Consider the following 46,978-nt stretch of genomic DNA (forward strand, 5'->3'; position numbering starts at 1 on the left):
CGTTCGAGCGTCGTGATGACCGTGGTGGCTTCAACCGCGACCGCCGCGACGACCGTCCGTCCGGTGGCCGCTCCTTCGAGCGCCGCGACCACAACCACCGCGGCGGCGACCGCCCCTTCAACCGCGACCGCCGCGACGACCGCCCGGCGCGCCGTGACGACCACCGCGGTGGCAGCGCCGGTGGCAACGCCGGTGGCCGCTCCCACGACCGCCGCACCGACAAGCCGCGCTGGAAGCGCAACGGCTGACCGACGCCGATGAGGCCCGTGCAACCCCCCGTGGTTGCACGGCCTTTCGACCCGGGACGATATTGTCTCGGGGCGGACCCCGTGGCCGGGCTATGCTGCGGGGGTGCGGGTCATTAGCTCAATTGGCAGAGCAGTGGACTTTTAATCCATTGGTTCAGGGTTCGAGCCCCTGATGACCCACCCGGGAAACCGCAGGCAGCATCGCTGACCTGCGGTTTCGTCGTTTTTCTGGACCCTTTGCCCGCCGTGTGCGCGCACGATCGGCGGTCACACGGGCGGCACCTGAGCGGATGCCGAACGCGCCCTGGCCGCACAGGCTGAGCCTGCTCGCTCTCCCAGGAAAACGCGTAAGGAGACCCTCGTGCGACTCGTGACTACCATCCGCGGAACCCTCCCCGTCATGGTGCTGGCGCTCTTGGCGTGGGGCGCCTCCGCGCCGGCGTCGGCCGAGGGAGGGGGAACCAGGGCGGGTGGCGAGGCCTCGCCCCAGGCCACCGTGCCCTGCGGGGACTCGGCGGCACTGGTCACCGCGGTGGGCCAGGCGGCCGCGGGCGGGACCGTGGTCCTCGCCGCCGGATGCGTGTACACGCTCACCTCGGTGGCGGCGACGGGCGCCAACGGCCCCGACGGACTCCCGATCATCACCGGGAACGTGACCATCACCGGCACCGGAGCGACCATCAGACGCAGCGCCTCGGCGCCGGACTTCCGCATCGCGGAGGTCGCGTCCGGCGGACGTCTCACCGTGAGCGGGGTGACCCTCTCGGGCGGGCGGGCGGTGGACGGGGCCGGGATCCTGGACCAGGGCTCGCTGACCCTCCAGCAGAGCGCGGTCACCGCGAACGTCGCGAGCGGCATCGGCGGCGGCGTCCAGGTCGCCCCGGGCGCCACGGCCGCCTTCTCCCTGAGCCACCTCTCGGGCAACACCGCCAACGACGGCGGCGGCGTGCACGTCGGTACGGGAGGCTCGCTGACCGCCAACAGCACCACGTTCGCCGACAACACCGGCGAGAGCACCGGCGGCGCCGTCGCGAACTTCGGGGATACCCTCCTGAGCGCCGTGACGCTGGAGACCAACCACGCAAGCAGTTTCGAGGGCGGCGGAATCTGGACGTCCATCGGGAATCTGACCTTCAACGGCGGACGCATCATCGGAAATACGGCGGGAAGCAACGGCGCCGGTATCGCGAACTTCGGAAGCACGCTGTATTTGCAGTCCACCGTGGTGTCCGGAAACATCGCCACCCTTAATGGCGGCGGGCTCTTCAGTCACGCCGGAAACACGCAAATCATCGGTACCAACATCACCGGCAATACGGCCAATGGCGGCCAGGGTGGCGGAATCTTCTCCGACGGCGGTTCGGTATCGCTGATGGCGGCGAACGTAACCGGCAACAACCCCAACAACTGCGTCCCGGCTCTCGCGGGCTGCTCCGGGTAAAGTCACTCCGACAAAAGACGCGGCCCTGGAAGCGAAATTCGCTTCCAGGGCCGCGTCGGTGCGGTGCCGACTCAGTGAGACCGATGGTCTCAGTGGTGGCCGTGCGCCTTCTTCTTGGCGTGCTTCTTCTTGGCCGCCTTCTTTTCCTTCTTCACGACCTTGTGCTTCTCCTTCACCACCTGCTTGACGACGACGGTGGGCGGCTCGGCGATCGCGATGTTGGTGCAGTTGCTGCCCAGCTCGATGTCGTCGGTCGGCGCCACCGCGGGCAGCGTGGTGATCGGGCCGGTGGCGGTGTCGCAGTCGTTGACCTGCGTGGCCGCCTTGGAGTTGGTGAAGTTGACGCAGTCGGAGGCGACATCCAGGACCCCCGACGGGGCGAGCACGGCGCCGGTGATGATGGCGCTGGTGGCGGTGTCACACGAGTTCGCCTGGGTGACGCCGTTGTTGCCGCCGGTCAGTCCGCCGAGGCCGTAGGCGCTCGCTCCACCCGCGGTGCCGATGACCATGGCGCCGGCCGCGGCCGTCATGAGAGCTGCCTTCTTGCCGATCTTCATTGCTTGGTGCCTCCGTAGGTGATTCTCCGCGATATTCCGCAGACACCCAATCAACGAAGACGAAGAGCGGAGGATCCGGTACGGCCGAGAGCTTCACCCGTCCGCCGCAGTTTGGATATCTTCACCCCTTGTTTCCGGTCGCCACACGAAAATGCGCGACCCCCGTGAAAATATTCCGGGGGCCGCGCGAAGGGAAAACAGCCGTCGACTACTCCGCCGCTCCGCTGCTCTGGCCCTCTCCGTTCCCGGCCACGTTGAGGCAGTTGGTCTCGTTGGTGACCTCGGTGCCGGGGCCGAGCGTGATGGGGCCGAGCACGGAGGTCGTCCGGCAGTCGTTGCTCTGCTTCGTCACCTCGCCCGACTCGCTGACGTTGATGCAGTTGGTCCGGTTGGTGACCTCGGAACCGGGCGTCAGGGCGACCGTGATGGGCCCGACGACGGAATGGGTCCGGCAACGGTTCTTCTGCTCCGAGACCCCCGACTCGGCGTAGTTGACGCAATTGGTCTCGTTGGTGATGTCCTCGCCGCCACCGGTGATCTCGATAGTGCCGATGAGAGAGCTGGTGTCACAGCGGTTCTGCTGGACTCCGCCGCCGAGCGGGAGGGTCGAGGGGCCGGTACCGCTGTCGGCGGCGTCGGCGGCACCCGCGCCACCGATGGCCAGTGCGCTCACGGCCGCTACGAGAAGCGCCGTCCTTTTTCCCATGTGCATCTAAGAGCCTCCTAGTGATTTTTCCCGGATATCAGCGAACACCTGATGAACGACGCCGACCAGCTGAGGCTCCCCGGAACGCCATCGCCGTACCCGAATGGCGCAGTAAACACATCGTGGGTCAATGTCCATTCATGCGGCGGCGGCCCTGGAAGCACTCTTCCAGGGCCGCCGATTCAGCGGGAACACCGTGGGGTGTTCAGCGACGCGGTGACGTCACGCGCGGCGGCGTCACGGAGTGTCGTCGACCGCGATGTTGGTGCAGTTGCTGCCGATGTTGATGTCGCCGGTCGGGGCCAGCGCGGCAGCGGTGGTGATCGGGCCGGTGGCGGTGTCGCAGTCGTTGCTCTGGAAGACCGCACCGGAGTTGGTGAAGTTGATGCAGTCGGAGCCGATGTTGAAGTCGCCCGCCGGAGCCGTCACAGCGCCGGTGATGATGGCGCTCGTGGCGGTGTCGCACGCGTTGGTCTGAATGGCACCCAGGTCGCTGCCGTAGTTGTGCGCGCTCGCGGCGCCAGCGCCGACGAAGACCAGAGCGCCGGCCGCTGCGGTCAGGAAGGCTGCCTTCTTGCCGATGTTCACTTAATCCTCCGTGTGGTTATTCCGCGGATTCACGGACGCCTGACTCAACGAAGGCATTCGGGAAAGGCACTGGGCGCGGACTTCGTTTCACTCGTCTGGCATAGGGCGTCCCTCATATGACAGGCATTCAGGGGCCGCGGGGCATGCCGCCTTTTCGGGAAATCCGAAAAAGCAGGGCGGAAGTGTGACGGCCCCGTCCCCGGCCCGCCGGTGTCCCGTCGATGGCTCCCAGGTATCCGGAATATGACATTCCGACTTGTTCGGCCTGTCGAACAAGTGATACATCCTGGCTCCACGACGCAGGAGTGAGTGAGGCACAAGTCCGACCGGCTGCTTCGCGGAACCATAGGCGCGGCGCGTATTCACGCCGCTACGCTAAGTACGCGAGGGAGTCACCCGGGGGCGGGAGGAGAGACGTGGGGCACTCAGGAGCGGGGGGCACCCCCGCCGAGCTGATGGACGGGCTGCTCGCCCGTGCGCAGAACGGCTTCGAGATCGGTGAGGCGGTGCTGAGCCGGGCGCGGAGCGCCCTGATGCACCAGTCCGAGCTGCGTTCCTGCCGGCAGTGCAACGAGCCGTCAGGTCCACGTGGCTATACGACGTACCGGCATGTCTTCCTGCTGCCCGACGGCAGCAGCCTGCTGCTGTGGGAGCTGGAGCACAACACCGGCCCGGACGACCGCCCGCTCTTCGAGCTGTACGCGGACGAGGGCGCCCTCGCGCTCGCCGAGCGCCGCGTCCACCGCTGCATCGGCGGCGCCCGCTGGGAGGAGCTGGACGGGTTACCGCTGTGGCTGCCGGAGCAGATGCTCCAGGCCGCCGAGCCCCCGGGGGCCCAGCGCGCGTACGTGGCGGACAACTCGGCCGACCACGCCCGCCGCGTCCTGCGCCGCGCGGAGAACGCCGACCGGCCGGGGGAGGAGACCGAGCGGCTGCTGATGACCGCCTTCGCCCATGACATCGCCCTCGCCCCCAAGCCCCGCCGCCGCTCCGGCGGCCCCGACGCCACCTGGTGCCGCTTCTACGAGCACGCCTTCCTGCTCGCGGGCGGGGACGAGATCGTGCTGTGGGAGCTGGAGCACAACCTGACCCGGGACGGGCGGCTGGTGTGCGAGGTCTACCTCGACGAGGTGTCGGCGGAGCTGGCGGCCGACCGCCACGCCCGCGCCCTCGGTGTCGACCTCTGAGGCAGCGATTTCCGAATAGTCCGACAGTGGGCCCATCGGGTGAAGTGTGTGCGCGCCTCCCCGATGTCGCGGATGTCCTTCCGTTCAATCGGAACGTGTGGTTTTCCGCGGATTCGGCTTTTCTGGAGGAAATCAAGTGAACATCGGAATGAAGGCGGCTGCCCTGACCATTGCGGCCGGTGCCCTGGTCCTGGGGGGCGCGGCTGGAGCGTCCGCTCACGGTGGTTACGGGGGCTTCGACCCGTTCGGGACGATCCAGACCAACGCGTGCGACACGGCGGTCGGCACCATCATCGAGGGCGCCGTGACCGCCCCGTCGGGCGACATCAACATCGCCTCCAACTGCATCAACTTCACCAACGGCACTGCGGCCGTCCAGAGCAACGACTGTGACACCGCCGTCGGTACGATCGTCGGCGCCGCCGCGCTCGCCCCGACGGGTGACACCACCATCGGCAGCAACTGCAGCAACATCGCTCTCGGCAACGACGGCTACGGCCGCGGCTGACGCTCACCGAGCCCTGGCGAACGCCACGGCTTCCCCTGCGGCCCCGGATGCTTGCCATCCGGGGCCGCAGTGCGTCTCCGACGCACCCACATGGCCGCCACCGACTCGCACCGCACCCCGGCACCCGGAAGCCTGATGACGGGATCACGGATAGACGGGGTCACGGATTCAGGGAAAGCGGGAGAAGCCGGTGGTGCGGGTGCGAGGGAGCAGGGCGCGTCCGGACGCCCGTACGCCCGCCGCCCCCGACTCCTCCGGCGCGGCCGCCGGTCTCATCACGGCCGAGGAGGCCGTCCAGGCCTCGCCGGGGCGCCGGCTGGCCCCGTGGACTCCCACCCTCCTCCTGCTCGGCGGCGTCGCCTTCGACCTCGCCGCCCCGGCCCCGTACACCGCCTCCCCCTTCTTCGCCGCGGCCCCGCTGGTCGCGGCCTCCCTCTTCCCGCTGCGGCAGACCATCATCACGACGGTCCTCGCCCTCACCGCCGTCTGTCTGCTGGCGGAGCTGCACGGCGTACGGGACCCGACCCAGGCGGCGACCGAGATCGCCACGGTGGCCACCGTCGCCCTGCTCGCGCTCGTGATCAACCGCGTCGTACGCCGAGGCGACCGGCGGCTGGCCTCGGCGCGCGGCATCGCGGAGGCGGCGCAGCGGGCCGTGCTGCCCGTACCGCCCGCCCGTATCGCCGGTCTCGACGTCGCGGCGCGCTATGTGGCGGCCGAGCGGTACGCCGCGATCGGCGGCGACCTGTACGCGGTGCAGGACACCCCGCACGGCGTACGGCTGATCGTCGGGGACGTCCGGGGCAAGGGGCTGCAGGCCGTGGAGGTCGTCGCGGTCCTCATCGGCGCGTTCCGGGAGGCGGCGGAGCAGGAGTCGACGCTGGAGGGGCTGGCGGGGCGGCTGGAGCGGGCGCTGCGGCGCGAGGGCGCCCGGCGGGCCGAGCTGGAGGCGTTCGAGGGGTTCACCACCGCCGTACTCGGCGAGATCCCGCGCGGCGACTCCACCCTCCGCCTCATCAACCGAGGCCACCCCGCGCCCCTGCTGCTGCCCGGCGACGGCGAGGTGCGCCCGCTGGAGCCGGAGACGGCCGCGCTGCCGCTGGGGATGGGCGAACTCGGCGGGTGGCCCGACCGGGTGACGGAGCTGCGGTTCCCGGAGGACGCCACGCTGCTGCTGTTCACGGACGGGGTGACCGAGGCCCGCGACCGGCACGGCACCTTCTACGTCCCCGAGGAGCGGCTGCGCGGCCGCCGCTTCGCCGGACCGGGCGGGTTGCTCGACGCGCTGGTGGAGGACGTAGCGCTGCACTCGGGCGGGGAGACCTCGGACGACATGGCGCTGCTCGCGGTGCGGCGCCCGCCCGGAGCGAACGGAACGACGCCGAACGGAACGACACCCCCCGCTCCGGACACGGACCGTAGCCAACCGTGACGGGCGCGCATAACGATTGACACACGATCAGCCCGCAGGAGGTTTTTGCCATCCCTTTTCAAGTGGGGTGAAACGTCCTCATCTGTCCTTCCTTGGTTACTAAGTTCATGCCAAAGCTACGCGGATTCTTCAGAAGAGCTTGGAATCATGTCGCGCTCTCTATTAACGTTCGATAACGCAGCGCGGTCGACACAGCCGTCGCAAGGGCGGCACCGTGCGCCGTCGCCGAATCCCGTTACGTGCAGCGCCAGCACCACCAGCAGCACCAGGCACTACCAGCACCAGGGAACCGGGGAACCACCACCTTGGGGTGAATCGGGTCGAACCTGACCCGTAGGAGACCTTCCTGCTCCGAACCCGTCAGCTAACCCGGTAGGCGAGAGGGAAGGAAAGGAGTGCGCCCCGGTGGCGTCCAACAGGTCCGTACTGGACGAAGCTCCGTACCGCTCGCCCGGTACCGGCATCGGCACAGCGACCGCGTACGGAGTCGGCTTCGACGCCGGAGCCGGCGCCCGACCCACGGTCGGCCTCGGTGCCGAACCGGATGAGCCGTCCCTGGGCAAGGAAGCCGTCTGGGACGAGTGGAACCCCACCGAGGAGTCCATCGCTCCGCTGCGCGGCAGGCACCGCGTCGTCAAGCAGCGCGGCGGCACCATGGCCCGCAGCGGCGCCGTCCTCGGCGTCGGCGTCATCGCGGCGGTCGGCGCGGGCGGCATGGCGACCGCCAAGGACCGTCCGGCCGCACCCATCTCCATGCCGGACCTCGCCCACGTCGCCGACGAGGTCAAGGCCCAGCTGCCCGCCGCCAAGGACCTGCCCGGCATCGGCTCCCTGATGGCCGACGACCAGGGCTCCGCCCAGCCCGCCGCGGCCACCCTCGCCACGAGCGGCGCCGACTCGGGCGAGGCGCTGCGCACCCGCATCCTCCAGCAGGCCGAGAGCCAGCAGACCGCGGCGGACGACGACCGGCGCGAGGCCGCGGCGCGGGCCGCCGCGAAGGCCGCCGCCGACGACGCCGCGAAGGCCGCGGCCAAGGCCCGCGACCTGGCGGACCAGAAGAAGGCCGAGGCCGCCGCCAAGAAGAAGGCCGCCGAGGCCGCCAAGGCGAAGGAAGCGGCCGAGAAGAAGGCCGCCGCGGCCGCCAAGGCCGCCGACACCCCCGCCAAGACCTCCACCTCCACCTCCGCCGGGTTCACCCTCCCCGTCGCCTCGTACACCCTGACCGCGGGCTTCGGCCAGGCCGGCGACATCTGGTCCGCCGACCACACCGGCCAGGACTTCGCCGCCCCGACCGGCACCCCGGTCAAGGCGGTGGGCGGCGGCACGATCACCCAGGCGGGCTGGGCCGGTTCGTACGGCTACCGCATCGTGCTCAAGCTCGATGACGGCACCGAGATCTGGTACTGCCACCTGTCGTCCATGGTCGTCACCTCGGGCAAGGTGTCCTCGGGCGAGACCATCGGCCGCGTCGGCGCCACCGGCAACGTCACCGGCCCCCACCTCCACCTGGAGGTGCGACCGGGCGGCGGCTCCCCGATCGCCCCGCTGACCTGGCTGCGCGACCACGGGCTGAACCCGTGACCCCCTGATCCGGCCGTCGCCGCGGCGACGGCCCCTCGCTCCGGCGGCTCTGGCGCTCTCTCCCCCCTTGACGCCAGGGCCGCCGGTTCTGTTTGTCCCCCGCCACCGGAATAGACGGGTCCGCCGGAGACGTTGTCGATACGTATGACTGAGACCCGCGAGAACACCCGTAAGAACATCGGCAGCCTGTCCGTCTTCCCGCTCTCCCTGGGCGGCAATGTCTTCGGCTGGACGGCCGACGAGGCCGAGTCCTTCGAGGTGCTCGACGCGTACGCGGCGGCGGGTGGCAACTTCATCGACACCGCCGACGTCTACTCCGCCTGGGCGCCCGGCAACAAGGGCGGCGAGTCCGAGACCGTCCTCGGCAAGTGGTTCGCCTCCCGTGGCAACCGCGACGACATCATCCTCGCCACCAAGGTGGGCGCCGGCGCCCCGGAGCCCCGCGGACTCTCCTCCTCCGCCATCAAGTCCGGCCTGGACGAGTCCCTCCAGCGCCTGGGCACGGATTACGTCGACCTCTACTACACCCACTTCGACGACACGTCGGTGGAGGTGGACGAGATCATCTCCACCCTCGACGAGCTGGTGAAGGCGGGCAAGATCCGCGAGATCGCCGCCTCCAACATCTCCGCCGAGCGCCTCGAGGCCTCCCTCGACTTCTCCACCAGGGAGAACCTGGCCCGCTACGTCGCCCTCCAGCCCCACTACAACCTGGTCTCGCGCGACACCTTCGAGGGCGAGCTGGCCGACGTCGCCGCCCGCCACGGCCTGGCGACGCTCCCGTACTACTCCCTCGCGTCCGGCTTCCTCACCGGCAAGTACCGCCCCGGCACCACGGTCGACAGCGCCCGCTCCACGGGCGCCGCCCAGCACCTGGAGACCGAGCGCGGCCAGAAGGTCCTCGCCGCCCTCGACGACGTGGCCGCCAACCACAACGCCGACCACGCCACCGTCGCCCTCGCCTGGCTCGCCGCCCAGCCGACCGTGGTCGCCCCCATCGCCAGCGCCCGCGTCCCGGCCCAACTCCCGGCCCTCCTGGCCTCGGTAGACCTCCACCTCACGGACCCGGAACTGAACCTCCTGACGTCCGCCTCGGACTGAGCCCTTGGGTTGTGCGCTGGGAGTCCCGGGGCGACATGCACGAGGCGTTTCTCCAACTCGCTCAGTGCATGATCCTCGCCCGGAGACTCCCAGCTTTTTACTCCTTAAGCCGCCTCAGTCCTCATCGGTGGTGTTGAAGCAGCTGACACTGATGATGACGGTGTTGTTGGCGACCGGGGAGTCGTCCCCGACGTTCCCGGTGGTGACGTCACCGTTGGTGAAGCTGATGTCGCCGGTGCTGACGCTGCACGCCTGGACGTTGGCAGGCGGAACCTCGTGGTCCGTGCCACCGTGGGCGGCCGCGGTGCCGGTCCCGAGGAGCACCAGGCTGCCGGCGGTCGCGGCCAGGAGGGCCACCTTCTTCGCGATCTGCATGATTCCTCCGTCTGAAGCGCAATCGGATGTCGACTGTCACTTCAGATTTAAGAGAAAATCATGAAAAAGTACTGCAGGAAGCGCCGGGATTGATCCACACGGCCCAAGGACTGTCCTTCCGTCACCTCCAATGGCGCAGTGACGCGCCCGCGGTGCTGCGGTGCCGGGATACCGAAGACGGTCACGGGCCGACGGATCAGGCGATGCGGATGCCCACCGACCGCGTGTCCGGACGCCCCTACGCCCCGCGCCGATCGGCCAGCACCCACGAAGCGGCGGCGACCCCACCGGCAACTCCGAAGACGGACGGCCACGCCCCGACCTTCTTCGCCAGCGGATGGGACCCGGCGAACGCGGCCACGTACAACCCGCTGAGCGCAGCCGCCGTCCCGTTCCCGGCCTTGTCCCGCCACCCCTTGGCGGCCACGGCCCCGGCCGCCGCCAGCGCGACCCCACCGAGCGGCCGCCTCTTGGTCCACCGGGCGACCCCGTATCCCCCGACCAACCCACCCGCAGCCACCAGCCCCGCCGGTACTCCAGCCATGCCGCTACCTCCCACTCCTTGGGTCAGCCCAGCTCATCCCGCCGCAGGGCCGTGACGAAGTCCCCCACGCGCCCTGCGTGAACCCGAGTACGGGCCCATCCGGACGCTTCGAGTCCCGTACGGCGGTCTCGTGGTCCGGCAGCTTCGCCGTCTCCACGCAGTTGCCCCCGCTCCCGTTGCTGTAGCTGCTCTTGTGCCAGTTGAGCGATGTCATGCGTCCACTCCTCGCATCGTTGGCGATGTAGGTACGGGACGGTCATGGTCGGCGAAACGGGGCCTCAGCCCAACTCCCCGCCCTGCACCGCTGCCACGAAGTCTGCCCATGCACGGTCCGAAAACCCGAGCACGGCCCCGCCCGGCTCCTTCGAGTCCCGTACAGCGGCCCTGCCGGGGAGCAAGGCCGCTTCGACGCATTCAGTGTTCCCGGGGCCGCTGTACGAGGACGTGAACCAGCCGCCGTCTCTCTCAGGTATGCAGGGCTCGCGCATCAGATCTCCTCACGGACGCGTTCGATGAGGGCGGAGGACGAGGCCATGTCCAGCGCCTGAGCGCGAAGGTAGTCGAACGCGAGCCGGTAGCGCTCCAGTTCCTCGTCCTTCTCCATGAAGAGCGAGCCGACGTGGATGTCGACGTACACCACGTCCAGCGACGGCTCCGCGCCGCCGAGGATCACGAAGCTCCCCATGGCCGCCGAGTGCGCGCCCTTCGCGAAGGGCAGCACCTGGAGCGTGATGTCGGGCGACGCGTTGGCCCGCAGCAGGTGGTCCAGCTGCTCCCGCATCACCTCGCGCGAGCCGACCACGCGCCGGATCACCGACTCGTCGAGGATGGCCCATAGATGCGGCGGCTTCGGCCGGTTCAGGATCTCCTGCCGCTTCATACGGATGTCGACCAGGCGCTCGACCTCTTCCGCGGACAACCGCATCTCGGAGGCGTGCTGCACCGCTTCCGTGTAGCCGCGGGTCTGCAGGAGCCCCGGCACGTAGAGGCAGGCGAAGTGATCCTCGCGTACTGCTTCGTCCTCCAGCGTGAACAGCAGGTTCATGGTCTCCGGGAGTGAGTCCGCGAACGAGGTCCACCACCCCTGCCGCTTGGCGTCCTTGGCCAGGCCGACGACGGCCTTCCGCTCCGCTTCGCTCGCCCCGTACTCCCGGCACAGCGCGTCCACGATGGGCCACTTCACGGGCCCTTCCTGCGTCTCGTACCGGCTGACGGTCGCCTTCGAGACCCCGACGAGCCGACCGGCCTCCTCCAGCGTCATCCCCTTGCGGGCCCGGAACTTGCGCATCATGGCGCCGAGCTGACGGCGACGAGTGGTGGCCCGCGCTGGCATGACGGCTACCTCTTCCTCTGAGGCTGGCGGTGAAGGACGAGGCCAGCGGCAACAAGGCTATGGCCGGGCGAAGTTGGCGAACCACCGATTCACCCTTTCGAGATTCCATGAGAAGTTACATGGTGAGACTTCTCGCGCCATACTCTCAGAAGTGAAGCTACGCAGCGCAGCCGTACGGACACGGCTTGGCGCAGTGCTGTCGTAGCGCCCAAGGGAGTGTGGCCATGTACCGCTACGCAGTCACCGAACCCCAACCCCGCCGATGCGTCCTCCCCTTCGCGGCGGACCCTTCCCAACTGGCCGATCTCCGCCGAGCCGTGAGAGCTGAACTCGCCGCGTGGGGTATGTCGTCTCTCGCCCACGAGGTGGAGCTGATCACCACGGAGCTGGCGTCGAACGTGATCAAACACGTCGGTGAGGGCTCCGCCGCCACCCTCGTCCTCGACGCCGGAGCAGACCAGCTCCGAGTGGAGCTGCACGACAAGAGCGACAAGGAGCCTCAGCGCCTCCACCCGACGTACGACGACGAATCCGGCCGCGGCCTGCAACTCCTCACGGCCCTGTCCCCCTCCTGGGGCACGATCCGTACGGCGGCTGGCAAGGCGGTCTGGTGCGAGCTTTCACTGACCCCGGACGAAACCCGCCGCCGCATCCTGCGGGCGACGACGGTGATGGAGACCTACGGCCTCGCAGCAGGCGGCACGGCCGCCCGGCTCACCCACCGCCCCGTCCTGGAGGACTCGGCGACCAGCCTGATCCTGGACCTGCTGCACTGGCTGACGGCCCAAGGTCTGGACCCCGACGACATCCTCGACCGCGCCCAGACCCACTTCGAGGCTGGGCTGGAGGCGGCATAACCACGTGAGCCGCGGGGCCGACGGAGCGTGCTTACCCGCCTGCCTTCCGGATCTCGGCGCGGAGGGCGGCTGGGGTACGCCATGATTCGCCGGGTCGGCCCCGGTGGCACATGCGATGACAGTTGGAGCACAAAAGCGCGAGGTCGTCCAGCTTGCTTTCCCGCGGCCCGGATATGTGGAGGGGCAGCAGGTGGTGCACTTCTATGTAGCCCTCGCCGAGCACCCCGTAGAAGCGGCCGAAATGGAAGTCACAGACTTCGCACGCCAGTGGCTGACCGAGGTGCCGAATGCTGTCGATCTTGCGCTGGCGGAGCTTGGGGTCGCGCTCGCGCGAGATCGTCCAGCGCGCGAGGAGACGGCCTTCGGCACCGGTGGCGCCGTCCTCGGCTGTCTCGTCCGGCTGCTCGGGTATCTGCTGGAGTTCGCCGGAGCGGATACCTTCCGCGATTGCCCTGGCTGCGTTGGCCATCCTCGAAGGCTGGGAGACGAAGTCGGTGATCACTTCTCGGTCCAGGCGCCCGCACTTAGTGGGTTTCCCCTGGTATGCGGGGTGGTTCGAGGCGAGATCAGTCGTCTTGCGGCTCACGCTGCCGACGGACCGGAAGTTGGGCACGCTCTTGACCACGTCGCCGTGCAGGGGGAGCGAACGGAGCAGCCTGGACAGCTCCTCCGTCCGTGGATCGCCTTCACGCAGCTCGTGCCAGTCGTTCTCGACAACGAGTACGCACGCCAGCAGCAGTTCGTCCCGGGTCCATGCAGGGCTTCGCATAGGCAATATCGTATGAGTGTTCGCTGTGGTGGATGTGGGGCGGACTAAGTGGGGTGAGGCTGTCCGGCACACTTGGCGAGTCACAGTGTCAGTGGGGTCTGTCACCCTCTGTGTTGGGTGGGTTGCGCATGGTGCCTGCCGTTGCAAGCTTTGGAAGGAGGGTGCATGACTCACACTGGGTCCAAGTTCACCTCAGTGGAGATCTGCGCCGGTGCTGGAGGGCAGGCGGTCGGGCTACACAAGGCTGGGTTCCAGCATCTGGCTTTGATCGAGATCGATGACTACGCCTGTGACACTCTCGAGTTGAACGTGACAGGTAACCCGGAGTGGGGCGGCTGCAAGGTTCTCAAGCGGGACCTCACGAAGTTCAAGGTAGACGAGCTGGGCTTGAAGCCCGGCGAACTGGACCTCCTCGCGGGTGGTGTGCCCTGCCCGCCGTTCTCTGCGGCGGGCAAACAGCTGGGGCAGGACGACGAGCGTGACTTGTTCCCCGACATGCTGCACATGGTGGAGACCTTGCTCCCCAAGGCTGTGATGATCGAGAACGTCCGGGGGCTGCTGAAGCCTCCTGAGAAGTTCAGCCGCTATCGCGAGGAAGTGATCGAGTACCGCCTGCGCAAGGCGGGCTACGCGCTGTGCTACTGGAAAGTCTTGGAAGCATGCGACTACGGGGTGCCGCAGCTTCGCCCCCGCGCGATCCTCGTCGCTATGCGCGAGGAATACGCGGAACACTTCGAGTGGACTGAGCCGGAGACACGTCCGCTCCTCACCATGGCGGAGGCCCTCGCGCCGTCCATGCGCAAGCGCTACAAAGACAGTGGCGACCCGCGCTGGGAGATCTTCTACAAGCGCTGGCTCACGGAGGCCCGGAAGGGGTCCGTCGCCCCGACGCTCGTCGGCGGATCCAAGAAGCATGGCGGCGCTGATCTTGGACCAACGCGTGCGAAGGAGGCGTGGCGCAAGCTCGGGGTGTGCGGCCTGGGCGTGGCGAACGAGCCCGAAGACCTCAAAGATGCCGAGCGTGATCTCTTTGCGGAGCGTGGCCCCAAGCTCACGGTGAAACAAGCCGCGATCATCCAGGGGTTTCCGACGGACTGGAAGTTCGCGGGCCGTAAGACGGCTGCCTACCGCCAGGTGGGCAACGCGTTTCCGCCGCCCGTTGCTCAGGCAGTGGGCGAGCAGATCATCGCTGCGCTAGAGAGGGGAACGAAAGCCCTGGTAGCAGCCCAGAGCGACACCCTCTTCGACATCCCGGCCCCGTCAGCTCCGCTCGGGGCGGAGCTTGGTGACGGCAGCGGCGATCGCGAGTGCGCATCTGTTAGCTGACTCGTGCTCCCAGAAGCGGAGGACAGTCCAGCCTGCCTCGGCAAGGCGCTGATCAGTGTCCCTGTCACGTGCGACATTGCCCGCTACCTTGCCCGACCAATAGCCCGGGTTGGTGCGCGGCGGCACGTAGTGCTCGGGGCAGCCGTGCCAGTAGCAGCCGTCGATGAATACCGCGACCTTCGCCGGACGGAAGACCATGTCGGCCGTCCGGCGAAGGTTCGGGAGGGGTTTGGCTGACACGCGGTAGCGAAGGCCCTGAGCATGCACCAATCGCCGGATAAGCTTCTCCGGCTTCGTGTCGCGGCTCCGGATCGCCTGCATGTTCCGTCGTCTGGATTCAGACGAAGCCCATGAGCCGTCCGGCGGGATCCAAGCTGTCTCTGTCGCCATCACGTGCCTCCACCCCCGACACTACTCAGTCCTCAGAGGCCTTCTTCGTCTCGGGGACGAGGGGAGCTGCCTCTTCGGGGTCGGAGTCGTCCGCCACCACCCAGTAGTCGCCGTCCATGAAGGCGCGTGGTCGATCACCGTGGTGTGGCTGAGCCTTCGCAAGCCGTGTGCTGACGAACTCCCCTTCCTGCGGGACGGGGATGTTGAGCTGGGCTGCTGCGCCTTGATGATCGCGGTAGTCCCCGAAGATCACGATCCCTTCGGGCCGAAGTATGGCGCGGGCACCGCCGTTATAGCGCACACGCTTCATGTAGTCCTTCTGCTGCGCCACGGTCCGTACGACGGCTCGGCTCACGGGACGTTGCTGCATGCGCCGGAAGAGTTCGGAGACTCTCGCTTGTCCTGAGGCCTTGCCGTACCGGGTGGTCGCGTTGAGGATGGCCTTCTGCGTCTCAGCGGAAATGTGGAGAAGCAGGTTCTCCTGGAGCGGCGCCCGGTCCCAGAGCCAGGTGACCAGGGAGTGATGCTGCTTGGTCAGGCTGAACTTTCCGTCACGGTTGCCCTTCTTCGTGACGGTGCCGTTCATGGTGAGCTTCTCCCGGTCGGCGCGGAACAGCCCCGCGCTCCACTGGCTCTGCTGGTCGTCTGCCCAGACCACGAGGCAGATCTCTCCCAGGGCCTCGGGCGGGATCATCCAGCCGTACAGCTTCTGGGAGTACTTGCAGTCGACCTCGATCCCCTCGATCAGGTAATCCATGTCCTGACCGCCGATGAAGCCGAACTCGCGCTGCAGATTGATCTCCACGAGCGTGCCGGCGTGGGTCTTCTCCGTCTTGTGCAGTTCGCGCCAGTCGAACCGGCCGGTGTGCTCACCGTCGAGGAGCTGGTCGATCGTTTCCCGCAGCACTCGGGCGAACCGCTGACCGTCAGGATCCAGCTCCAGCAGCCGCTGACGTACGAGCATCAGCTCAGGATCGTCGCAGACACCGGGCTGAGGACCAGGCAGGTCAAAGAGTTGCACGTGTTTTCCCCTCGTACGCGACGGCGCAGCTGAGGGCATGCGCCAGCCCTGTGTTTACCAGAAGGACAAGCTTGCCTACTTGTCGTGATCGCGTCGCCGAAGATGCCGTCCGGGTTGTCGGTCTTTATGATTGGCGCGGCCACCACGCCGACAGCGTGGTCGATCTTGTCCATCGGCTGTGGCCTCCGGTGTGCGGTTGGACGGAGTGGACGTGCATGTATCCATTCAGCCCTGGCGCGTCGACGCGGGGCCGTGATGTCTCCGGGGCATAGCCGGATCAATTGGGCATCGGGTGCTCGTAGACCCGAACGGACCTGGCTGCCAGATTGGGGAGCTCCGGTGATCCTGCGCATGCTGTGCTGCGAGTCGGCGCAGGACTGCTCGGTCCGCCAGCGGAGTAGATGCATGCCCATCAACCATGGTGCGATCCACGATGAGTCCCGGTGGAGCCATTCGCCTGACGACAGGGTGGTTCTGAGTATCCAGCCCTGTGGACGATTTCCTGTCCGAGAAGACGCGCCGCGCTCCGCGTCGTTGGCCGATGGCTGCGCCTGGAGCTATGCCGCGAACCGCTTGAGCAGCGTGGCCGCTCATGTCCGCCTCTGACACCCACGACGATTCCCAGTGATCATGGTGTCACAGTGCGTCGGCGCCCGGAATCCCATGTCCGGTCGCCGAGCCCCGTGGCCTGCCTGCCCGAGCGTCCTCGTCCAGTCGGCTACACGGCGTCAAAGTCGGCGAGCAGTGCCGTGACGCGTGTTGGTGCCTTGTCGAGCACGAACTCGTCGATGAAGACGACATCAGGAATCCCGCTGCCGTCCGCTTCGGCGGCGGCGCGCACGTTCTTGATCCGCTGAGGCTGCAGCGATTCGTCAGCCGCCTCGAACGGGCTCTTGGCTGCCACCCACAGGCGATCCTCGAAGAGGACCGCAGGTCCCGTTCCTCCGAGGTCCTCCACGAATTGGGCCTCTGCGGAGCGGAAGTCTGAAGCCCAGTTTTTCAGCAGCCCTGCAGCCTGCCTGCCTGGCTGACCCTGGTAGTCCTCCCCGGCCTCGAGGATGGCGAGGAGGTCGGAGGCCAGCCGCCAGTCGAGCAGGCTGTGGTACGCCATGTTGGTGTAGTCGCGCAGGCACTCGTAGCACGAGCCCCGGCAGTCGCGGTTGTGCGTGCCGGAGGAGAACACAGCCAGCATCTCCTTTGCGGTCGACATGAGGTCGCGGAAGACGTCGGGTTCGGCAAGGTGCGTGCAGTAGCCGGCGCCGTTGTCCAGGGTGTCGGACAGGAACGAGAAGGTACGCGCCTCTCTAGTCGCCGAGCCTGCTCCGTGGATGCCGGCCGCGATCTCGTTGGGCTGGACCTGGAGGAGGGTGCCCGCAGCCGTGCGCAGAAGCGCCGCCAGTGAGTACCACGCGGCCCGTCTGCCGGAGCGGTCGTCCGGGAAGCCGGTGCTCTGCGGCACGGATGCCAGGTTGAGACGCAGCCCGGGCCTGGAGAGCTCTCCGGTCCTGGGGCCGAGGAGGAACAAGTCGGTGTGCTGTGTGGCACCGAGGGCGGTGATCACGGTCGCCTCACCCGCCGCAACATCTTCAGCGAGCCACGGGGCCAGTTCGGCTGCCCCCTTCTCCAAATACGCTCCCGCCCACCGTGAAGTCGGCCGGATCTTGGCAAACTCGAAGAGCCGCCCCCCATTGTCGTTGACCGCGCAGCGCCGCCCCTTCCCCGCGTGGACGACTAGACCGGGCTGCGAGATTTGCACCGGCGCGGCCCTCTCAAGATCGGCTGCCGTGCGCGGCGCCAGGGAGCGTGCGCGCCACGCGAAGTTGCCGTCGAAGTCGCGGGCCCTGCCGCCGCAGAAGAAACCGGCCGGTTCCCGGAGTTCGATCTCGCGGTATGAGCCGTCGGCAGCTCCGCATGCACGGCAGGGCAGCGGGGTGCCGTCCTCCTCCTGGGCCTGCGGTGCCTGCACCTCGTCGGCCAGGTGGCCGCAGGCCCGGCAGATGCCGATGAATTGGGCTGACCCGAGCGGTTCGTCGACAGTGCGCGGCACCTTGCCCGTTGGTTCGAAGGCGACGACTCCCGTGGCCGTATGGACTTGCCCGTCCTTCACTGTCTCGGCGCCGGGTGCAAACTGCGAGACGGCGATGTCGAGCGACCGGTCGACGACACCGCCGGGAGGCCATGGATACGAGTCGCTCGGGCGCCTCGTGTACAGGTACCGAGCCGACGTGGGGAATCCGAACATGGGCAGCAGTCCGGACTCGGCCAGTCTCTGGCTGAGTTCGTGATGGCCGCGATGCTGCTGTGCGATCTTTGTGATGCTGTCCACGAGTTCCTCAGCGACCCAAGCCGCCGCTTCCTCGGCGGGCCACGCGCTGCGCGTCCGCTGCGCGAGCGCCTCTGCGAGGCTCCTGACCTCGGCGTGATGCGACGTGATCCACGCGCCTACCGCGTCGCTCACAGCGGGCCAGTCGGCGCAGCGTCCGAACTGGCCATGAACATTGCGTGTGGGGTCGAGATCGCTATTGTCGCCCGATTCCTTGCCCACGGAGTCGAAGGCTCGGCGCAGGACCTCGGCCGCCAGTACCCGCTGGTAGATGTCCCTCATGTCCGTGGAGAGGTAGGGCCTCGGGGTAGCGTCGTTGGTGATGCGCTGGGGGTCTTGGAAGTAGTGCTCGTCGTGGCTGCGGCCTCGGCACACGGTCAGCGCGAGCGCGACCGGTGAGTCCCGGCGGCCCGCGCGGCCCACTCGCTGCTGGTAGTTGAACCGAGTGGGTGGCATGTTCGCCATGAGGACGGCTGAGAGAGGGCCGATGTCGACACCGGCTTCCATCGTTGTGGTGACGGAGAGGACATCAAGGGTGTCCGGACGCGGGTGCTCCTCGCCGTCGAGGAAGATGCCCTGGAAACGCGCCTGCCGGGACTGTGCGTCGAGCCTGTCCGTCTGCCCAGTCAATTCAGCGGCATTGAGCCGGAAGTTGCCCAGCTGCTGGCGGGCCATCCAGGTGTAGTAGTCGCTCTCGACGCCTTTGAACTCTTCCGGCCGGTCCGGCAGAGGGCGGAAGCACTTCGTGCAGAGCCCGACTCCAGGGTGGAGGTGTCGGCGGCTGCAGTGGAGGCAGGTCCAGGAAGCGTCGCGGCCGCGGCGCATTGCGACCTGTTCAGGCTGGATGAGGTACTTGACGACGGCCGGTTCCCAGATGCGCTCCACGGTCTTCTGGAGGGCGTCCGGTTCTTGGTTCAGGTGGTTAGCGGCACTCTTCCAGAACTCTCGGAGTTTCTTGGGCGGTTCGTCGAGCGGACCGCGTAGTCCCGCGAACCGGCGCATATGGCCGAGGACACGCAGGCTGGCACGTACAAGCGCCGCGTCGGAAGCTCGCTCGGCCTCCAGAGGCGCCTGGTCCGTCACGAGGGTGAGCCAGCCCAACCCGAGGGACTCGAAATCCCGCCCGGCGCTACCGAAGAGGCCGCCGAGCAGTTCCGTGCTGAGGGCCTCCCGGATGTCTTGGCGCAGTTGCTCTTGGCGCTTGCTCAGTCGGCTGCCCACTTCTGGTTGCACCGTGTCGTTGCCGCCGGCAGGCCAACGGTACAGGGACGTCCACGACGGCCGTGATGTCCCGTTCTGGTAGGCCACGCGCTGGAGAGACGGCTTCGGCCCTCCAGGGTTGACCCCCATCCGCGCTAGGCGTTCCGCGACTTCAGCGGTGTGGCTGTCCAGGCTGGGAACGCGGCTGAGGAGCCCATAGAACCCTTCTTCCTCGGACGGGTCAGGCGGGTCGGCGAGGCTCAGGACAGCCAGAGGCGCCTGGAGCCTCTCCCAACTGTCGTACGTCTTGAGGTCGCGTGCCCGGAGCCGCTTGCGTGCGGCCATGGCCGCTGCTTTGTCTACGGGCTCACCTGATGACTGCCGGAAGAAGCCGGATACGACGGCGAGGTCGGCTACCGGGTCCCCCTGGCCGTCGACCTCCTTCGCGAGCATCAGGCGCAACAGGTCCTGGTAGTGGCGGAGGCCGAGGCCGGCGGAGAGCTTCGCAGCGTCCTGCCGACTGTCTGAGAAGACTACGGCTTGGCGGTTTGGGAGGAGTGACAGGATTCCTGTGGTCAGGACCTGGTTGACCTTCTCGAAACCGGTGCGCATGGACCGTACAGGGGTACGCATACGGCGGCTGTCGGTCAGGCTCAAATGCTCTCTGCCAAGCCTTGGGGTCTCCCAGTCATCGCCGCACCTGGGGCACTGGGTCGGCGCTGCCGGCAGCTGCTCGGCTCGGAGGCGGTTCTTCCCCTTCTTGGAGCGCGGGACGGTGACATGGAACGACCATCCGGTGTAGTCCCGGTGGCGGTTGCGGAGGATCCCCGTACGCGGGTCGTACTTGCTGCGCTTGAACTCGAAGCTCGCGCCTAGCGCTCCCTTGCCGGAGGAACGGTTCCAGGCTCGTTCGTTTACGGCCGGTTCGTCTTTGCGCGGCCAGTAGACAATGTAGTTGGCGGCATTGGGACCGAGAGACGCCACGTCAGGGAGCGCCTCCAGGTCGGGAAGGTCCGCGAGCAGCCCCGCGTCGAACCCGTCACGCTCGGCGTTCTCGAAGGCTGACTTGGGAGCGTAGCCGCCGAGGAAGGCGTCTCCGCAGTTCTGACAGTAGAGAAGTTCGAGCACGCGGGCATGGCAGCTGCACCGAGGAGTGGGCCGTGAATACAGCCTTCCGACGGTCCGCTCAGCGTCCTCTGGGCGTGCGGCGTCCGGGCAATCGGGGTCTGAGCAGGCCCATACACCGGGGATGTTCCGGAAGAAGAGGTGGCCGCGGAGTCTGGGGGCCCTCGGGTCCGCGCTGCGCCGCAGCGCTCCGAGGACGCCGCGCAAGGCGGCTTCCTGAACCGCGGGATCGACCTGGGGGAAGAGTCGGGCCGCGACCTCGTGCTGGAAGCCCGCGATCAGCCGATCGCCGTCCCGCAATGCATTGACGAACGCGTCGGATGCGCCGGTCTCCTCCAGTAGCCTGTCGGCCTCGGCTGCCGCTGGAGCTTCCCCGAGAGCCGCGAACCGGTCGGCGTGCGCTGAGATGTCCCGGCGTGTACGCGCCGGGAGTTCGAGCCTGCCACCGAGGACCTCGAAGCGGTCGCGATCGACTCCGAAGAACTCCTGGAGGAAGTCGAGGTCGCGGGGCGCCTCCAGAGACGCCGAGGCCGCCAGAACGCGGAACTTCTCTGGCTTGTCGGTCAGGCCCAGCCGGTGCCGCAGGTTCCGCAGGAGGAATGCGATCTCCGTGCCTGCGGTGCCGCGGTACATGTGGAGCTCGTCCACGACCAGAGTGAAGCGGGCGTCCGGGACCTCCTCCAGCCAGCGCCGCGTCTTGTCGAAGATGCCCGACTCGCGGGAGCGCATCAGCATGACGTTGAGCATGCTGTAGTTCGTGATCATGATATCCGGCGGTGCTTGGATCATGTCCCAGCGGCAGCGCATTTCTGCGCCGTCGAGCCTGGGTAGGAAGAACCGCCCTTCCCCGCCTGCCTTGTGCGCCTGGCGCGACCGGTCCGCGGTCGCCGCGAATTCCTTACGCAGCGTCTTCACACCTGCGGCCGAGCCGATGTCGCCGGGCACCGGCGTCGCCCCGGTGTAGCGGCCGAAGTAGAAGCGGTGCCCTGGCCGGGACCGCTCCAGCCAGCCTCGTACCGCGTCGCTGTCCAGGGCCTTGCGCAAGCGCATCATCTGGTCGTCGACGAGGGCGTTCATGGGGTAGAGAACCATGGCCCGGACAGCGGCATGCCGACCACTCTCCCCTGCTCGTTGCGGCTGGTAAGCGCTGTCAGGTGACATCCACCAGCGGTTCGACGGCAATGCGGCCGCCGACCAGGCCGCGGACTCGCGCACCAGGTCGGCCAGGACGGGAAGCATGAACGACTCCGTCTTTCCGGAGCCGGTGCCCGCCGTGACGACCACGTCGCGGTCGTCACGCACCGCTGCGACCAGGGCCTGGTGCTGGTGCTCGTACAGTGATGGAACGCCGTTTAGGAGCCCGAGCCGCACCAGTTCGGCGAGCTCCGGGTGGGCTTCGGCCTCCCGTACCGAGTCGGCAATGCCGGAGTCCATCGACGTGTACCTCGGGCGGACCTCGATGAGAGGGTAGCGCCAGGCCCCGCCATCGGTGTCGAAGAGCCGCTCCCGCTCGCGTTCAAGATGGTCGTCGGCAAGCCCGAACGGCGTGTTGTAGTAGCGGAACAGCGCATCTTTAAGGTGCTCGAACGTCCCCAGGATGTCGGCCTCCCGGCCGATGCTGCCGGGCTGCGCTTCGGGAGCGTCACTCATGGTTCTCCGTAAGGTGCTGGCCGAGCGAGTCGGCGATCTTCTCAGCCACGTCCTTGGGGACGTTGTCGTAGGCAAGGTTCTCGGCGTGCTCGTTGATGCGCGGGGCGAGCCCGGAGCACAGGGTGGCCACCCGCCGGTGCAGGTCGGGCAGCGGATATCCCCAATCGACATGGAGGGTGCCGATAAGCCCGCATCCGGGTTCCTTGTCGGGGAACCAGCGGAGCACGTCCGCGTCCGGACCCTGCTCGCCCAGCACGGCGTAGACCCCTTCCTCATGGCCGGTCTCGTACCACGCGCCGTCACGCAGGACCTGACACACGCGCTTGCCGTCGCTCTGCCTTATCCGGTACAGACCGTCCCCTTGGGGTCGCCGCATCCACTGGTAGGTACGGCGGTCCAGGTTGTACCGCTCCAACGGCTTCCCGAACTCCGGTACGGAGGCGCGCGCTTCGAGGCTGATCAATGGGAGCAGCGCGGCGCTTTGGAGGGCGAAGCACGGTGTGTATGTGACGCCGAGTCCACCTGACCACTCTTTCAGTTCCGCCTCCTCATCAAACTGGACGAGCAATGAGGTTGGCAGCGGGATGTCCCGCGTAGGGCGGGTGCTCGGCACCCTGAAGACTTCGATCAGCCCGTCCTGCACGGCCAGTTCCAGCCGCCCCTCAAAGGCGGCTGTCCTGCTGCCGGTCAGCACAGCGAGTCCCCGGGCTTGTGGCAGGCGGGTCAGCACGGGCGGGGCCGCGCACCAGCGCCTGTTGCGCCAGTCGATGTCCAGATAGGCGAGGGAGATGGCGTCGCGCAGCCAGCGGCCGGGGGCGCCGGGCTCGACATCCGGGCAGCGGGCGGCTGCCAACCACCACATTCCCTGCTGGACGTCGGAGAGTGCTCCCTCGCCCAACTCGCTCACCCAGCGCAGCAGCAGATCACCGGGGTCGATCATCATCTTCCCTGCATTCCAACGACCTCGCCCGCCGCTGCCACATAGTCACGCCAGGCAGGAGTCCGCAGGCGATCGGCCGCACTGAGTACGGCGTAGGCCCAGGCGAAGTCGCTGGCCCCGGGCGTCGGCGCGGGGATATCTGGTTCCTCGACGAGAGCCCGCACCGACCACCGTGCCGCTGTCCGGTAGATCAACCAGACGTAGCCGTCAGGTATCTCAGCCTCCAAGCAGGGGGTGAGGACCTCTTCCGGCAGGCCGCGCTTCCGCATCCACGTCGGCGCCGACCGCTGCCGCACCTTGAGTACATGACCGCTGGGATCGGTCAGCACAGCCTCCAACATGGCGCTCCGGACAATCTCGACACGCTGTACTGCGCCCGTGTCCGGTATGCACGCGCCGCGGATCATGGGTTCCGCCCCGTCCGCCTCAGTGAGCCGCTGCGCTGCTGCACTGCCGACGCAGCGGTACCCGAGCGACCCTGTGCCGGGCGGAAGCCCTTCGTGCAGCCCGTCGTGGAGCGTGAAGAGCTCGCTGCTCTGCGCGGTGCCGACCCGGTGCTCGCCCTCGTCCAGTGGGACGCGGCAAAGCGGGAATGGAATACGAGGGTCAGCGCGTAGCGTCTCAGCACAGCCGTCGAGGACGACTTTCACCAGTCCGTCTGGGGGCTCCCCCTCGGGCAGCCGCAAATCCGGGGCGCCGCCCCGAAGGTAGTGGCCTGCCAGACCCGCACCGACCCGGTACTCGTGAGCGATCCGGAGCCCGCCGGACAGCTCCGCTTGCTGCCGGACCTGAGGTTCCAAGACGTGTACGTGCGCTCCGCCGCGGTCCAGGGTCCGGGTAAGGCCGATGCCGTTCAGCGCGCGTACGCCCTTGAACAGCTTCCACCCCGGCACAGGGCCCGCCACCTCTCGTATGGTGCGGGCCCCGAGCGCTTTGACCATGGTCCTCACGTCGTGGACGGCTGTGTCCGCAGCGAGAATCCAGTGCTGCTCGCCGGGTTCGAAGTACTCGGTACTCACCCAGTCCCCAAGATGGGGGTGCTTTCTCAGCAGCACGACCTCCTGCGGCACCCATTCCAGGACGAGGGCGTCGCCTTCGAGGCGCACTCCGTTCGTGAGTTGCTGCGGGGACGGCTGCAGGGTCTCCAGTCCGCCGTATACATCGCCGTACTCCTTGCGGAGCGCGAAGGTACGGCCGCCTGGCAGGCTCACATGAGCTTGTAGCAGCCCGTCGACGGTTTCAGCCAGCCATTCGGCGCGGGTCCCTTGATCAGCGATGACGAGACGGAGGCCGTTTGCCCGGCGCCGGTATCCGCGCTCGGGCTCGTGGAGGGTGCCGTCCCAGTCGTCGGCCAGCCGTCGCAGCAAGCTGGTGATCAGCGCCTCACCGGTTTCGGCCGCGTTCTCCATCTCGTCCCGCAGCCGATGGGAGAGGCCGCGGTCCCGGCCCGCCGTCCATATGCGGAGCCGCCGTAAGAGTTCTCTTCCGGATACCTGGTTCGGGTTGTTGGGCCTCAGGCGGGTGGCCGCGAAGAACCGGGTGAGGATCTGCCGGTCCGCGCCGCGGACCAGTGCCTGCGAGATAGGGAAGCCGATCTTCCAGTAAGGGTCACCTGTGCTCACCGTGCTGGTCCCGTAGAGGCCACCGGTCTGCTCAAGCCAGGCGTCGAGTTGCTCCCACATCTCCGCGACTTCTAAGAACGCGTGCTCCAGCTTGTTCGCACGGTAGCTGCCAGACTGCTCGCCGAAGAGCTGGACCCACCGGCCGTAGAAGTTGGTCTTGCGCATCCCGTCGGACGAGGCCATGCGGGTGGAGGCCAGAACGGACAGCGCCAGAACCGGGAGACTCGGCGGAGGCCCTGTGCTCCCGTCAGCTGCCCAAGCGCTACATGCCAGCTGGATGCGCTGGAACAATGGCCTCTCCGGCGCGGCCCAGTTGAGTTCCTCGGCTACAGCTTGACTGAGTCTGCCTTCGATGCCGTTGAGCGTCGCGAGGTCCCGCTCGATCTCATCGTCGACGTATAGAACTGTGCTGCGCAGCGCGTGCGCCTCACCGAAGAACTCTGCAGAGAGCACCTGGTGCCAATGCTTGTACGCAGCTCTCATTGTGCCCCCCCGGGTCTATATCCGCGTGCCAACTACGGCAGGGAGCGTGCGCTCGACGGGCGATCGGCCTCCCCATCCGCACCACTGGAAATGGCGCAGTTGTTTGTCCGCGAGGTGGGGCAAGCGGAAGAAACGCACTCGGTGCGTTATACAGCTCAATCACATTACTACGGCTTCTGCCTGTGCAGCAGGTACATGCGAGGTGCTATCGGCTTGCCGCATGGCACGATGCGAGTCGGCTGGATCGCCTATCGCATGAACGCCAGCAGTCTGAGTTTTGATAAGCAGGCGCTTTGCACCCCGAGCCGGGCAGGGGACAGCACCTGGCGGATAGCCGATAGGGAACGCCACGAGGTAACGAGCCGACCTTGCTTGGGCCCCGCAAGGGCGTCGATCCGCTGATGAGCGGTTGGTATAGAACTCGGGGACGATGCGTGCTTCGGGGTTCCAGCGGCATGGACACACGCCCCTCGATATCGAACTGCGGTTCTACTGGTTGGGTGAACAGGGAAGGCGTCAGCTTGCGGGTCGGGAACAAGAAGGTGAGCCAAGAAGACGACGCAGGGCGGAAGACACCTCCCGAGCAGCTGACTGCCGACGTGCGCTCACCTTCGAGTTCGACTCGATAAAGCCCAAGATGCGCTCTTGGACCGAACGGGGTGGTCAGGAGTGACTGTGTGGGCCCGTGGGGCCGTACGGGACGGTGGCGGGGTGAGGCGCTGACGGGAATTGCGGGGCGTACGACGGCGGGAGCGCGTACGTCGGGTGCGGGGGCTGCTGGGGGGTTGGGGGCTGGGCGGCGTAGCCGTACCCGTAGCCGTAGCCGCCGTATGGCGGGGTGGGCCAGTACGGCGGGGGGATGGGGGTCTGGGGTGGGCCCGGGTAGGGGAGGGGGAGGGAGAGGGCCGCGTGGGCCAGGGCCGGTTGGGCCGTTTCGCGGCGTTCCCAGAGGACGTCGAGGAGTTCCCGCTCGCGGGTGGTGAAGTCCGGGCCCGCCGTGCCCCGGTACGCGCGGCGGCGCAGGAAGGCGAGGGAGGTCGCGGAGGCGATGTACTCGCCGACCGCGCGGGCCGCCGCCGCGCCCTGGGAGCGGCGGGCGAGGTCGCGGGCGATGCCTCGGGCGCGCATCGAGGACAGCGCGAAGGGCTCGGGCGGGGTGAGCCACCCGGCCGCCTGGTAGGTGGTGAGCTGATCGCGTACGGCGCGCAGCTCGTTGTTGCGGGACCAGATGGTGAGCCAGGTCAGCAGCCCGAAGACGGGGACCATGAACGCGGCGTAGACGATGATGAAGCCGTAGCCGCCGAGGGTGGACGAGCCGTTCCAGAGGCCGTGCAGGACCATCGCCGCCAGCAGCGCCGCGACCGGCAGCAGGATGCGGCGGGTGCGCTGGTGTGCGGCGGCCGCGGCGGCCAGGCCGAAGCCGACGCCGGTCATGGCGGTGAACAGAGGGTGCGCGAAGGGGGACATCACGCCGCGGATGAAGAACGTCGCGGCGGTGGTGGACCGTATGCCCGAGTAGCCGAACTCCTGGTCGCTGACGAAGGCCGAGCCGAGGTAGAGGATGTTCTCGGTGAAGGCGAAACCGGTGGCGGTGATTCCGGCGACGACGACCCCGTCCACGATCCCGTTGAAGTCGCGTCGTCGGAACACGAAGAGGAGGAGGACGGCCGCCGCCTTGGCGCTCTCCTCCACGAACGGCGCGACGAACGTGGCGCCCCAGGTATCGGCGTCGGCCTGGCCGCCCGGGGACGACGAGTCGGCGATGGTGGTCATGAGCCACTCGGTGGCGAAGCCGTTGGCGATGAGCGCGACGAGCGTCGCGGCGCACGCGCCCCAGGCGAAGGCGAAGATCAGGTTCCGCCAGGGTTTCGGGTCGACGCGGTCGAGCCAGCGGAACACCGAGATGATCAGCGGTACGGGCAGTACGGCGAGGCCGAGCCCTACCAGGAAGCCCTTGGTGCCGGTCTGTTCGCGGACGAGGGCCAGGATGACCAGGCCGGAGAGCGACAGCAGTCCGATGAGCGCGGTGGCGCGCAGCGCCTTGTTGTCCCAGAGGCGGGTGAGGCTGAAGCGGCTGGTTCTGCCCCACGCCCCTGGGTGTCCCGGGTGTCCCGGGTGTCCCGGGTGCCCGGGGTGGCCTGGGTGTCCGGGGTAGTCCGGGTGCCCCGGGTGTGGCGCGTGTGGTGCGTGGGGCCAGCCTCCCGGAGCGGCCACGCCGTCGAGCCACGGCTGCTGGTCGTACGGCCCGTACGGCTCGTACGGCGTGACCGGCGGATCGGGCGGCTGGTGGGGGGACGGGGACTGATGCACTCAACCGACCCTAACGAACGGGGGTGTGGCGGACTGCGGGATTATCCCCATCCGCGCAGGGCCACTATGCGTCGTTGCGGCGGAAGATCAGGTCGTGGACGATATGCCCCTTGTCCAGCCCCTGGGACTCGAACTTGGTGAGCGGGCGGAAGTCCGGGCGCGGGCTGTAGCCGCCGTCGGGCTGGGTGTTGTCGAACGACGGGCTAGCGGTCAGGACCTCCAGCATCTGCTCCGCGTACGGCTCCCAGTCGGTCGCGCAGTGCAGCAGCGCGCCGGGGCGCAGGCGGGTGGCGGCCAGCTCGACGAACTCGGGCTGGAGCAACCGGCGCTTGTGGTGCCGCTTCTTGGGCCAGGGGTCCGGGAAGTAGACGCGCAGCCCGGAGAGGGCGGCGGGCGCCAGCATCTCGCGCAGCAGGATGATCGCGTCGCCGTTGGCCACCCGGACGTTGGACAGCCCGTCGCGTTCGGCGAGGGCGAGCAGATTGCCCTGGCCGGGGGTGTGGACGTCGACCGCGAGGATGCCGGTGCCGGGGTCGGCGGCGGCCATCTGCGCGGTGGCCTCGCCCATGCCGAAGCCGATCTCCAGGACGACGGGGAGGTCCGGGTCGCCGAACAGCTCGCCGAGGTCGAGCGGGTGCAGCCCGTCGATGTCCAGCCCCCACTGCGGCCACAGGCGGCGCAGCGCCTCGCCCTGGCCGATGGTCACCCGGCCGCGGCGGGGGCGGAAGGAACGGATGCGGCGCTCATGGTGCGAACCGGCCGGGTCGGCGGCGGGCCCCCCGGGGAACCGCGGCTCGGCGCGGTCGCGGGCAGGGGCGGGCACGGGGCGGTGGCGCTCCGCGTGGGCATCGGGGGCGGTGGAGTTCTCGGACACAGTGCTTCCGATTCTACGGGCGGGGGTGGGTCCGCTCCCGGGTGCAGGGGGGTGGGCTTTTCCCTCACCCCGCCCCTTCCCGAAACCGGGGGCTCCGCCCCCGGGCCCCGGCTGGGGCTCCGCCCCAGACCCCTTTCGGGGGCTCCGCCCCCGTACCCCCGTCGGGGCTCCGCCCCCGCGCCCCTGGCTGGGGCTCCGCCCCTGCGCCTCCGGCTCGGGCTGCGTCCGCGCGCCTCCGGCTGGGCTGCGTCCGCGCACCCCCGGCTGGGGCTCCGCCCGCGCGTCCCCGGCTCGGGCTGCGCCGCCGCGCCCCCGTCGGGGCTCCGCCCCTGCACCCCCGGCTCGGGTTCCGCCCCGCACCCCCGTCGGCACCGTGGCGCGCCCCCCGTCGGCACCGTGGTGGTCGCGGCAATCGGGCGTGGCCGGGGTGCACCGTGTGGGCCTGGGGCCCGCAGGCGAGGGCGCTGGCCCGGCCCGCCGCTACCGGGCGGTGGTCGTCGTGAGGCCGGTCACAGCGTCGCCAGGACCCGCCTCGCCACCTCGCGGCCGATGGGGAGGGACGCGGTGGCGGCGGGGGAGGGGGCGTTGAGGACGTGGACGACGCGGGGGGACTGGGAGATCAGGAAGTCGTCCACGAGCGTGCCGTCCCGCAGCACCGCCTGGGCGCGCACCCCGGCCGGGGCGGCTATCAGGTCGTCGGGGGTCACATCCGGCAGCAGCCGGCGGACGGCGTCGGTGAAGGCGCGCTTGGAGAGGGAGCGGTGCAGCTCGCCCGCCCCGTACCGCCAGTGGCGGTGGGCTATCCGCCAGGCGCCCGGGTACGCCAGCGTCCCGGCCAGCTCGCGCGGGCGGACCGTGCGCCAGGTGTAGCCCTCGCGGGCGAGCGCGGGCACCGCGTTGGGCCCGAGGTGGACGCCGCCGTCGATGCCGCGGGTCAGATGGACGCCGAGGAATGGGAACGCGGGGTCGGGCACCGGGTAGACCAGGCCGTTGACCAGGGACGTACGCGACGGCACCAGCTCGTAGTACTCACCGCGGAAGGGGACGATCCGCATACCGGGGTCGTCGCCCGCGAGCCGGGCGATCGCGTCGCACTGGAGCCCCGCGCAGTTGACCAGGGCCCGCGCCCGCAGCACCGTGCCGTCCGCCGTGCGGACCGCGACCGCCGCCGGGCGGCGGCCGATGCGGGTCACCCCCGCCCCGTACCGCACGGACGCGCCCGCGTCCCGCGCGAGCCGGGCCAGCCGCGCCGCCACCGCGCCGAAGTCGCACACCCCCGTCGTGCCGACGTGGATCGCGGCGAGGCCGCGCACCCACGGCTCGTACTCCGCTATCTGGGCGGGGCCCAGCTCGCGCACCGGGATCCCGTTCTCCCGGCCACGCTGGACCAGGGCGTGCAGCCGTGGCAGCTCGGAGCGCTCGGTGGCGACGATGAGCTTGCCGGTCACCTCATGGGCGATGCCGTACTCGGCGCAGAACTTCACCATCTCCGCCGCGCCGCGCACCGCGAACCGCGCTTTCAGCGAGCCCGGACGGTAGTAGATCCCGCTGTGGATCACTCCGCTGTTCCGCCCGGTCTGGTGGCGGGCCGGGCCCGCCTCCTTCTCCAGGACGGTCACGCGGGTGCCGGGCGCCGCGCGCGTGATCGCGTACGCCGTCGACAGGCCGACGATCCCGCCCCCGATCACCAGCACGTCGCAGTCCACCGCCGTCACGCCAAGCACCTCCCCACGCGCCACAACCGACCGTCGCCCGACCCCTCCGGTCACCCGACCGTCGATCCCTATCATGACCTGCGCCACTGACAGCGGCCCGAAACCCGTGCGGCGCCTGGGATCCGGACGGGTGCGTGAAGATCACGCGGGCTTTGCCCGAAGCTCACGCGAGGGTCACCGATACCGAGTCACCGATACCGGGTCACCGATGCTCACCGCAGATGTCGCCGACGCTCACCGCAGACGCCGCCGCCGTCACCGCCGTCACCACGGAAAGCCCCTCACGCCGGTGTCACCAGCAGCGGACGGGCCCGCTCCCGCAGCTCCGCCACCCGTGGCTCGTCCCGGTACGCCTCCAGCCGGTGCATCAGATCGCGTACGTACTCCGTGGTGCGCGCGGACGAGATGCGGTTGGCGACCTCCACGGCCCGGGCGCCCGCCGCGCACGCCGCGTCCAGGTTGCCGGACTCCAGTTCGGCCACGGCGGAGACGACGAGCCGCAGCCCGTGGGACCGTACGAACTCCTCCGTCGGCCGGGCCAGCGCCTGCTCGGTGAAGCGCCGCACCTGGCGCGGCAGCCGCAGGTCGCGGTAGCACTCGGCGGCGTCGGCCGCGAACCGCTCATGGCTGTAGAAGTCGAGCCAGGACGGGTCGGGGTCGCCCGCCCGGGACCGCTCCAGCCAGCCCTCGGAGGACTTCAGCGCCGCCCCGCAGGCCGGGCCGTCCCCCGACTTGGCCTGGGCGCGCGCCTCGACCAGCCGGAAGAAGCTCATCGTGCGGGCGGTGGCCAGGCCGCGGTTGCGCTCCAGGGCGGCCTGGGCGAGGTCCACGCCCTCGTCGGCGAAGCCGCGGTAGGTGGCCTGGAGGCTCATCGACGCCAGGACGTAGCCGCCGAGCGGGACGTCGGCGGCGGCGCGGGCGAGCCGCAGCGCCTGGATGTAGTACCGCTGGGCGGCCTCCTGCTGGCCGGTGTCGAAGGCCATCCACCCGGCCAGCCGGGTCAGTTCGGCGGTGGCGCCGAAGAGGGAGCGGCCGACCTCGTCGCTGTACGAGCCGAGCAGCAGCGGCGCCGCGTCGACCCGCAGGCATTCGGGGACCATGGAGGAACGCCAGTCGCCGCCGCCGTACTTGGAGTCCCAGCGGCGCGCGTCCTCGGCGGCCTCGCGCAGCTTGGTGACGTCGCTGTGGCCGACGCGCTGCGGTAGGGCGTCGGCACCGCTGCCGCCCGCACCGCCCGCGCCCGCCGCGCCGTCCGCCTCCTCGGCGTCCTCAGGGCCGCGGGCGACCGATGTGTCGGCCGGGGATATGAGCCAGCGGGAGGCGGGGGTGGCGTACGCGCTGACCGCGAAGGATCCGGCCAGGCTCTGCCAGATACCCACCCCGCCGCGCCGACCCGCGAGATCAAGCCGGTACAGCTCGGTCGCGGAACGGACGGCCTGGCCGATGTCGCGCGGGAACGCGAGCCCGACCTCGGGGGCCGGATCGGCGTCGGCGAGCCCGATCTCATGGAGTGGGACGGGGCGGCCGAGTTTGCTCCCGATAGCGGCCGCAATCAGATGGGGCGCGGCGCCCTGGGGCACCATGCCCTTGGACACCCAGCGCGCAACGGACGTCTTGTCGTAGCGAAGAGTCAGGCCGCGCTGGGCGCCGAGGTCGTTGACTCTGCGCGCGAGCCCGGCATTGCTGATCCCAGCGAGGGCGAGAACGGTGCCGAGCTTCTCGTTCGGCCCGCGTGGCTCCCTGGACATGCGCACCCCTCGACAGCACCGACGGCCGCCCCGGCATGGGCGCGGGGCATTCGTAAACCCAGCGTAGTTCGCCGCATCCCGACCGTTAAGAGGTGGTGTCCCGGATGGCGAGATTCTTGTACGAACGGGCGTGCGGGGCGTGACGCGTGCTCCCGGTGTGTGTGGCTGTGCGCCCGTGTGTGCGCTCTGTCTCAGTCCCGGCGAGAACGTTTCGATGGGACCTGCGTGGGTCGGCCCGCTGTACTGGATCCAGTGGGCTGGGGGACGCCGCCGCCTCATTCCCCGCGGGTGGCGGAACGGTCCGGGAGGCGGAAGCCGCCTCCCGGACTGTCGTGTTGGGGACGTGTTGGGAAGGTGCGGAGGCGAGCGACGGCGAACGGCGCGCGGCGGTCCGGATGATGGCGGGTCATCCGCAAGACCGTCGAGTGCGCCACGGCGAACTTGGCCGGATATCGCCTGCCAGAGCCGGGCTCCCGCGGCGGGCCGGGGAGGGGGAGGCCCGGCGCGGGAAGCCCCTTCCTTCGTCAGCCGGTTGGCGTCGCCCGGGGGACGGGGTTGGCGTCGCCCTCGCCGTACGCCGTGGAACTGCCCGCTGGCCACGCTCCGGCGTCTGCCTCGTACACGCGTCGGCGTCCTTGCGCTGTTGTGCGCCCCAGTCGTGGCAGCATGGGCCACGGCGGAACGGTGCGTCGTGACCGTGATCAACTCCTGGAATTCCCGCGGCCATCTGCGGTCATACGCAGTCAAGGGACATCCAAGAGATCCACGTAGTTGTCCGGTTCGATGTCGAAACCGTCAACAAGCTGTGCATGATGGCACCTAATTCTTGGTTGCCCTGGATGCCCACAGCCTGTGGAGGCGGCGATGCGGTGGTTGGTGGGGTGGAGCAGTACCGCATCCGGCCCGGTCCCCCCGGAAGGCCGTGCGATCCAGCCGGTCGGTGCCCAGCTCCTGTGGTCCGACCCCGATCCGCTGTGGGCGGTCGGCGACTGGCGTCCCGACGAGGTGCGCGTCGTCCAGGCCGACCCCTTCACCCGGCTCGCCGTCTTCGGCTGCTGCGGCGCCACCGACGAGGAGCTGCGGGTCGGCCTGTTCGCCGCCCGCGGCGGCGCCCTGCGCCACCTCACCGCCTGGCCCGGCAGCTACACCGCCGTCGCCCAGGTCGGCCGCCGCATCACCATCGCCGGTGACCTGGCCGGGGCCCGGCCCGTCTTCCACACCGACTGGTCCGGCGGCACCGCGTACGCCACCGCCGCGCTCCCGCTCGCCGACCTCATCGAGGCCCAGCTCGACGTCAGCCACCTCGGCGCGCTGCTCGCCTGCCCCGACTCCCCGGAGGCCGTCGGCGACGGCACGCCCTACATGGGCGTCAGACGGGTGCCGCCCGGACACGCGCTCGTCCTGCGCGACGGCGCCCGCGACATCACCGGCTACGAACCCACCGCCTCGCTCGCCGTCGCCGCGCCCCCGCTCGACCAGGACAAGGCCGTGGAGGGCGTACGGGACGCCCTGCTCGAAGCCGTACGCGCCCGCCTCACCGCACCCCGCCACGCCCCCGCCGCCGACGACCTCGACCCCGGGCCCGTCCCCGGCATGGGCCCCGCCGAACGCCGCGCCGCCCGTGGCGCCCCGGCCCCCGGCATCGGCGCCGACCTGTCCGGAGGCAGCGCCTCCGCCACGCTCGCCCTGCTCGCCGCCGGGCTCCCCGGCATGCCCGGCACCCTCCTCGGCCACGGCACCGAAGCCGGTGAACGCCTGCTCGCCGTCACCTTCAACGACCTCGTCACCACCGGCGGCGCCCGCAGCCGCGAAGCCGAACTGGAGCGCGCGGGCGCCATCGCCGCCAACCCCCGGCTGCACCACGTGGTCGTCGCCGGGGGCGAAGAGGCCCTCCCGTACGCCGCCCTCGACACCGGCGCCCTCACCGACGAACCCGGCCCCTCCCTCGTCATCGCCGAACGCCACCGCCGCCGCCTCGCTGCGGGCAGCGCCGACCACTTCGTCGGCCACGGCGCCCGCCAGGTACTCGACGCCCACCCGGCCCGCCTCGCCGACCTGCTGCTCGACCGCCGCAGACGGCACCTGCTGCGCCCGGCCACCGCGCTCGCCAAGGCCGACGGGCCCAACGCCCACTCCTTCTTCGTCCCCTTCACCGTCTACCGCGCCGCCCGGCGGCTGGCCCGCACCTCCTACCGGGACGGCGTGCAGGAAGCCGCCGCGCGCCTCCTGGAGCGCCGCTTCACCGACGACGGCGCGGGTGTCGCCGCGGGCGCCGTATCCGCTTCCCTCGCCTCGCTCGCCTGGTGCCGCCCCGGCCCGGCCGCCCGCTGGCTCACCGGGGAAGCCCTCGCCGAGGTGTCCGTACGGCTCGAAGAGGCGGCGCTGCGCCCCGCCCTCCTGCGCCGCCCCGGCGAACGCCGCGCCGACGCCGCCCTCGCCCGCTACGCCGCCGACCACCGCGTCTTCGAGCAGGCGGCGGAGGTGCGCAGCCAGCGCCTGCACGCCCCCTTCCTCGACAACCAGGTCGTACGCGCCTGCCGCGCGCTCCCCGAAGCCCTGCGCGTTCAGCCCGGAGCGCGCGCCGCCGTCCTGCGCACGGTCCTCGCGGGCGCGGGTATCCGCGACCTCCCCACCGGCTGGGGCGCCACCTCCCACGCTGCCCACTCCGCCTCCGTACGCGCGGGCCTGCGCACCTGGCTCGGCGACCTCGTCGGCCTCTTCGACGCCCCCCTGCTGGCCGACGCCGGACTCATCGAGGCCCGCGTCGTCCGCAAGGCGCTGCGCGCGGCCTCCGAAGGCGAACGCCTGCCCCTGGACGGCCTGGCCGAACTGGTCTCCACCGAGGTCTGGCTACGCCGCCTCCTCTCCCGCCGAGGCACCTGCTGGACCGGCACAGCGGCCCCCCGCCAACGCGCGGTAGCGGGCGGCGTGGTCCCCCGCCCCTCGCTCTGACACACCGGACGGCCGCCGCCCGCATTCTGGAGCGCGGTCGGCCGGGGTGGGGCTGCGGACTTGGCACCGCGCCTCGGGGCTCGCGCCGTGGGCTGCCGCGCTGCGGTGCGGGTTGAGGGCTGCGTTGCCGCGCCGGGCCGTCGGGGGTGGCCCGCCGGGCGCCTGCCGGTGCGTGCTCCTGCGCCTGTTGGCGGCGGCGGAGCGCTGCGGGCGGCGTGGCTGCGGTGCGGGGTTGGGTGCCGGGCCGCCGGTCTCGCGCTGTGGGCTGCCGCGCTGCGGTGCCGTTGCGTTGCTGGTTCCGCGCGGCGGTGCCGCGCCAGGCCGCCGGACGTGGCTGCCGGGTCTTGTTGTGGCTGGGCTGGGGTGCTGCTGTGGTGCGGGGCTGCGGACTTGGCACTGCGCCTCGGGGCTCGCGCCGTGGGCTGCCGTGCTGCGGTGCGGGTTGAGGGCTGCGTTGCCGCGCCGGGCCGTCGGGGGTGGCCCGCCGGGCGCCTGCCGGTGCGTGCTCCTGCGCCTGTTGGTGGCGGCGGCCTGGGTCTCCCGGGGCGCGGATGTTGTGCCGCTGCGGTTCAGGGCTCGGGCCTTGCACCGCAGGACCGCGCCTCGTGCTGCGGCTTTCGGTGCTGCTGCGGGGCGAGTTGCCCTAGCGGGGGCTGCCGGACCTGCCGCGCCTGCTGGGCGCGCTGGTCTGGGGCTCTGGGGCGCGGGCTGGCGTTTCGGGCCTCGGGTCTGGCGTCTTGCGCTGGTACGCCACGGCTCAGGCCTTGCGTCGTGGGCCGTGGCCGCGGTGCCGCGCGGGCGAGCGCCACGTCGGTGCGCGCCGCCGCGCCGCGTTGGGCTTCGGGCGGGGGCCGACAGCGGCGGGGCCGGTTGGCTGGTGCGGTGCTGCCCTGGCCGTCAGCCGCCGCAGCGGGCCTCGGGAGCCGCGCCGACCACCGGGGCCGCCGTGCCGCACAGCCGTGCGCCAGACCCTGGAGCCGGACCGGACCGGACTGCCCGGCCGAGGCGGGGGCGTCCGGTCCGGGGTGGTTGATATGGCGGTGCGGCGCCGTGTCGTCGGGATTACCGTGGCGTCGGGCCGTCAGCCCGAGCGGGCCGCGGCGTGCGGCGCCTCGCGGGCGACCGCGTGTCGGCTGTGCGACCCGCTCGTGATGGAGTGTCCCCTTCCGCGGCAAACCCAGGAGAATGACCGCCGTGCGGTATCTCATCCTCGGCACCACCGAAGCACGCGACGAACAAGGGAACCCGCTGTCCCTCGGCGGGCCCCGGATCCGTGCGCTGCTCGCCGCGCTCGCCCTGCGTGCCGCACGGCCCGGGCCCATCCCCGTCGACGTCCTCATCGACGAGGTGTGGGCCACCGACCCGCCGCACGACGCGCCCGCCGCGCTCCAGGCGCTGGTGGGCCGGTTGCGGCGGGCGATCGGGCGGGAGGCCGTGGTCTCCTCGCCCGGCGGCTACCGTCTCGCGACCGCCGCGCCCCAGGACGACGTCGATCTGCTGCGCTTCGAGCGGCTGGCCGACGACGGCATGCGCGCCCTCGACGCCGGTGATCCGCACACGGCCGCCGCCACGCTCCGGCGGGCGCTCGCGCTGTGGCGCGGCCCGGCGCTCGCCGACCTGCCGGAGCGGGACGCGGCCGCCGCCCGGGCCGAGGCGCGGCGGCTGGCGGCGCTGCACCGCCGGATCGACGCCGACCTCGCCCGCGGCCGCCCGGCGGACGTCGTTCCGGAGCTGCGCGAGCTGGTCGCCGACCATCCGCTTGACGAAACGTTCCACGCTCAGCTGATCCGCGCGCTGCGGGCCGTCGGGCACTCGGCCGACGCCCTCGCCGCGTACGAGGACGTCCGCGCACTCCTCGCCGACCGGCTCGGCACCGACCCCGGCACGGAGCTGCGGGAACTGCACCGGCAGCTGCTGCTGGGCGGGCCCGAGCCGTCCACCGGTCCCACGCCGGAGACGCCAGAGACGCGAGAGACACCGGAGACGCCCGACCCGGCGTACGCGTACCACCGCACACCAGCCGTCGACCACCACGCCGCCCCGGCCCCCGCCCCGGCCCCGGCCCCGGCGCCGCGCGGCAACCTCCGGGCCCGTCTCACCAGCTTCGTCGGCCGCCAGAGCGAGATCGGCGCCATCCGCCGGGACCTGGGCCGCTCCCGGCTGGTCACGCTCACCGGACCGGGTGGTTCCGGCAAGACCCGGCTGTCCGAGGAGGCCGCCGCGACCGTGACGGCCGCCTACCCGGACGGCGTCTGGGTGGTCGAACTCGCCTCGCTGGACGAGGCCTCCGCCGTACCCGGCGCCGTCCTGAGCGCCGTCGGCCGCCGCGAGACGACACTGCTCGCCTCCGGACTCGACGGCCGGACGACCGGCGGGGCGGACGTCGTCGACCCGGCGACCCGCCTGGTCGAGTACTGCGCCGACCGCCGCCTGCTGCTCCTGCTCGACAACTGCGAGCACGTCATCGACCCCGCCGCCCGCCTCACCGAGGCGCTGCTGGCGCACTGCCCTGGCGTGACCGTCCTGGCCACCAGCCGGGAGCCGCTGGGCGTGCCCGGCGAGACCGTACGGCCCGTGGAGCCGCTGCCGCCCGCCCCCGCCCACCAGCTGTTCGCCGAGCGCGCCGCGACCGTACGGCCCGGATTCGACCCGGCCGGGGACCCGGACACGGCGGCGGCGGTCGCGGAGATCTGCCGCCGCCTGGACGGACTGCCGCTGGCGATCGAGCTGGCCGCGGCCCGGCTGCGGCTGCTGACCCCGAGGCAGATCGCCGACCGCCTGGACGACCGGTTCCACCTGCTGACCAACGGCAGCAGGACCGCCCTGCCGCGCCAGCAGACCCTGCGCGCGGTGGTCGACTGGTCCTGGGACCTGCTGGACGAACGGGAACGCACCGTGCTGCGCCGGGCGTCGGTGTTCGCGGGCGGATGGAGCCTGGCCGCGGCGGAGGCGGTCTGCGCGGACGCCGCCGAAGCATTCTGCGCGGACGCCGCCGAAGCATTCTGCGCGGACGCGCCGGAGCGTGCGGCCGTACGCTCCGGCTCGTACGCCCCCGCGCACACCCCCGCACACTCCGCCGCCCCCATCGCGCCCCCTGAGGTGCTCGACCTGCTCGGGGCGCTGGCCGACAAGTCCCTCCTGGCCGTCGACCACCCGCCGGGCGGGCCGATGGGCGAGGCCCGCTACCGCATGCTGGAGACGATCCACGAGTACGTCGGCGAGCGGGCCGCCGAGGACCCCGCCGCCCGGGCCGACCACGCCGCCGCCTCGGCCCGGCACATCGCCCACTTCCGGGACTTCGTCCGCGCCGCCGAGCCCCGGCTGCGCTCCGCCGAACAACTGCCCTGGCTGCGCCGCGTCGAGACCGACCTCGACAACATCCGGGCCGCCCTCCACCGCTCCCTCACCGCCCGCGACGAGGACACCTCGTTCGCGATCATCCTCGCGATGGGCTGGTTCTGGTGGCTGCGCAACTACCGTGACGAGGGCGCCGCCTGGGCCCACCGGGCCCTGACCCTCGACCACGACCCGGCCGAAGAACGCGACGCCGAACGCGACGCCGAACGTGACGACAAACGGCACAGCGCCCGCCCGGCCGCGGACATGCCGCCCCCCGCCCCGGACGGCGCCGACGGGGTCGACCCCGCCGCCACCCGCTACTGGCACGGCATGGACCTGAGGCTGCTGCGGTTCTTCCTGCTCGCCGACACCGGCCGCGGCCCGGACGTGAAGGACCCCGAGACGCGGCTGATAGCCCAGCGCACGCGCGACGCCTACCGCAGCCATCCGGGTCCGCGCAGCGCCCGCTTCCCCGGTGTGCTGTGGCCGTTCGCCGGATACCTCCTCGACGGCCACACCGCGATGATCCCGCTGATGGACGCGACGGTGGCCAACTGCCGCGAGCACGGCGACGACTGGGCGCTCGGCGTCGCGCTCATGTTCCGCGCGCACCTCGCCATCGACACCTCGAGCGGCCTCGAGCGCGCCGAAGCCGACTACGCCGAGCTGCGCGAGCTGAGCACCCGCGTCGGCGACCGCTGGATGCTCGCCCAGGTGCAGAGCGCCGGGGGCGAGATGGCCACGATGCGCGGGCGGCTCACCGAGGCGGGCGCCGCCTACGAGGAGGCGCAGCGGCTGGCCCGGGAGATCGGCGCGCACACCGAGGTGCCGTTCCTCATCACCCGGCTGGCCGACCTCCTCCTCAACGCCGGGGACACCGAGGGCGCGGCGAAGCTGCTGGACCACTCCGAGCAGGAGGCCGAGCGCTGGGGCGCCGTGGACGTCCGGGCCTTCAACCGCCTGATGCGCGGCAACATCGAACTGCTGCGCGGCGATCCGGCCGAGGCGCGGGCGTACTGCGAGGACGCCCGGCGGCAGGCGGCGAAGGCGACTCCGCCGCCGCAGTTCTGGGTCGTGGTGCAGGAGCTGGAGGGGCGGGTCAGCGCCGAGGAGGGCGATCCGTGGGGCGGGCTGCGCACGCTGCGCGACACGCTGCGCCTGGGCGTCGAGGTGGGCTGTACGGAGGCGCTGCTCGCCCAGCAGGCGGACTCCGCCGCGTACATCCTGGTGCGGCACGGACACGAACGGCAGGCCGTCCGGCTGCTGGGCGCGGCCGACGGCTGGCGCGGGCGGCTGCCGCGCACCCCGCTGGCGCTCGCGGAGACCGGAGAGACCGAGGAGCGGGCGGGTGCGGCGCTGGGCGCGGCTGCGGCCGGAAAACTGCGCGACGAGGCCACGGGCCTGACCGTCGACGAGGCCATAGCGCTGCTCGACGAGGTCCTGACCGCCCGGGAAAGCTGACCGCCCCGGAAAGCTGACCGCCCCCGGGAAACAGGGCGGCATACGGTCACCCGTACGGGGAAGACGCACGACGCGCACCCGAAACGAACGAGCGAACCCCGCCCCGACCGCCGCTCGCCGGGCGGAACACACCCGGCGAACGGATCGATCAGAAGGCGCTCAGAAGGTGGCTCCCCCCGGTCACCCCACCGGCCGCGACCGCAGCCCGTCCAGCAGGATGTCCAGCAGCCGGGCCGACGCCGCGGCCTGCTGCGCCGCGTCCGGCAGCGACGGCGCGGCCGTGGCGATCACCAGCAGCACATCGGCGACCGTCACATCCGGACGCAGCTCACCCGCGGCCCGTGCCCGCTCGACCAGCTGCCCGACGACCTGCAGCAGGATCGCCGCGCCCGCGTCGTCCGGCTCGTCCTGCGGCACGCCCGGCTCTTCGACCAGCCGCAATTCCGGCTGCGCCACACCGGCCGACGGCACCGCCGCCGCGGGCACGACACCAGCCGAAGACACCGCACCCGCCGGTGCGGACACCGCACCCGCCGGTGCCGGGGCGGATAACGCCGCCACCTGCCGCTGCTGCGGAACCCGGATCTCCGTCTCCGCGTCGACCCCGACCCGCAGCACCTGCGGCGGCAGCAACCGGCCCGCGCCGGACGCCACCGAGGTGCGCAGGAACCGGGCCAGCGCGGACCACGGCTCGTTCTCCTGCCCCAGCGCCGCCCGTGCCTGATCGGTCAGCCTGGCCGTCTCCTCCTCCGCTATGCGGCGGACGAGCACGTCCTTGCTGGGGAACCGCCGGTAGACGGTTCCCACCCCGACCCGCGCCCGCCGCGCCACGTCCTCCATCGGAGCCCCGTACCCCAGCTCACCGAAGACTTCGCGCGCCGCACGCAGGACATGTTCCAGATTGCGCTGCGCGTCCACGCGCAGCGGAGTGCTCCGGCCGCCCGTTCCGTCCGAGGACGCGACGGCTGCGGACCATGACGAACCCTGAAGGTGCATAAGTGATCCCCCGGTAATGACGTCTCCCCCCGGAGACTCCCCGCCCTGTCAGCCGGGGCAGTCACAACCCCGACGAAGTACGAACATAGTTGAGCCCAGGTCAAGAATGAAGAGGGTAGGTCGGGACAGACCGTCCCCCAACCGGACCACCAGGCCACCTTACCCCGCCTCCCGGACCGCCCCGCCCCCCGTGGCCACGCCCTGACCTGCGCGTATACCCCGCGCCGCGCCGCTCCCCGGCCCGGGGGCGCCTCCGGACCTCCGGTCACACAATTCGTCGGGGCTGTGGACAAACCGCGGTCGCGGATGCCTCATGGGAGGGTGAAGGAACCAGCGCGCATTCTCGTTGTCGGCGGCGGCTACGTCGGGATGTACACCGCGCTGCGCCTCCAGCGGAAGCTCAGGCGGGAGCTGAGGCACGGCGCCGTACAGGTCATCGTGGTCGATCCCGAGCCGTATATGACCTACCAGCCCTTCCTGCCGGAGGCCGCGGCCGGGTCGATCTCGCCCCGCCACGTCGTGGTGCCGTTGCGCCGGGTCCTCGGCGACTGCCAGGTCATCATCGGCGAGGCGACCGCGATCCATCACGGCAAACGCACCGCGACCATCAGAACGCTCGCCACGGAGGAGGAGGGCACCGGTTCGATCGAGGTCCACTACGACGAACTGGTGCTGGCGCCCGGATCCGTCTCCCGCACCCTCCCGGTCCCTGGCCTCGCCGAGACCGGCATCGGCTTCAAGACCGTCGAAGAGGCCATCGGGCTGCGCAACCACGTCCTCGAACAGCTCGACATCGCGTCCTCCACCCGCGACCCCGACGTCCGCGACTCCGCGCTGACCTTCGTGTTCGTCGGCGGCGGGTACGCGGGTGTCGAGGCTCTCGGCGAACTGGAGGACATGGCCCGGTACGCCGTCCGCTACTACCACAACATCGCGCCCGAGGACCTGAAGTGGATCCTCGTCGAGGCCACCAACCGGATCCTCCCCGAGGTCGGCGAGGAGATGGGTACGTACGCCGTCCGGGAGCTGCGCGGCCGCAACATCGACGTACGGCTGGAAACCCGCCTCGACTCCTGCCAGGACCGGGTCGCCGTACTGAGTGACGGCTCACGCTTCCCCACCCGCACCCTCGTGTGGACCGCGGGCGTCAAACCGTCGCCCATCCTCGCCTCCACCGACCTCCCGCTGAACGCCCGCGGCCGCCTCACCTGCACCGCTGCGCTGCAGGTGGACGGGGTGGAGCACGCCTGGGCCGCCGGGGACGCGGCGTCCGTGCCGGACCGTACGGCGGCCGAGCCCGGCGCCGTCTGCGCCCCCAACGCGCAGCACGCCGTCCGCCAGGCCAAGGTCCTCGCCGAGAACCTGCTCGCCTCGCTCGACGGCCGGCCGCTCACCGACTACGAGCACAAGTACGCCGGTTCCGTGGCCTCCCTCGGCCTCCACCGGGGCGTCGCACATCTGTACGGCCGCAAGGTGAAGGGCTATCCGGCCTGGTTCATGCACCGCGTCTACCACCTCAGCCGGGTGCCGACCTTCAACCGCAAGGCGCGGGTGCTGGCCGAATGGATCCTGTCCGGCCTGTTCAAGCGCGAGATCGTCTCGCTCGGATCGCTGGAGAACCCGCGTGCGGAGTTCAAACTCGCCGCCGACACCGGACGCCATCCCGAAGCCAGTTGACCCCGACGGGGCGGAGCCGGGAACTCCCCTCCCACGAACGGCGTCTCACGGATGTCAGTCCGGTCGGCCACACTGGACGTGTGACCATGGGTGGGCTCGTATCTGCAAAGAGTGACAATCGCGAGGATTCGGAAGTTTGCTGCATTCCCCCGGGGGCCGTCCCCCGCACCCGCATCCCTCTCCCCGATCCCGCGCCGGCGCGCTGCTCAGCCACCACCCCACGAGGTAACCCGCAGTGAACTTCACGCGCTGGAGCGCCCGGCTCCCCCGAACGCAGCGACGCAGCGCCGCGCGGTCCGACCGCGCCGCGCGGCGTCCGCAGCCCGCTACGGGCGGCGGCTCCGTCCCGGCCGCCCGCGGCGAGCGCACCGACCCCTCAGCCGTCGGCGAGCCACCGCTGCCGGGAGCGCCCGGCACCGCCCCGGGCGGCCCGCCGCCCGCCGCCGTCCCGACCCTCGACGGGCTGTCCGTCCACGATGTCCTCGGCCAGGTCCCGGCCCTGGTCGCGGTGGTGTACGGCCCCGAGCACCGCATCGCCTACGTCAACGACGCCTACGCCGACCTGTTCGGCGACCGCACCCGTGGCGTCCCCGCGGGCCAGGCCCTGCCCGAGCTGCGTGAGCTGGGCCTGCTGCCGCTGATGGACCAGGTCCTGCGCAGCGGCACGCCCCGTACGGTCAAGGCGCGGCGCGTCCCCGCGGCGCCCGAGGCCCCGGTGCCCGGGCCGACGACGCCGGGCACCGAAGCCGAGCCCGAGGCGGCGGCCACGGCCTCCGGCCGCTCGCGGCACGGGTATTACACCTTCACCTGCTCGCCCATCGAGATGGCCGCCCCGGCCCCCGCCCCGGCCCCCGTGCCCGCGCCCGCCCACGACGGAGCCGTCCCCGACCAGGCGCTCCCCGACCAGGCGCTCCCCGTCGCGGCCGCGCAGGCCACCGTGACCGCCACGGTGACCACGCCCGCCGAGGCCACGGCCACCGACACCGCCGCCGAACCGGTCCGCGGCGTCCTCGTCTTCGGCGCCGACGTCACCGACCAGGTCGAGTCCGCCGAGCGGCTGCGCGCCAGCGAGCGGCTGCAGCGCGAGACCGCCGTCACCCTCCAGCGCAGCCTCCTCCCGCAGGAGCTGGAACAGCCCGACGACCTGCGGGTCGCCGTCACCTACCAGCCCGGCGGCAAGGACGCGGCGGTCGGCGGCGACTGGTACGACGTCATCACCCTCGGCGCGGGCCGCACCGCCCTCGTCATCGGGGACGTGATGGGGCGCGGCGTCCGCGCCGCCGCCGTCATGGGCCAGCTGCGCACCGCCGTCCGCGCCTACGCCCGACTCGACCTGCCCCCGCACGAGGTGCTCCAGCTCCTCGACGGGCTGGCCGCCGAGATCGACGCCAACCAGATCGCCACCTGCGTCTACGCCGTCCACGACCCCAACGAGAGCCGCCTCGTCTACGCCTCGGCGGGCCATCTGCCGATCCTGGTCCGCGACCCGGACGGCACGGTGCGCCGCGCCGCCGAACCCACCGGCCCGCCGCTGGGCACCGGCGGCTGGCTGCACACCTCCGGCTCCGTCCCGCTCGGCCCCGGCGCCAGCGCCGTCCTGTACACGGACGGGCTGGTGGAGCGGCGCGACAAGGACATCTACGACGGCGTCGCCGCCCTGGAGCGCGTCTTCGCGGGCGCGACCGGCACGCCCCAGGTGATGTGCGACCGCCTCATCCGGGCGCTCGGCATCACCGCAGCGCACGACGACGACGTCGCCGTCCTGGTCCTCCAGCACCCCGCCCGCAGCGGCCATGACGCGGAGCTGTTCCACAACGCCGCGCTCGAACTCCTCGGCGGAGTGGAAGCGGCGCCGCGCGCCCGGGCGTTCGCCTCCGGCGTCCTCGCCAGCTGGCGCTTCCCCATGGAGCTGCGCGACCTGGGCGTCCTCGCCGCCAGCGAGCTGGTCGCCAACTCCCTCCAGCACGGCACGCCCCCGATGCGGCTGCGGCTGCGCCGCACCGACCGGCGCCTGATCATCGAGGTGACCGACGGCGACGACCATCTGCCGCGCCGCCGCCGGGCCGAACCGGTCGACGAGGCCGGGCGCGGCATCTCGATCGTCGCGACCATCGCCTCCTCCTGGGGCTCACGCCGCACACCGGGCGGCGGAAAGGCGGTGTGGTGCGAATTCGCCCTCCCCGCCGGTAGTCCATAAGGACGTCCGGCGAGGAGGGCGGGATGCGGGATGAGCGCGGCGGCCGTCAGACCGCCGTGGTCACCGGAGCGGACGACTCCGTACGCGGCGCGGGCACCGAGGGCGCGGCCCCGCGCAGCGGATTGTCCTGCCACGCCGACAGCCGCCCGCCCAGCCGCAGCGCGAGCACCGAGATGCCCAGCGAGCAGACGACCAGCACCGCGATGTACGCCCCGTACAGACCGGCCCCCGCCATCAGCCCGCCGAACGCCGGGCCGACCGCCAGCGCCAACTGCTTCACCAGGGAGAACGCCGCGTTGTACTGCCCCAGCAGGGACGACGGCGCCAGATCGGCCACCAGCGGCGCGACGGTCGGCGACAGCAACGCCTCACCGAGACCGAAGAGCGCGTACGCCGAGATGATCGCGGCCGTGCCCATGACCTGGCTGCCCGGCACCAGACCGGCGCCCCCGGCCACCACCCACGCGACCGTCCACACCAGCCCGACCAGCGCGATCACCCGGCTGCGCCGCCGCCGCTCGACCAGCTTGAGCACCACGAACTGCGCCAGCACGATCGCCGCCGTATTCGCCGCCAGCGCCACGCCCAGCATCGCGGGCGACACATGGGCGACGTCCACGGCGAACGCCGACAGCCCGGATTCGAACTGCCCGTAGCAGGCGAAGAACAGTACGAAGCCCAGCACACACAGCTGCACCATGGCCCGGTGCCCCAGCAGGGCACGCCAGCCGCCCGGCCCGCCTTCCGACGCGTCGGTCGGCACCGCGCCGTCGAGCACCGGCCCCTTCGGCAGCCGTACGGTCGCCACCGCGCCGCCCAGCACCAGGAACATCACCGCGTCGATCGCGAACAGCCGCACAAAGCTGTCCGGGGACGAGGTGTCCACCAGCAGCCCGCCGAGCAGACCGCCGACGCCCAGCCCCAGGTTGCTGAGGAAGAACTGCATGGCGAAGGCGCGCGACCGGGTCGTGGGCGTCGAGCACCACACGATCAGCGTGGCCAGCGCGGGCTGGATCACCGCCATCCCCGCACCGAGCACCCCGGCCGCGGCGAGGACCAGCGGCTCGCTCGCCGCCAGCCCGAGCCCCAGCGACCCCGCGGCGGAGGCGACCGCGCCCGCGACGGCAACGGACAGCGGCCCCCGCCGGTCGATCACCCGACCGGTGAAGGGGAGCACGACAAGCGCGGCCACCGCGAACATCGCGAGCACCAGGCCCGCCGTATGCGCACCGAGATCCCGCACCTGCGCCACATAGACGAACAGGAACGGGACCGTGAAGCCGTTGCCGAACGCGCTCAGCGCGTTGCCCAGCTGGATCCGGCGCAGCGCTGCGCCCATCGCGGTGGTCACACTCACCTACCTAGGTCGAGAAGGTCCTATAGAGACGAAGAAGCCCACAGAGTCGAACCCTGAAGACTTCGAAGCTAAACTTCAACGCTTAAGAGTACATGGCGAAGAAGTTCAACGCGAACGACTTCCGTGTCATACTCCGCACATGGCTGAGACCCCCGACCCGGACGACCTGCTGACCCTCGAGGAGCAGATCGCGGCCTACCAGCGCGAGTTCCAGGACCTGGACCCGCAGGTCGAGCAGGTCGTGAACGCCCTGAGCAGGCTGACCCGGCGGATGAACGTCGCTTACAGCAGGCAGTCCTCGACCCTCGGCATCAGCAACGTCGAGTTCGAGGTCCTGAAGGCCCTCGTCCTGTCCGGCTCCCCGTACCAGCTGGGCCCCGGCGAACTGGCCAAGCGGCTCGGCCTCACCCCCGCCGCCATGACCCACCGCATCGACCGCCTGGTGAACGAGGGGCTCGTCACCCGGGAGCGTGACGAGAACAACCGCGTGCGCGTCATCGTCGAGCTGACGACCGGTGGGCGGGAGAAGTGGCTGGAGGCGATGCGCCGGGCGTCCGTCTTCGAGGAAGACCTCCTCCAGGACCTGTCCGCCAAGGAGCGCGGCGCCCTCGGCGAGATGCTCACCCGCGTCCTGCGCCGGGTGGAGGAGACCCAACCGGACGCCGACGGGCGGCTGAACGACCTCGGTTGAGGCATTCGGCCGACACGGGTTGACACCGATCAGACCGATCCGTAATGTTCCCCGAGCTGCCACAGAGCCTTAACGGTTCGCAGGTACGCACTCGAGCCGCACCGGCGGCAAACCACTCAGCACGACCCCCAATCGGGAACGACTTCGGCATGCCGAAATCCGGAACGAAAAGCTCGATTATGAGCTGCCGGGGGAATCCGCTAAAGTGGTGGACACGCCGGAAGGCGCGAAACACCCCGCTCCAACAGGGGGCCGGAAACGGAATTCGGACCGGAAACGGAACGGAAAACGGATCTGGTAAGGTTGGAAACACGAAAGGCCGAAAGGCCCGGAGGGAAAGCCCGGAGAAACCGG

General features: G+C 70.6%; 33 protein-coding genes, 1 tRNA gene, 1 pseudogene and 1 riboswitch. Of the genes and pseudogenes, 15 read left to right on the plus strand and 20 right to left on the minus strand.

Translation table 11 applies throughout. The annotated features are described in order from the left end of the window. From ACWC5C_RS33260 to ACWC5C_RS33270, 3 genes and pseudogenes are all read left to right on the plus strand, one after another. Positions 1-248, plus strand: a pseudogene (locus tag ACWC5C_RS33260) (DEAD/DEAH box helicase); the annotation flags it as partial. 107 nt (positions 249-355) lie between these two features. Then, positions 356-428, plus strand: a tRNA-Lys gene (locus tag ACWC5C_RS33265). Between the two features lie 181 nt (positions 429-609). Beyond that, on the plus strand, positions 610-1,689 hold the full coding sequence (locus tag ACWC5C_RS33270) for a right-handed parallel beta-helix repeat-containing protein (protein WP_450881565.1): 1,080 nt from the start codon (positions 610-612) through the stop codon (positions 1,687-1,689). Between the two features lie 89 nt (positions 1,690-1,778). Here ACWC5C_RS33270 and ACWC5C_RS33275 read toward each other — a convergent pair whose 3' ends face one another. The 3 genes from ACWC5C_RS33275 to ACWC5C_RS33285 form a co-directional block, all read right to left on the minus strand. Then, positions 1,779-2,219, minus strand: a complete 441-nt coding sequence (locus ACWC5C_RS33275; RefSeq protein ID WP_450881567.1) for a hypothetical protein — start codon at positions 2,217-2,219, stop codon at positions 1,779-1,781. A gap of 235 nt (positions 2,220-2,454) precedes the next feature. Beyond that, positions 2,455-2,919: a hypothetical protein gene (locus tag ACWC5C_RS33280; RefSeq protein WP_385447213.1), complete on the minus strand. Its 465-nt coding sequence runs from the start codon at positions 2,917-2,919 to the stop codon at positions 2,455-2,457. Between the two features lie 270 nt (positions 2,920-3,189). Beyond that, complete coding sequence (locus tag ACWC5C_RS33285; protein ID WP_385447215.1) at positions 3,190-3,540, minus strand: hypothetical protein; 351 nt, start codon at positions 3,538-3,540, stop codon at positions 3,190-3,192. 416 nt (positions 3,541-3,956) lie between these two features. Between ACWC5C_RS33285 and ACWC5C_RS33290 the strand changes: the two genes are divergently transcribed. The 5 genes from ACWC5C_RS33290 (at position 3,957) to ACWC5C_RS33310 (ending at position 9,349) form a co-directional block, all read left to right on the plus strand. Beyond that, complete coding sequence (locus tag ACWC5C_RS33290; protein ID WP_450881569.1) at positions 3,957-4,727, plus strand: DUF6227 family protein; 771 nt, start codon at positions 3,957-3,959, stop codon at positions 4,725-4,727. A 136-nt stretch (positions 4,728-4,863) separates the two neighbouring features. Beyond that, positions 4,864-5,235, plus strand: a complete 372-nt coding sequence (locus tag ACWC5C_RS33295) for a hypothetical protein (RefSeq protein WP_450881571.1) — start codon at positions 4,864-4,866, stop codon at positions 5,233-5,235. Positions 5,236-5,434: 199 nt separating this feature from the next. After that, positions 5,435-6,667, plus strand: a complete 1,233-nt coding sequence (locus ACWC5C_RS33300; RefSeq protein WP_450881625.1) for a PP2C family protein-serine/threonine phosphatase — start codon at positions 5,435-5,437, stop codon at positions 6,665-6,667. Between the two features lie 263 nt (positions 6,668-6,930). After that, positions 6,931-7,061: riboswitch (cyclic di-AMP (ydaO/yuaA leader) on the plus strand. An 11-nt stretch (positions 7,062-7,072) separates the two neighbouring features. Next, positions 7,073-8,248: a M23 family metallopeptidase gene (locus ACWC5C_RS33305; protein WP_450881573.1), complete on the plus strand. Its 1,176-nt coding sequence runs from the start codon at positions 7,073-7,075 to the stop codon at positions 8,246-8,248. 144 nt (positions 8,249-8,392) lie between these two features. Beyond that, positions 8,393-9,349 (plus strand): aldo/keto reductase, encoded by a 957-nt coding sequence (locus ACWC5C_RS33310; protein ID WP_450881575.1) that lies wholly within the window; start codon positions 8,393-8,395, stop codon positions 9,347-9,349. Between the two features lie 114 nt (positions 9,350-9,463). Here the strand turns inward: ACWC5C_RS33310 and ACWC5C_RS33315 are convergent, their stop codons facing one another. From ACWC5C_RS33315 to ACWC5C_RS33335, 5 genes are all read right to left on the minus strand, one after another. Beyond that, positions 9,464-9,724 (minus strand): hypothetical protein, encoded by a 261-nt coding sequence (locus tag ACWC5C_RS33315; RefSeq protein WP_450881577.1) that lies wholly within the window; start codon positions 9,722-9,724, stop codon positions 9,464-9,466. Positions 9,725-9,962: 238 nt separating this feature from the next. Continuing rightward, a complete protein-coding gene (locus ACWC5C_RS33320) occupies positions 9,963-10,268 on the minus strand; it encodes a hypothetical protein (protein ID WP_450881579.1) in 306 nt (101 codons plus the stop codon). A gap of 4 nt (positions 10,269-10,272) precedes the next feature. After that, on the minus strand, positions 10,273-10,482 hold the full coding sequence (locus tag ACWC5C_RS33325; RefSeq protein ID WP_450881581.1) for a DUF397 domain-containing protein: 210 nt from the start codon (positions 10,480-10,482) through the stop codon (positions 10,273-10,275). A gap of 64 nt (positions 10,483-10,546) precedes the next feature. Then, positions 10,547-10,756 (minus strand): DUF397 domain-containing protein, encoded by a 210-nt coding sequence (locus tag ACWC5C_RS33330; RefSeq protein WP_450881583.1) that lies wholly within the window; start codon positions 10,754-10,756, stop codon positions 10,547-10,549. Further along, positions 10,756-11,601: a helix-turn-helix domain-containing protein gene (locus ACWC5C_RS33335; RefSeq protein WP_450881585.1), complete on the minus strand. Its 846-nt coding sequence runs from the start codon at positions 11,599-11,601 to the stop codon at positions 10,756-10,758. The genes ACWC5C_RS33330 and ACWC5C_RS33335 overlap by 1 nt, the downstream gene beginning before the upstream one ends. Before the next feature lie 224 nt (positions 11,602-11,825). Between ACWC5C_RS33335 and ACWC5C_RS33340 the strand changes: the two genes are divergently transcribed. After that, positions 11,826-12,458, plus strand: a complete 633-nt coding sequence (locus tag ACWC5C_RS33340) for an ATP-binding protein (protein WP_450881587.1) — start codon at positions 11,826-11,828, stop codon at positions 12,456-12,458. Between the two features lie 31 nt (positions 12,459-12,489). Here ACWC5C_RS33340 and ACWC5C_RS33345 read toward each other — a convergent pair whose 3' ends face one another. Continuing rightward, positions 12,490-13,227, minus strand: coding sequence for an HNH endonuclease (locus ACWC5C_RS33345; protein ID WP_450881589.1), 738 nt, complete (start codon positions 13,225-13,227; stop codon positions 12,490-12,492). Between the two features lie 165 nt (positions 13,228-13,392). On the opposite strand from ACWC5C_RS33345, the gene ACWC5C_RS33350 reads away from it, so the two are divergent. Continuing rightward, positions 13,393-14,553: a DNA cytosine methyltransferase gene (locus ACWC5C_RS33350; RefSeq protein WP_450881591.1), complete on the plus strand. Its 1,161-nt coding sequence runs from the start codon at positions 13,393-13,395 to the stop codon at positions 14,551-14,553. Here the strand turns inward: ACWC5C_RS33350 and ACWC5C_RS33355 are convergent. From ACWC5C_RS33355 to ACWC5C_RS33395, 9 genes are all read right to left on the minus strand, one after another. After that, the gene (locus ACWC5C_RS33355) at positions 14,488-14,943 is read right to left on the minus strand and encodes a very short patch repair endonuclease (RefSeq protein ID WP_450881593.1); all 456 of its coding nucleotides are present in this window, start codon (positions 14,941-14,943) and stop codon (positions 14,488-14,490) included. The two genes, ACWC5C_RS33350 and ACWC5C_RS33355, sit on opposite strands and share 66 nt — an antisense overlap. 25 nt (positions 14,944-14,968) lie before the next feature. Then, entirely contained in the window at positions 14,969-15,907 is a 939-nt protein-coding gene (locus ACWC5C_RS33360; RefSeq protein ID WP_450881595.1) for a NaeI family type II restriction endonuclease, read from the minus strand. 775 nt (positions 15,908-16,682) lie between these two features. Next, positions 16,683-22,262 (minus strand): DEAD/DEAH box helicase, encoded by a 5,580-nt coding sequence (locus ACWC5C_RS33365; protein ID WP_450881597.1) that lies wholly within the window; start codon positions 22,260-22,262, stop codon positions 16,683-16,685. Beyond that, complete coding sequence (locus ACWC5C_RS33370) at positions 22,255-23,205, minus strand: hypothetical protein (RefSeq protein WP_450881599.1); 951 nt, start codon at positions 23,203-23,205, stop codon at positions 22,255-22,257. Before ACWC5C_RS33370 ends, ACWC5C_RS33365 begins: the two co-directional genes overlap by 8 nt. Further along, positions 23,202-25,277 (minus strand): hypothetical protein, encoded by a 2,076-nt coding sequence (locus tag ACWC5C_RS33375; protein ID WP_450881601.1) that lies wholly within the window; start codon positions 25,275-25,277, stop codon positions 23,202-23,204. The genes ACWC5C_RS33370 and ACWC5C_RS33375 overlap by 4 nt, the downstream gene beginning before the upstream one ends. Positions 25,278-25,970: 693 nt before the next feature. Beyond that, positions 25,971-27,617, minus strand: coding sequence for a PrsW family intramembrane metalloprotease (locus tag ACWC5C_RS33380; protein WP_450881603.1), 1,647 nt, complete (start codon positions 27,615-27,617; stop codon positions 25,971-25,973). A 64-nt stretch (positions 27,618-27,681) separates the two neighbouring features. Continuing rightward, complete coding sequence (gene trmB / locus ACWC5C_RS33385) at positions 27,682-28,491, minus strand: tRNA (guanosine(46)-N7)-methyltransferase TrmB (RefSeq protein WP_450881605.1); 810 nt, start codon at positions 28,489-28,491, stop codon at positions 27,682-27,684. Between the two features lie 509 nt (positions 28,492-29,000). After that, complete coding sequence (gene lhgO, locus ACWC5C_RS33390; protein ID WP_385447251.1) at positions 29,001-30,206, minus strand: L-2-hydroxyglutarate oxidase; 1,206 nt, start codon at positions 30,204-30,206, stop codon at positions 29,001-29,003. 281 nt (positions 30,207-30,487) lie between these two features. Continuing rightward, a complete protein-coding gene (locus ACWC5C_RS33395) occupies positions 30,488-31,954 on the minus strand; it encodes an MFS transporter (RefSeq protein ID WP_450881607.1) in 1,467 nt (488 codons plus the stop codon). Positions 31,955-32,818: 864 nt separating this feature from the next. On the opposite strand from ACWC5C_RS33395, the gene ACWC5C_RS33400 reads away from it, so the two are divergent. Beyond that, the gene (locus ACWC5C_RS33400; protein WP_450881609.1) at positions 32,819-34,906 is read left to right on the plus strand and encodes an asparagine synthase-related protein; all 2,088 of its coding nucleotides are present in this window, start codon (positions 32,819-32,821) and stop codon (positions 34,904-34,906) included. A gap of 1,194 nt (positions 34,907-36,100) precedes the next feature. Further along, positions 36,101-39,706: an AfsR/SARP family transcriptional regulator gene (locus ACWC5C_RS33405; protein ID WP_450881627.1), complete on the plus strand. Its 3,606-nt coding sequence runs from the start codon at positions 36,101-36,103 to the stop codon at positions 39,704-39,706. Positions 39,707-39,886: 180 nt separating this feature from the next. Here ACWC5C_RS33405 and ACWC5C_RS33410 read toward each other — a convergent pair whose 3' ends face one another. Continuing rightward, positions 39,887-40,702: a TetR/AcrR family transcriptional regulator gene (locus ACWC5C_RS33410; RefSeq protein ID WP_450881611.1), complete on the minus strand. Its 816-nt coding sequence runs from the start codon at positions 40,700-40,702 to the stop codon at positions 39,887-39,889. A gap of 306 nt (positions 40,703-41,008) precedes the next feature. Between ACWC5C_RS33410 and ACWC5C_RS33415 the strand changes: the two genes are divergently transcribed. Beyond that, positions 41,009-42,379 (plus strand): NAD(P)/FAD-dependent oxidoreductase, encoded by a 1,371-nt coding sequence (locus tag ACWC5C_RS33415; protein WP_385447261.1) that lies wholly within the window; start codon positions 41,009-41,011, stop codon positions 42,377-42,379. Positions 42,380-42,614: 235 nt separating this feature from the next. Further along, positions 42,615-44,576 carry an ATP-binding SpoIIE family protein phosphatase gene (locus ACWC5C_RS33420; RefSeq protein ID WP_450881613.1) on the plus strand — a complete coding sequence of 654 codons (1,962 nt, stop codon included), beginning with the start codon at positions 42,615-42,617 and terminating at the stop codon, positions 44,574-44,576. Between the two features lie 46 nt (positions 44,577-44,622). Here the strand turns inward: ACWC5C_RS33420 and ACWC5C_RS33425 are convergent, their stop codons facing one another. Continuing rightward, entirely contained in the window at positions 44,623-45,927 is a 1,305-nt protein-coding gene (locus ACWC5C_RS33425; protein ID WP_450881629.1) for an MFS transporter, read from the minus strand. Positions 45,928-46,072: 145 nt separating this feature from the next. Here ACWC5C_RS33425 and ACWC5C_RS33430 point away from each other — a divergent pair, with 145 nt between their 5' ends. Beyond that, positions 46,073-46,624, plus strand: coding sequence for a MarR family winged helix-turn-helix transcriptional regulator (locus ACWC5C_RS33430; protein WP_450881615.1), 552 nt, complete (start codon positions 46,073-46,075; stop codon positions 46,622-46,624). Positions 46,625-46,978 lie beyond the last annotated feature (354 nt).

It is taken from the genome of Streptomyces sp. NPDC001700 (genome assembly GCF_053596435.1).

Bases quoted from the DNA above. Each gene is read 5' to 3' on its own strand.
- ACWC5C_RS33330 (WP_450881583.1), bottom strand. From the start codon at position 10,756: ATGCGCGAGCCCTGCATACCTGAGAGAGACGGCGGCTGGTTCACGTCC.
- ACWC5C_RS33400 (WP_450881609.1), top strand. From the start codon at position 32,819: ATGCGGTGGTTGGTGGGGTGGAGCAGTACCGCATCCGGCCCGGTCCCC.
- ACWC5C_RS33415 (WP_385447261.1), top strand. From the start codon at position 41,009: ATGCCTCATGGGAGGGTGAAGGAACCAGCGCGCATTCTCGTTGTCGGC.
- ACWC5C_RS33410 (WP_450881611.1), bottom strand. From the start codon at position 40,702: ATGCACCTTCAGGGTTCGTCATGGTCCGCAGCCGTCGCGTCCTCGGAC.
- ACWC5C_RS33335 (WP_450881585.1), bottom strand. From the start codon at position 11,601: ATGCCAGCGCGGGCCACCACTCGTCGCCGTCAGCTCGGCGCCATGATG.
- ACWC5C_RS33360 (WP_450881595.1), bottom strand. From the start codon at position 15,907: ATGCTCGTACGTCAGCGGCTGCTGGAGCTGGATCCTGACGGTCAGCGG.
- ACWC5C_RS33310 (WP_450881575.1), top strand. From the start codon at position 8,393: ATGACTGAGACCCGCGAGAACACCCGTAAGAACATCGGCAGCCTGTCC.
- ACWC5C_RS33345 (WP_450881589.1), bottom strand. From the start codon at position 13,227: ATGCGAAGCCCTGCATGGACCCGGGACGAACTGCTGCTGGCGTGCGTA.
- ACWC5C_RS33395 (WP_450881607.1), bottom strand. From the start codon at position 31,954: ATGTCCAGGGAGCCACGCGGGCCGAACGAGAAGCTCGGCACCGTTCTC.
- ACWC5C_RS33325 (WP_450881581.1), bottom strand. From the start codon at position 10,482: ATGACATCGCTCAACTGGCACAAGAGCAGCTACAGCAACGGGAGCGGG.
- ACWC5C_RS33350 (WP_450881591.1), top strand. From the start codon at position 13,393: ATGACTCACACTGGGTCCAAGTTCACCTCAGTGGAGATCTGCGCCGGT.
- ACWC5C_RS33430 (WP_450881615.1), top strand. From the start codon at position 46,073: ATGGCTGAGACCCCCGACCCGGACGACCTGCTGACCCTCGAGGAGCAG.
- ACWC5C_RS33320 (WP_450881579.1), bottom strand. From the start codon at position 10,268: ATGGCTGGAGTACCGGCGGGGCTGGTGGCTGCGGGTGGGTTGGTCGGG.
- ACWC5C_RS33355 (WP_450881593.1), bottom strand. From the start codon at position 14,943: ATGGCGACAGAGACAGCTTGGATCCCGCCGGACGGCTCATGGGCTTCG.
- ACWC5C_RS33365 (WP_450881597.1), bottom strand. From the start codon at position 22,262: ATGAGTGACGCTCCCGAAGCGCAGCCCGGCAGCATCGGCCGGGAGGCC.
- ACWC5C_RS33275 (WP_450881567.1), bottom strand. From the start codon at position 2,219: ATGACGGCCGCGGCCGGCGCCATGGTCATCGGCACCGCGGGTGGAGCG.
- ACWC5C_RS33370 (WP_450881599.1), bottom strand. From the start codon at position 23,205: ATGATGATCGACCCCGGTGATCTGCTGCTGCGCTGGGTGAGCGAGTTG.
- ACWC5C_RS33315 (WP_450881577.1), bottom strand. From the start codon at position 9,724: ATGCAGATCGCGAAGAAGGTGGCCCTCCTGGCCGCGACCGCCGGCAGC.
- ACWC5C_RS33340 (WP_450881587.1), top strand. From the start codon at position 11,826: ATGTACCGCTACGCAGTCACCGAACCCCAACCCCGCCGATGCGTCCTC.